37 protein-coding genes (2 of these 37 cut by a window edge) are annotated in these 57,671 nt (G+C 47.6%); 20 read left to right on the top strand and 17 right to left on the bottom strand.

Annotation, left to right across the window (positions count from 1 at the left end; translation table 11 throughout):
* Window positions 1–1,271, top strand: the 3' portion of a protein-coding gene (locus QE357_RS21450) for an alpha/beta hydrolase-fold protein (protein WP_309712221.1). The gene continues 661 nt to the left of window position 1, outside the view; only the last 1,271 of its 1,932 coding nucleotides appear in the window; its start codon lies off the left edge, out of view; the stop codon is at window positions 1,269–1,271.
* A gap of 599 nt (window positions 1,272–1,870) precedes the next feature.
* On the opposite strand, the gene QE357_RS21445 is transcribed toward QE357_RS21450, so the two are convergent.
* Window positions 1,871–3,790, bottom strand: a complete 1,920-nt coding sequence (locus QE357_RS21445) for a sialate O-acetylesterase (RefSeq protein WP_309712218.1) — start codon at window positions 3,788–3,790, stop codon at window positions 1,871–1,873.
* Window positions 3,791–4,981: 1,191 nt separating this feature from the next.
* Here QE357_RS21445 and QE357_RS21440 point away from each other — a divergent pair.
* Complete coding sequence (locus QE357_RS21440; RefSeq protein ID WP_309712215.1) at window positions 4,982–5,644, top strand: recombinase family protein; 663 nt, start codon at window positions 4,982–4,984, stop codon at window positions 5,642–5,644.
* A 758-nt stretch (window positions 5,645–6,402) separates the two neighbouring features.
* Here the strand turns inward: QE357_RS21440 and QE357_RS21435 are convergent.
* The 4 genes from QE357_RS21435 to QE357_RS21420 form a co-directional block, all read right to left on the bottom strand.
* Window positions 6,403–6,747 carry a hypothetical protein gene (locus tag QE357_RS21435; RefSeq protein ID WP_106638315.1) on the bottom strand — a complete coding sequence of 115 codons (345 nt, stop codon included), beginning with the start codon at window positions 6,745–6,747 and terminating at the stop codon, window positions 6,403–6,405.
* Window positions 6,748–6,887: 140 nt separating this feature from the next.
* Entirely contained in the window at window positions 6,888–7,571 is a 684-nt protein-coding gene (locus QE357_RS21430) for a hypothetical protein (protein ID WP_106638316.1), read from the bottom strand.
* Window positions 7,568–8,086, bottom strand: a complete 519-nt coding sequence (locus QE357_RS21425; RefSeq protein ID WP_232793836.1) for a hypothetical protein — start codon at window positions 8,084–8,086, stop codon at window positions 7,568–7,570. The genes QE357_RS21430 and QE357_RS21425 overlap by 4 nt, the downstream gene beginning before the upstream one ends.
* A gap of 176 nt (window positions 8,087–8,262) precedes the next feature.
* A complete protein-coding gene (locus tag QE357_RS21420) occupies window positions 8,263–9,219 on the bottom strand; it encodes a Gfo/Idh/MocA family oxidoreductase (RefSeq protein WP_309712209.1) in 957 nt (318 codons plus the stop codon).
* 291 nt (window positions 9,220–9,510) lie between these two features.
* Here QE357_RS21420 and QE357_RS21415 point away from each other — a divergent pair, with 291 nt between their 5' ends.
* Window positions 9,511–10,716: an ROK family protein gene (locus QE357_RS21415; RefSeq protein WP_307140651.1), complete on the top strand. Its 1,206-nt coding sequence runs from the start codon at window positions 9,511–9,513 to the stop codon at window positions 10,714–10,716.
* A gap of 244 nt (window positions 10,717–10,960) precedes the next feature.
* On the opposite strand, the gene QE357_RS21410 is transcribed toward QE357_RS21415, so the two are convergent.
* The 8 genes from QE357_RS21410 to QE357_RS21375 are packed head-to-tail and all read right to left on the bottom strand — an operon-like array spanning window position 10,961 to window position 26,087.
* Window positions 10,961–13,633 (bottom strand): PQQ-dependent sugar dehydrogenase, encoded by a 2,673-nt coding sequence (locus QE357_RS21410; RefSeq protein WP_309712204.1) that lies wholly within the window; start codon window positions 13,631–13,633, stop codon window positions 10,961–10,963.
* Between the two features lie 34 nt (window positions 13,634–13,667).
* Window positions 13,668–15,479 carry a family 20 glycosylhydrolase gene (locus tag QE357_RS21405; protein WP_309712201.1) on the bottom strand — a complete coding sequence of 604 codons (1,812 nt, stop codon included), beginning with the start codon at window positions 15,477–15,479 and terminating at the stop codon, window positions 13,668–13,670.
* Between the two features lie 31 nt (window positions 15,480–15,510).
* Window positions 15,511–17,220 (bottom strand): FAD-dependent oxidoreductase, encoded by a 1,710-nt coding sequence (locus QE357_RS21400; RefSeq protein ID WP_309712198.1) that lies wholly within the window; start codon window positions 17,218–17,220, stop codon window positions 15,511–15,513.
* A gap of 57 nt (window positions 17,221–17,277) precedes the next feature.
* Window positions 17,278–18,972, bottom strand: a complete 1,695-nt coding sequence (locus QE357_RS21395; protein WP_309712195.1) for a RagB/SusD family nutrient uptake outer membrane protein — start codon at window positions 18,970–18,972, stop codon at window positions 17,278–17,280.
* A gap of 5 nt (window positions 18,973–18,977) precedes the next feature.
* Window positions 18,978–22,055 carry a TonB-dependent receptor gene (locus QE357_RS21390; RefSeq protein WP_309712192.1) on the bottom strand — a complete coding sequence of 1,026 codons (3,078 nt, stop codon included), beginning with the start codon at window positions 22,053–22,055 and terminating at the stop codon, window positions 18,978–18,980.
* A gap of 31 nt (window positions 22,056–22,086) precedes the next feature.
* Window positions 22,087–23,661 (bottom strand): DUF4127 family protein, encoded by a 1,575-nt coding sequence (locus QE357_RS21385; RefSeq protein WP_309712189.1) that lies wholly within the window; start codon window positions 23,659–23,661, stop codon window positions 22,087–22,089.
* Window positions 23,658–24,890 carry a sugar MFS transporter gene (locus QE357_RS21380; RefSeq protein ID WP_309712186.1) on the bottom strand — a complete coding sequence of 411 codons (1,233 nt, stop codon included), beginning with the start codon at window positions 24,888–24,890 and terminating at the stop codon, window positions 23,658–23,660. The genes QE357_RS21385 and QE357_RS21380 overlap by 4 nt, the downstream gene beginning before the upstream one ends.
* A 3-nt stretch (window positions 24,891–24,893) precedes the next feature.
* Window positions 24,894–26,087, bottom strand: a complete 1,194-nt coding sequence (locus QE357_RS21375; RefSeq protein WP_309712183.1) for an AGE family epimerase/isomerase — start codon at window positions 26,085–26,087, stop codon at window positions 24,894–24,896.
* Window positions 26,088–26,673: 586 nt separating this feature from the next.
* Here QE357_RS21375 and QE357_RS21370 point away from each other — a divergent pair.
* From QE357_RS21370 to QE357_RS21305, 14 genes are all read left to right on the top strand, one after another.
* Window positions 26,674–29,721, top strand: a complete 3,048-nt coding sequence (locus QE357_RS21370; RefSeq protein ID WP_309712181.1) for a T9SS type A sorting domain-containing protein — start codon at window positions 26,674–26,676, stop codon at window positions 29,719–29,721.
* A gap of 302 nt (window positions 29,722–30,023) precedes the next feature.
* Window positions 30,024–33,929: a two-component regulator propeller domain-containing protein gene (locus tag QE357_RS21365; protein ID WP_309712178.1), complete on the top strand. Its 3,906-nt coding sequence runs from the start codon at window positions 30,024–30,026 to the stop codon at window positions 33,927–33,929.
* Window positions 33,880–34,035 carry a helix-turn-helix domain-containing protein gene (locus QE357_RS21360; protein WP_309712176.1) on the top strand — a complete coding sequence of 52 codons (156 nt, stop codon included), beginning with the start codon at window positions 33,880–33,882 and terminating at the stop codon, window positions 34,033–34,035. The genes QE357_RS21365 and QE357_RS21360 overlap by 50 nt, the downstream gene beginning before the upstream one ends.
* A 270-nt stretch (window positions 34,036–34,305) precedes the next feature.
* A complete protein-coding gene (locus QE357_RS21355) occupies window positions 34,306–37,419 on the top strand; it encodes a TonB-dependent receptor (RefSeq protein WP_309712173.1) in 3,114 nt (1,037 codons plus the stop codon).
* Between the two features lie 20 nt (window positions 37,420–37,439).
* Entirely contained in the window at window positions 37,440–38,951 is a 1,512-nt protein-coding gene (locus QE357_RS21350) for a RagB/SusD family nutrient uptake outer membrane protein (RefSeq protein WP_309712170.1), read from the top strand.
* A gap of 58 nt (window positions 38,952–39,009) precedes the next feature.
* A complete protein-coding gene (locus tag QE357_RS21345; RefSeq protein WP_309712167.1) occupies window positions 39,010–40,275 on the top strand; it encodes an SGNH/GDSL hydrolase family protein in 1,266 nt (421 codons plus the stop codon).
* A 10-nt stretch (window positions 40,276–40,285) separates the two neighbouring features.
* A complete protein-coding gene (locus QE357_RS21340) occupies window positions 40,286–41,452 on the top strand; it encodes an alpha-L-fucosidase (protein ID WP_309712164.1) in 1,167 nt (388 codons plus the stop codon).
* A complete protein-coding gene (locus QE357_RS21335) occupies window positions 41,364–41,627 on the top strand; it encodes a hypothetical protein (protein WP_309712161.1) in 264 nt (87 codons plus the stop codon). Before QE357_RS21340 ends, QE357_RS21335 begins: the two co-directional genes overlap by 89 nt.
* Window positions 41,628–41,990: 363 nt before the next feature.
* Window positions 41,991–42,626 (top strand): RNA polymerase sigma-70 factor, encoded by a 636-nt coding sequence (locus QE357_RS21330; RefSeq protein ID WP_307140554.1) that lies wholly within the window; start codon window positions 41,991–41,993, stop codon window positions 42,624–42,626.
* Between the two features lie 35 nt (window positions 42,627–42,661).
* Entirely contained in the window at window positions 42,662–43,648 is a 987-nt protein-coding gene (locus QE357_RS21325; protein WP_309712158.1) for a FecR domain-containing protein, read from the top strand.
* A 44-nt stretch (window positions 43,649–43,692) separates the two neighbouring features.
* On the top strand, window positions 43,693–47,034 hold the full coding sequence (locus QE357_RS21320; protein WP_309712155.1) for a TonB-dependent receptor: 3,342 nt from the start codon (window positions 43,693–43,695) through the stop codon (window positions 47,032–47,034).
* Window positions 47,035–47,051: 17 nt separating this feature from the next.
* The gene (locus QE357_RS21315; protein WP_309712152.1) at window positions 47,052–48,485 is read left to right on the top strand and encodes a RagB/SusD family nutrient uptake outer membrane protein; all 1,434 of its coding nucleotides are present in this window, start codon (window positions 47,052–47,054) and stop codon (window positions 48,483–48,485) included.
* Between the two features lie 60 nt (window positions 48,486–48,545).
* Window positions 48,546–50,273, top strand: a complete 1,728-nt coding sequence (locus QE357_RS21310; RefSeq protein ID WP_309712149.1) for an FAD-dependent oxidoreductase — start codon at window positions 48,546–48,548, stop codon at window positions 50,271–50,273.
* Window positions 50,274–50,285: 12 nt separating this feature from the next.
* Window positions 50,286–52,262: an FAD-dependent oxidoreductase gene (locus tag QE357_RS21305; RefSeq protein ID WP_309712146.1), complete on the top strand. Its 1,977-nt coding sequence runs from the start codon at window positions 50,286–50,288 to the stop codon at window positions 52,260–52,262.
* A gap of 189 nt (window positions 52,263–52,451) precedes the next feature.
* On the opposite strand, the gene arsB is transcribed toward QE357_RS21305, so the two are convergent.
* The 4 genes from arsB to QE357_RS21285 are packed head-to-tail and all read right to left on the bottom strand — an operon-like array spanning window position 52,452 to window position 54,904.
* Entirely contained in the window at window positions 52,452–53,513 is a 1,062-nt protein-coding gene (gene arsB, locus QE357_RS21300) for an ACR3 family arsenite efflux transporter (protein ID WP_309712315.1), read from the bottom strand.
* Between the two features lie 26 nt (window positions 53,514–53,539).
* Window positions 53,540–53,950, bottom strand: a complete 411-nt coding sequence (locus QE357_RS21295) for an arsenate reductase ArsC (protein ID WP_309712143.1) — start codon at window positions 53,948–53,950, stop codon at window positions 53,540–53,542.
* Between the two features lie 12 nt (window positions 53,951–53,962).
* Window positions 53,963–54,520, bottom strand: a complete 558-nt coding sequence (locus QE357_RS21290; RefSeq protein ID WP_309712140.1) for a DUF6428 family protein — start codon at window positions 54,518–54,520, stop codon at window positions 53,963–53,965.
* A gap of 54 nt (window positions 54,521–54,574) precedes the next feature.
* The gene (locus QE357_RS21285) at window positions 54,575–54,904 is read right to left on the bottom strand and encodes a helix-turn-helix transcriptional regulator (protein WP_307140563.1); all 330 of its coding nucleotides are present in this window, start codon (window positions 54,902–54,904) and stop codon (window positions 54,575–54,577) included.
* A 466-nt stretch (window positions 54,905–55,370) separates the two neighbouring features.
* Here QE357_RS21285 and QE357_RS21280 point away from each other — a divergent pair, with 466 nt between their 5' ends.
* From QE357_RS21280 to QE357_RS21270, 3 genes are all read left to right on the top strand, one after another.
* The gene (locus tag QE357_RS21280) at window positions 55,371–55,796 is read left to right on the top strand and encodes a response regulator (RefSeq protein WP_307140564.1); all 426 of its coding nucleotides are present in this window, start codon (window positions 55,371–55,373) and stop codon (window positions 55,794–55,796) included.
* Between the two features lie 529 nt (window positions 55,797–56,325).
* Window positions 56,326–56,682: a hypothetical protein gene (locus tag QE357_RS21275; protein WP_309712136.1), complete on the top strand. Its 357-nt coding sequence runs from the start codon at window positions 56,326–56,328 to the stop codon at window positions 56,680–56,682.
* A gap of 156 nt (window positions 56,683–56,838) precedes the next feature.
* Window positions 56,839–57,671: the beginning of an ATP-binding protein gene (locus QE357_RS21270; RefSeq protein WP_309712133.1), read on the top strand. It continues 1,516 nt past the right edge of the window; the window shows 833 of its 2,349 coding nt (coding positions 1–833); it begins with the start codon at window positions 56,839–56,841; its stop codon lies beyond the right edge, outside the window.

Raw genomic sequence — 57,671 nt, 5'->3', positions numbered from 1 at the left:
AGCTGCTCTGGATTTCCTGCGGCGATAAAGACAACCTGATTACCTTCAGCAAACGCACGCACGACTATCTATTTGAGAAGCGGGTGCCGCACGTATACTACGTCGAACCGGGCGTACATGATTTCAAAGTCTGGAAAAACGGGCTGTACATGTTTTCCCAGTTTCTCTTCAAGCCCGTTGATGTAGCGTCCCTTTCCAAATACACGGTGCTGGGCACGTCGGCGACTACCAATATTCGTAACGCCTCGTATCCGCAGATTTTACCGGATAATCGGGTGGTGTTTCGGGTAAAAGCTCCCGAGGCTCAGAAAGTACAGGTAGACCTGGGCAAGAAGTATGATATGGTGAAAGATACCAGCGGATTCTGGACGGTGACGACGGATTCCGTAAGCCGGGGATTTCACTATTATTCCCTGCTGATTGATGGAGTGGCCGTAGCTGATCCGGCCAGCGAATCTTTTTACGGCATGAGCCGGATGGCAAGTGGTATCGAAATTCCGGACCCGGACGGCAGTTACTTCGCCCTGAAAGAAGTGCCGCACGGCGACATTCGGATGAAGCGGTATTTTTCACCCGTGACGAATAGCTGGCGGCGGGTTTACGTGTATGCTCCTCCGGGCTACGATAAGAATGCCGGCGAAACCTACCCGGTTCTGTACCTCTTGCACGGCGGTGGGGAAGATGAACGCGGCTGGGCGACCCAGGGTAAAACGGATCTGATTCTGGACAATCTGATTGCCGACCAACAGGCAAAACCCATGCTGGTTGTTATGCTGGACGGAAACGTGAGTATGGGCGGCGGACTGGCGGGCTTCAACGAAAATGTACTGAAAGCCTTCGAAAGTGAATTGAAGCAAGCGGTGATCCCCCTGATTGAAAGTAACTACCGCGTCAAAAAGGAGCCGGGTAACCGAGCCTTGGCGGGTTTGTCGATGGGCGGTCTTCAAACGCTGTACGCGGGCGTGAAAAATACCGATCTCTTTTCGTATCTGGGCGTATTCAGCTCGGGCTGGTTTGCCAACAATCCAACGCTCTCCGACCCGCAATATGCCTTCATGAAAACCAATGCTTCAACCATCAATACCAACCTGAAACAGCTCTGGATTTCGATGGGGGGCCCCGAAGACATTGCGTTCCAGAATTGTAAAATCATGCGACAAAAGTTCGATGAGCTAGGAATCAAGTATCAGTACAGCGAATACCCCGGCGGGCATACCTGGCCCGTCTGGCGGCACGATCTGTACTCGTTTGTTCCTTTGTTATTTAAGTAAAGTGCTGCCCCTCCAACCCCGAAAATTCGCTGCTTTTGACTTTTTATAAGGGTACTGGCAGTGAAAAGAAAAATCCACCTCACCGGGTGGATTTTTCTTTTTGTTAAAAAGCTGTCTAGGATATAGAATCGAAGATCAGGGCTTTTGAAACTTTGAGGGATAAGGCACCCACCTGCCTTATCATAGGAACGAGACGGAATGGATTTAAACTAAACCCCTTATCTGTCATCTCGAACGAAGTGAGAGACCTTGGGTGGAATGGGGCGGGTTTAGTCAAGTTAGCACCTGACCCAACAAGCTCGCAAAAGATCATAAGATTACTCGCTTTGCTCTGAATGACAGATGCTGATGATAATGTGATTATCATCAGCACTAAACTAGGCACCGCCTTGTCCCCGGATGAAATCCGGGGCTATTCATATTCAACCCCGCTGGGGTTGTTTTTATAATAGGTTTACAACCAATAACCCCGGAGGGGTTCAACACGGATAGCCCCGGATGAAATCCGGGGAAGCAAGCAAGTAAGCTCCTCCGCTTCGCTCTCGCTGACAGATCGCTGCATAAACTTTTATTTTTAGACAGTCGCTAGGATTTGCAAACTACTGATCCGTTCGGAACGGAGAGGCGGGTAAGCCTTCTTTATTGTAAAGATTGGCGTGAACCGGGTTGTCGGCCCAGGCATAACGAACGTACTGTGGATTAAGCACTTCATCGCTCCAGACTACTACTTGATCCCCCTCAATCCGGGCTTGTGCCCAGACAAACTTCTTGTCACTACCCGCAATCGCGAAGTCACCCAGGGGTTCGCCGTCAATGGCCTGCAAGCCACTTCCGACGTTCGTGAAGCTGAGTTTTATTTTATTTCCCTGTATCGTGGCCGACTGAAACAGCGGTCCGGAAGCGACTATATTTTCGTGATAAACTGTTTTTAGGGCCGTTCGGGCCAGGCGTTCGCCCACGTCTTTTTTGTTATCGGGGTGAATATCATTCCATTCCCCCAAGTCAATCGCCACGGCCATCGCCGTATTCGGCACCGAAAGAGCTTTCAGTTGAGCTTCCCGCATCAGGGCCCAGTTACTCTCGCCGGGCAGGTATTGGTAATCCATGTAGCCGGGCAGTTGTACGTACAAAAAGGGTAGCGATTCCTGTTGCCACAGCCGCCGCCAGTTTTGAATCAGGGCGGGTAACAGTTGAGCATACGCCTGTGGTTGTCCGGCATTACTTTCGCCCTGATACCAGCAAAACCCTTTGATTGCGTAGGGAATAAAGGGAGCAACCATGGCATTAAACAAAGCCGTCGGCTGATTCTGAGCATTCAGGCCTCCCTGGAACTCGCCCCGAGGCTGGGGCTTGAACACAGAGCCAACTTTATACTGCCACGTTCCTTTCAGTTCTACGGTATCGGTTCCGGCGAAAAGGCAGTAGGGTTTATCCGGTACGAAACCACCTTTGCCTCCGGTATTCGTTACCCGAACCACGATGGTGTTTTTCCCTGCCTTTAGTATGTTTGCGGGGACAGGATAACGTCGCTGGGGGTATTGATAAGCCGTTTTTGCAATCAGAATACCATTGATGTACAGCTCATCCGCATCGACAATCCGACCCAGAAAAACCTTGGCGGCTTTCCCCACCATCGTCGCCGGAAGTTCCAGCTCCCGCCGATACCAGACGATACCGTTCAGGTCTTTCACTCCCTGATCTTCCCAATAGCCGGGAACGTTGATGGGCCGCCAGCCTTTGGAGGAGTCATTGACCTCGTACCACTTCGGGGAGGCTTCCAGACCCGCATCGGTCGGGGCTTGCGGGGTCGTGACTCGCCGCATCAGGCTTTGAACGTAGGCTGTGTCTTTATTTTTTTGCAAAGTGGCGACTGCGTCGGGAAAGTTTCGCAACCCCTCTTCACTCATCCAGGCTTCAATGGGCGTGCCTCCCACGCTGGCATTGATGATACCAATCGGGACTTTATACTTTTCATGGAGTGTTTTCGCGAAAAAATAGGCAACTGCCGAAAAGGGCCGAACCTCCTCACCCACAGCGGCTTTCCATTGTCCCTGCGGCAACTCGGCCTGCGGGCTTTGAAGGTTGGTCAGCGTTGGTACCCAGAATTGCCGGATTTGGGGGTAATTAGCTGTTTTAATTTCCTGAGCGTAGGTAACATCATGAATATTTAATTGATGCACCATGTTACTCTGACCACTGCAAAACCAGACATCTCCCAGTAAAATATCCTGAATGGTAATCCGATTACTCCCGGCAATTTCCATCTGAAAAGGCCCACCAGCGGGTAGGGCGGGTAGGCCTATCTGCCATTTACGGTTCGATGATGTAGTGGTCTTATACGTTTTGTTTTGGAAACGTACGGTTACTTTTTCGCCGGGTTTGGCCCAGCCCCAAATCGTTAATGGAGTGTCCCGCTGGAGGATCATGCCGTCACTAATGAATTTCGGCAAACGAACCTGAGCGGAAAGCGAAAAGCCAATGAGAACAAGAAAATAAAAAAGGAAAGCTGATTTTTTCATGAAGGTATCGATGAACGAGAATGCTGGCGAGAGCAGCCAGATCACGGAAAGAGTATGGCTACTAAAATACAAGGTAGGCCCTGAGAATGCTAGAACTTTTCAGCTAAACTTTTGCTCAAAGTGTATAGGACTGTCTAAAATGTATAATTGTATAATCCTCATGCGAAGTATCGCTTCTGAAACCCTTTTCGACTGAGAACAGGAAAGCAAGATCAGTAGGTTTATTCGCTTTGGATGACAGGTTTGTAGGGTAACGGCAGGTGAGAACCTGCCTCATTGAAGGAACGAGATGGAACCTCGCACCAGTGGGTCATGTCAGTCTCTATGGTTTAAACCCAAAATCCCTAATAAAGCCGCCTACCTCACAGGTTCCCCAGTAGCGACGCGACTGTATCTGGGTAAGAGGCGGTTTTGGGTTACCTCTGTATTCCTTACCTACGCCGTGGTTGGTGCCTTACCAAACAATGTTTGCGTACAAAGTTTGCGTACAAACGACTGGGGACTGGTGAGACACCAGCCATGACGGAGAGAGTCAAAGGCGATACAGTCGCGTCTCCACTCTTTAAAAACCAAAAAGGCTTTTACTAGATTACAGAGTCTCCCACAGTCGCCGGCTCTAGCGGAGCGACTGCGAGAAAATGAAAGGACAAATCCATAGACTTCAGTCCCACCGATGCCAGCTTTTTCGCTGGCATCATTCAGCTAACATCCAATTGTTGATATCCATTCCGCAGTCACTCGGCTAGAGCCGAGCGACTGCGGGAACGACTCGGAGGCATCAGTAAGGTCCTCCGTTCTGCTTGACAGATTGAAATAGAAAATTTTTTAACGAATAGGATATGATGATGAAAAGGCAAATTATATCACTTAAAATAATGATCGATGAGTCATGTATATTTTTCAATTAAATCTTCATGATTCAGATTGCTCCTAAGAGATATATTAATAAAAGTGATGAATGTTGCTTTAAAATAATAAATTGTTATATCTGGTTTTACAAGAGTGGTTATGAGGTTTTGCTCATTACATTTATTGATTATAAGAAAATGTAATGGATATTAAAAATATATAATTATATACTATGATAGCATCGAATTTTACATTCTTTAAATGCTCATTCATGCTTTGTAATTTTTAGTATATTTGAAGAATTTCTGCCGTGGAACAGGTAATTAATAAAATAATTTAAAAATGAGAGAAGCGTTTGTGGCTTATTACCGAGTCTCCACTCAAAAGCAGGGAAGGTCCGGGTTAGGACTTGAAGCCCAGAAGCAGGCCGTTGAAAATTTTGTGACTTCCAGAGGGGAGGTGCTTACCAGCTTTACCGACATCGAATCCGGAAAGAAAAATGAACGGCCCCAACTACAGGCCGCCATCGCCCACTGTAAATCTAATGGAGCCACCTTACTCATCGCGAAACTGGATCGATTGACTCGTAATGTAGCCTTTGTCTTTACCCTTCGGGATTCGGGGGTGAACTTCGTGTGTTGCGACATGCCAGAAGCCAATACCCTCACCATTGGTATCCTGGCTACCATGGCTCAGCACGAGCGAGAGCTGATTGCAGATCGAACGAAAAAAGCTTTGGCCGAAAAGAAAAAAAGGGGTTTTACTTTAGGTACTCCGGCTAACTTAACGGAACAAGCTAAACGCAAAGGAACACTCCATACGCAATTGAATGCCCAGGCCGATCAAAACAACCGCCGGGCCGGAGCGTTCGCGAAGAAACTACGGGATTTTGGGTATAGCTGGGCCGAAATTGCTCGCCAACTTAATGCGAATGGATTTACTACTCGTAAGGGGGGAAGCTTTCAGATTGTGCAGGTTCAGCGGGTTGTTAAACTATTTAAATAACTCATTAATTAGCTTATAATGGTGCATAGTAATGACGTAGACGATAGAGGAATTGACTTTGCTTTACATTTAGGTTAAGAGAAATATATCAATGTTTAATCGAAAACCATTTTAGAACTAATACTTATTTTTAGGAGATCATTATTTGACATGATACTATTTGTCGTATTTGACGATGATAAATGAGATTTGTAAAGATAGAAATTATGGATTAAAAGAATTAGCTGACTTGCTGATTACTATTTTTTATAAGATAATATTCTTATTGGAGTTATATCGGGAATTAACTTTAATAAATATAGAGCTTAATAATAATCGTGGATAGTTATAGGGTTAAATCAACTAGTATATGATTTTGAATTGGTATTGAATAAATTTTACTTACTATAGAGAATGCAGCAAGTCATTCCATTTTTTTAAATGACTTGCTACGTTTTATCTTACTACTTCTTCAATCCATGTAAAGTAGCATAACTAGATACGGTAAGGCGATGTACTCCAAGGATTCGTGCAATAGCACTGTACGAAAAGATTGCCGGTTCAGCAATCTCTTTATAAAAATATTCTGTTTTGCGATCCCCGAGTCTACCTGCTTCGAAATCAATAAACTTTTGAACCAATCGCTTGTTCTGGGCGAAGACTCGTTCAAAAATACTTCCATCAAAAATGAACCACTCGTAAATGTTGGAAGCAATTACGTGTTTAATTTCTATGTTCTTACCAGTGATGCGTTCCCGTAAATAATATAAATGTAGTTCCTAGAAAGCTTTCGTATTAAGCTTTCCAAGGCTTAACATTTCTGCCTTATTAGTGGGCTTTTTAATTTCCAGTATAACGCCTACTGAAGTGTGGGAAGAGTTTCCATTGTGAATGACTAAATCATTACGACCCTTCGTGTTGATATAATGGTTAGGCGAGTAATACGTGGCTTCTAAAAAACGAGAAACAATATTCTTATGAAACTCTTCAGATTCCAGCTCATGAACCTGATCTAGCACTTGGATCAGGTTCTTTTTGAATTTTTTAATATCAATTCGATTAGGCTTAACTTTTAGAAAGGCTTTGTTAATTACCTGGCGGGGTTTCAGTAAAGAAAAACTCATAATCGTTGATTTCTATTGGTGTGGATTTGGTCAATTATAAAGTCAACCAAAATAAGAAATATAATCAATGATTAGATCTATTTTATATTTAATATTAACCTGAGCTATAAGGGTTAACTTAAAAATATATTACTTTCTACTTACGAATGAGTGAAGTTCTCTATGGATAGAAGGATGAACGATACTCGACGTTGTTCCGAGTAGGCTAAATGAGAACTGACCCACTCGTCGATATACCGATGAGAAATAAGTTGTTTGAACTCTTCTACGAGATAGGTCCGAATTGTTCCGGTGGTTTGAGCAAGCTCTGCCCAGATTGTATTTCTGTTATTGAGTAGGTAAATTATATCTTCAAAATCTGTACTTAGCCTTCCATCGTTTCCTCCCCGGCTTTTGAAAGCTTCTAGCTTTGTAGCTAAGAAATAAACCGGATGGAAAATACGGATAGTAATGCCTTCATCAATAGAAACATGGATTGCTTGCTTGAAGCCTTCCGCGTACCATCTATTGCTAAAACCTAGTATTGCCCCAGATGTAGGCATAACGTCTACTACTATTCCTTGTATTTTATAACGGCATATAACGCCCGATTCCGTATCATGAACAAACCTTTTTTTGCGAAGCTTTTCTTCAATAGTAGCATATTCATTGTAATGAGCTAGCTCAATCAGAATGTCTACATCATTGGTTGGGCGAATTTCTTCTGCTGGACGATCTTTGTAAAGAGAAACGGTTGCTCCTCCCACAAAAAGTACTTCATCCCCTAACTCCTCCAGAGCCAAGTAGACCGCTTTGATTCTCGTTATATTTTGTTGATGGCTCATAAAATGGACTTTTCTAATTCTTCTTTAGCAATGAGTATTTCTCTGGCTTGGCCAACTCTGAGAATATCAATGCTGGCTAACATTTTGTAGAATATCTCGTCCTTTTGAATGGCAGCAGGAACTCCAGGGTATAAGGGTTTGATGGCTTGCCCCCTGGTATCTCCGTCCTCATAAGGCCAGACCAGCTCTTGGCTGCTTATTAATTTTTCTCTAAAATAAGGATGAGAGTGGGCAGTTTTTATTCCAGTAACTAGAGAGCCAGGATTGACGGGGAAGGTATAGGGAAGTCCAAATTGTAAAAACTCGTATAAACGTTGCCTGAATACCTTTTTTCGGTCTTCCTGATAAAGTCCTGAAAATGCACTTCTTCTTAAAGACTGAGATATCTCAGACAAGCTAATATCTAAAGCAACGCTTAAATCACGATATTGCCAGGGCTTGTTCTCGTTGGAGAGTAGTACTATCTTCAGGAGAATAGCAATATCGTGCGGTCTCATACCCTTGTGATCATTCATGATTCAAATATAGTACTTGTTTGCTGTTTGCAAATCGCGAACAGCAAACAAGTACTATATTTTTATATATCCAAAATAAAAAGCAATTAAGGCAAAGGGCTTAAACTTCAACTATTTTGAGCGGTCGTCATGTAAATTCTTAGATTCGGATACTAGTACTTAATGTATGGTATAAACTACATAGGTATCCTCTTGCCCCCTGCCTGTTTACTAAGGTCTGCGGCTTGCATAAACGTAAAAATTTCCAGGGTTTGTTCGGGCGTTACCGGAGCTTTTCCGGTTTTAAAAAATTGAATGATTTCATCAATTAGAGGTCGATAGCCACTGAATGGGCCTAAGGTAGCGATGCCTTTTTCTCCGAAGGCTGTTCCGGCGATGGAGGCAGTCCCTTTGCGAATGCCCCGAACGGTTCCAATTCTTCCGTCACTCCAAACGCCCGTGATTAAATCAGTGTCCGGTTCGTGTATTCTGCTCACGCTTTTACAGCCCGAACCCATCAGGGTAAAGAGCATTTCAACGCCGTGAATGCCGTACCAGGCCATATCCAAATGGTTCTTGTCAATCTCGGCGGGGGTATACACATCCGCTCCCAGCACTTTACCTATCGTCCCTTTCACTACCTGTTGGACACTCGGCTCAAAGCGTAAAGCCGAGGAAGAAAACACCGGCGTTTGGTAATCCGAAGCTGCTTTGAAAATGGCCTGGGCACCGGCCAGGTTGGGAGCAATGGGTTTATCGATAAATACGGGTTTTCGGGTCTTCAGAACGGGTAATAGCTGAGAGAGGTGCGGCCTACCGTCGTTGGTTTCCAGCAGTACATAATCTACTTTCTCAAGTAAGGCTTCAATGGAATCGACTAATTCGACGCCTAACTTTTTAACGCCTTCGATGACTCCCGGCTTAAGCTTTAGGGCCGAGGGTATATCCTTGCTACCTTCAGGATAAGCGGCTACGACTTTAAAGCCATCATACGAACCTTCATTAATCAACTTTGTAAAGATTTGACTGTGAGAGGTATCTAGCCCAATAATTCCGATACGGTTCGCCTCTGGTGGGGACGTTTTGTGGAAAAGAAAAGGCAGGCTGCAACCGGCAAGTGTACTGGTTTCGAGAAACTTTCGTCGGGTTAACATGAATGGTGAATGAATCTTTAGAAGTGAAAGTATAGTGAAAATCTGGAGCTTTAAATGTGATCTGAATCTGCCCTGTCAGTTGAATTTTTGGATTCATTTGAGCCGTCGTCAGGTGGAATTTCACGGAAGAAAAGCGAGATTAAAAGCGTTTCTGTTAGCACAAAAACATAATTCTGATTACATTGCTTTGTTTCTTTTTGAAAAGGATGGAGTCAGATCTACGGATCGAAAGACACGTTCTGATGGAACGGAACTTCCCGTTCCGATCAGCTTATTGAATGAATAATTACGATGACTAAACTAGTCGAGTCACCCAAAGCTTCCAGTAAAAGTTTCGATCCTAAACGTAGCATTCTGAGTTATTTTGCTAATGTTGGTAATGCCATCATTCCTGAGCTAGGGAAGGAATTATCCATTAGTGTGCCCAAGGTTACTTCGGTTGTCAATGAATTGATAGCGGAAGGGCTGGTGCAGGATTATGGCAAAATTGAATCGTCGGGTGGTCGGAAGCCTAACCTGTATGGGGTGGTTCCTCATTCGGCGTTTTTTCTGGGGGTGGATGTAAAGCAGACGCATATCAACATAGGCTTACTGGACTTGCAGAAAAACCTGCTGAAAGTAACGGAACACCTTCCCTTTGTTCTGGATAACACGCAGGTATCCCTGGATACGTTGTGTGAGCATATCAATGCATTCATCGAAGAGTTAACCGTGCCACGGACGAAAATTTTAGGCATTGGCATTAATCTCTCGGGCCGCATTAATTACGAAACGGGTTACAGTTATAGCTTTTACTTCTTCGAAGAACGTCCGCTGAGTGAGGTCATTGAGAAAAAAGTAGGAATCAAAGTTTTTCTGGAAAATGACTCACGGGCTATGGCCTACGGGGAATTTTGTACGGGCGTAGTAGACCGGGAACAGAACGTATTTTTTCTCAACCTGGATTACGGCATTGGCGTGGGCATACTCATTGAAGGCCAGTTGTATTACGGCAAATCTGGTTATGCGGGCGAACTCGGACACGTGCCTATTTTTGATAACGAAATTATCTGTCATTGTGGTAAAAAAGGGTGTCTGGAAACCGAAGCTTCGGGTTGGGCTTTAACCCGCATGTTTCGGGAAAAACTCAATGAAGGATCAACCTCGGTGCTGACCCGCAAGGGATTATCGCCGGATCAAATTCAGATGCAGGACATCATCGCCGCAGCCCTCAACGACGATGTATTAGCCATTGAACTCATTGCCAAACTCGGCGAAAACGTGGGTCGGGGCATTGCTTTCCTTATTAATGTGTTTAATCCTGAGTTAGTGATTCTGGGCGGCAGTCTGGCTCAGACGCAGGAATACATTCAGTTACCCGTTAAAACTGCTCTGAATAAATATTCCTTAAGTCTGGTGAATAAAGACACGGAGGTAAAGATGTCCAGTCTGGGCGAGCACGCCGGAATTATCGGGGCCTGTCTGCTGGTAAGGGATCGCGTTCTTTCGCTTATCTAAGCTCTCCTTATTAGTCATCCCGAATAACTTGCTTTGGTATTATCTTCCTGATGGAGAGAGCGTTGTTCGTCCGCGACAAAGTCGCGGATGGCTGAGAAAGGCGTCTGTGACACTCAGTATTACCAACGCTTTTTTCGGGTAACGCTGATGAACCGTAAACGCCCTCAACGATCATCTTTAACAAATAGAGAGACAAGTGAAGGTTGTCTCTCTATTTTAGTAAAACTAGCTTCTCAGGTCTGGCTTACTTGGTAGATACGGAGCGGGAAGGTTCCATGTATACCCAGTCTACGTAGAACAGTTCCTTTTTCGGTGCAGCCTGCGGATTGACAAACACGAAGTACAGGTCATGGAAACCCTTCGTTGGCTTTACCTGAGCTAGCATTTCCTTCCATTCGGGTCGGGAAGAGCCCGCCGCTGGTACGGTTAAACTGCTTACCAATGGCCCCTGCGGGCTATCGAGCCGCAACTCAATGGTGCCGCCAGGTGCCTGACTCTGAATCCGATATTTAAGTTGCTGAATCCCATTAAGATCCAATTGATTGAAAACCACATAGGTCTGATGGTAAATCTTGCGAATGTAAGAGACAAAATCCGTGCTGGCCGTAGCAATAATCACGCCGACATTACCCCGGTCATTATCTTCCATCTGAAGCAGTGGATTTCTCAGGAGCAGATGCTTCCGAGTGGTAAGGGCTTCAATCCCATGAGCTCCCTGATCGGTATATTGAGCCAGGAAAACATACGCTCCTTCGGCGGATTTTCCTTCGTGTCCTGTCAAAGTAAGGCTACCATTCGAAGGAAGCTTTTTTTGCTCATCCCCCAGCGAAAGAATGTAACTGACCATTTCCTGAGCATCGGCTTTGGGTAGGTCAGGGTGAGGACTCATGGCATATTTACCCCAGACACCGCTACCACCCTTGATGACTTTTTCGGTAAGGGTTTCTAGCACTTTCGTTCCTTTATATTTTTGGGCAATTGCCTGCAAACTGGGGCCAATGGATGCGGAAGCCAAAGCATGGCATGATTTACAATCTGACGCTTCGAAAAGACTTTTCCCCTGGGCGTGAGCAGAAATCTGGTGCGTATTTCCGGTCAATACACTCGCAATATCTTTTCCGAAGGGTAAGTAGGTAAAAGAGATTTGCGTGCGTTTCGGATCAATCCGCTGGTCTTCCGGGTCTTTAATGCTGACCCGATAATCCAGTTTACGTTTATCCCAGTAAAAGCTCTGATTTTGAGCTGACTGAATCTGGACAGTAGGAGGAGTGTTACCTACTTTTACTTGAACGCTGGTCGTACTTTCCGCTCCTTTGGAATCGGTTACTGTTAGTAAAACAGGATGAATACCGACTTTCGTAAACACATGGGTCAGCTCTTTCCCCGGATAGGTTCTGGACCCCACCTTCCAGCTAAAACGCAGGCTGTCTTCGGGATCGTAGTCTTTAGAGTTGGCTGCTGAAAAGCTTACTTTCAAAGGGGCAGCTCCGACCGTCTGATTGGCCTGAATGTCAGCAATGGGTCGGCGATTACCTTCGGCGTATTCAATGCGGTAGAGTCCGGCATCCGCATTATTGGCAAACCAGTTGGTGCCGTAGGCAAGCAGGTAGATCGAACCATCCCGGTTAAACTGCATATCAATGGGAGCCACGTAGTTCAGATGGCTCAGGAAAGGCTCCATGCTTTGATAGTTACCCTTTTCGTCTAAAGTAACAGCCATAATCCAGCGACGAATCCAGTCGTAAATGAAGACCTTGCCTTCATAATAGGCGGGCAGACGATACGGAGCATTTTTAAATTCATCCTGGTAATAGACAGGTCCAGCCATGGCACTAGCTCCCCCTTTACCCACCATAGGCCAGCGTTTGGAAGGCCCTTTGCCGTACCAGATCAGAGCGGGCTGGGCGGGAGGAAGCTCTTTAAGACCTGTGTTATGAGGGGAGTTATTGACCGGATGGGCGGGGTCCTGTTTAGGGCCTTCTTTTTTGGTAGCAAAGTCGTATTTAGGGAAGGCTTCGTTGTTTCCCAGAAAATAAGGATACCCAAAAAAGCCCGGTTTGCGAGCCTGATTGATTTCGTCGTAACTCAACGTACCTTCTTCAGCGGGAACCTGGGTATCCGGGCCCACGTCACCCCAGTAAACAAATCCATTTTTGGGATCTACGGAAATGCGGAAGGGGTTTCGGCAACCCATGACGTAAATTTCAGGCCGACCTTTGGAGCCATCTTTGGGGAAAAGGTTACCATCGGGAATGCTGTAGGTTCCGTCGGCTTCGGGTTTAATACGAAGAATCTTCCCCCGTAAGTCATTACTATTGGCCGTAGAAGCCTGATCGTCCGACAGCTCGCGACCGGGACGTTCGTCGGTAGGGTTATGCCCCTCTATTTCCTCGGCATTGGTATTATCGCCCGTGGCTAAATACAACTCGCCCTGTTTTGAGAAAGTGAGGTAACCCGCTGAGTGACAGCAATATTTTCGCTGGGTAGGAATTTCAAGTAATACTTTTTTCGAAGCGGTAACAAGCTGATTATCCCGGAATTCATAGCGAGCGAGCTGACTTACCCAACGATCTCCCCCCACGCCGTAATACAGGTAAATCCAGTGGTTTTGTTCGTAATTCGGGTCAGCCGTAATGCCTAGAAAGCCATCTTCAATGCCGCTAAAGACATTCAAAGTGGCAATTTTAAGCAGTTGTTTCTGGGAGGCGTCGTATTTTCTAAGGCCGCCTTTTCGCTCGGCAATCAGGACATCGTTATTCGGTAATATCGCCATGCCCATCGGCTCATCCAAGCCCTGAACGAGAGGAATGGACGTAAACCTGCTGCTGTCAGGTTGAGCCTGAAACGCGGTTTTTTTCGAAAAAGTATAGCTGGTCAAGCAACCCAGTATACCCAGAACTAGCACTGGAATTTTCATAAAGCAAACGAATAAAGAGGTTAATAAACCTGGATTATTTAGCCCGTTTTTCCAGGTCGGCTAAGGAAACTTCCAGGAGCCTGGCCAGCGGTTTACCCGCCCGGTACGCCAGTACCTTGATCCGGTCAGAACCTTTGGGAAAGAGGAATGGCTGCGTATACAAAGGAGCGTAAGAGTCTGGTAACGTGTTATCCGTCGTATAGTAAAGTTGAGTTTCCGGGATCTCGTGTTCCAGTACAATCTCCAGCGAACCCGAAGGATGTTTCTGAACGCTTACGAAAGGATTATACACACTGCGGGCATAGTTAACGCCCTGTTCATCGAAACGCTTGAAATGATTTTCTACCCGGCTTAGAAATTCCGGGAAATCTCTTTTTCTGCGGGGCGACCATAAAATTTCAGCGATGGCAAAAGCCCGGGGCCAGGTCATGTATTCCACGTGCCGGGCGTGGGGGACGTTTTCCGTCCACAAATTCCCCTGACCTCCCAATACCAGAGCCGCATCTACACTATCGGGCAGCGGTTCCAGCGTATACGTAGTGGATAGCTTCGCATTTCCGTAGGAAGCCGGTTCTGCGGCAGGATCGCCCTGGTACAAATCCAGGTAAGAGAACTGGAAGGGAGTCATAATAACCGGGTGATTTTGCTTCGCCGCTTCAATCCCCCCGCGTAAGCCATGCCAGCTCATAACCGTAGCATCGGGAGCGAGTCCGCCCTCCAGAATTTCATCCCAGCCGATGAGTTTTTTACCCTTGGACTGCACGATTTTCTCAACCCGTTTGATGAAATAACTCTGTAATTCCTCCACGTTTTTAAGTTGATGCGTTTGCATGGTTTGCCGGCAGCTTTCGCATTTTTCCCAGAAACCCTTGTACGCTTCGTCGCCTCCCACGTGGATGTAGGGAGCGGGGAAAAGCTGAGCTACTTCCGTAAAGACCTGATCAATAAAAGCGTAAGTGCTTTCATTACAGGGATTTAAAGTGTTGTCCTTCAACTTATAAAATTTACCGTTGGGGGGGACTTCGGCAGGGGCTTGTTCACAGGTCAGGTGCGGGTAGGCGGCAATGGCCGACATGATATGACCAGGCATGTCTATTTCAGGAATAACCGTGATGTGTCTTTGCTGAGCGTAGGCCACCACCTCCCTGATGTCTTCCTGGGTATAAAATCCGCCGTAGGAAGGCACTTCTCCCGGTTCAGGGTTGGCAATGTCCCACCAGCGACCCGTTCGGGGCACTCGCCAGGCTCCTACCTGCGTCAGCTTGGGAAGACTCTTGATTTCGATTCGCCAGCCCTGGTCGTCGGTTAAATGCCAGTGAAAGACATTGAACTTGTAACGGGCCATCTGATCAATGTATCGCTTCACAAAAGCCTTATCAAAGAAATGGCGGCTCACGTCCAGCATAAGCCCCCGCCAGCCAAACCGGGGTTGATCCCGGATGTGTAAAGCCGGAACAGGGTAGGACGAAGCGGTGTACGAAACGGGCAGTAATTGACGCAGGGTTTGTAAGCCGTAAAAAAGCCCCGCCATTTGCGTAGCCTTCAGCGTAAGGCTTTTAGGGCTGATGTGAAGGTCGTACCCTTCACGACCCAAGGTCAGATTCGGGGTAATCTCAAATAAAACGGTTGCTCCTGCGGGAGAAGAGGCTGATTTCAGAAAAGGGAGTTGCTCCTGAATCAACGCTCGTACTTCGGGGTTACTGGCGTAAAATCGTGTCTGAGTACTCAGCGTAAAAGTACCCGAACCCATCTCAAGGCTTTCAGGTACAGGAATCAGAGCGGGCGTCTGCCCTTTTCCGAGCCCAGGGAAAAACAATAAGCAAAAAAAGAGAAAGCGAAAGTACATAGGTTTAGAGTTAAGAGCCTGCAAAGCCCGGTTAAGCAGGCCACTGGGTTTCAATGCCCTGGGAGCGAACGGTCTTTTGAAATTCTTCAAGCAATGAAGATTTTTCGTACACCGCCCTGGGTATCACCTGTTTTTGACGGGCAAAGGCTACCAGCATACCTACGGCTTCGCCAATGCTCCATTCCACGGGATGCAGTCGGTAACAGCCATTGGTAATGTGAGTGGTGCCAATGTTTTTATTGGCGGGCAGGAGGTTACGAACCCGCTGTGGAATCAAGGCTCCGAGCGGAATCTGAAAGGGCAGCGAGCCAAAGTCAATGTAGTTATTCTGGGCCGTGCTGGGATGCAGGTCGATGTGATAATATCCTACGCCCACACTGTCTTTAAAGGGGGCGGCCAGCGTTTCTTTTTTACCCGTAACCTGGGCTCTCTGTTCGGCTCCCACGTGTTCTTCCCGAATGGTAAAGGCTGCTTTAATCCGTCGGGATTCGCGGATGTACGGATACTTGGCAAGTCCATCTTCCGTGCCCATAATATCCTCCCGGAGCCGGAGTCCCGCCCAGCCCGCTCCGCCGTCGGGGCGAGGAGCTTCGGTTTGCAACCAATACAACAGGGAAAGGCTTAACTGTTTGGCCCGATTGACGTGGTGCGTAAAATCTTTTTCACTGGCACCAATCAGGTTACCCAGGGTGTAATCATTCTGGGGCCAGTTGACGAGGGTAATGTCTCCGGGAAAAAATCCGGCTTTAAAATTGGCCTTGTTAATGATCCTCCGGTAATTCCACAAGTTCAGTTTATCGCCCGTAGCAATCCCTTCTGGATGAAAGCCTAAAGCTTTGGGGACCAGCGTTTTCGGATTGGAGTACGATAGATCGAGCAATTTCCCCGACCAGGCTGGCGTAAATTTAGGCGTGTAATTGGACCAGAAACTGTACTCTTTGGGTTTGTCAATGACAAAATTGGATCCGGGAATGTAATCCAAAGCCATGCACATGGTGAAGGCCTGAACGTTATTGGGGTCGGCTTTTTCGGGGGCATGTAACTCGTTGGTTTCTTTTCTGGATTCCGCTCCGGTAACGAATTCCGTTCGGGTCAGAGGTAATAAATCACCCAGTTCAGTTGCATCCACAAAATAAGGAGCCGTCAGAACCACCGTGGTACCCGTGGGGCGGTGGATGGCTTTCAGAGCTTTTACTTCATCGCCCTTCACGTCAGCTGCCGTTACCTTATAATTCAAAAGAATGCGTAATTGTCGGGAACTGAGGTAAGGGTTTAGCATCTGCTCCAAAACGGCCAGAGCTACCTTAGGTTCATGGCAAATTTTAGAAACGGTTCCATCGCCTGGATTGAAATACGTGCGGGATTTAGCGGCCTCCGTTAATGGATAAAACTGTTGATAATAGCGACGCATGGAGGTTCTGAATTCGCGGTACAGGCGAGTTGCTCCGTGCGTTTCAATCCAGTCGTGTTCATCGGGAGGAACGCCCTGTTGGGTTACCTGTCCGCCAATCCAGTCGGTTTCTTCGGTGAGAATAACCGTCTGCTGATTTCGTAAAGCCGCTAAAGCTGCGGCACAGCCACCCAGGCCTCCTCCGGCAATGACAACATCGGCGGTGTATTCCTGACCGCTGGCCTTTGAAAAAGAAGCGGCTTGCCCCGACAGGGGAAAGGCCAGAGCGGAGGAAGCCATTAAGCCCCCACTGCCCAGGGACAAACGCTCGATAAAATGACGACGATTCATACGTAATTATAAAAAAGAAGCTTCCCCCAGCTAAATCTTATCTGGGGGAAGGAAAATTTACCAATTAGGATTCTGCGTAAGCTTCGGATTAATATCTCGTTCGGTCTGAGGAACGGGTAATAGTTCCAATCGGGGATACCAGTACCGTTGTTCCCGCATGAACCGTTGGGATTCGCTGTTGTTATAAACGGGAATGTTATTCAGATCATGAGCCGCGGAGCTGGTGAACGTAGGAGGAGCGGCAAGGGTGGTTGCCGTTTTAGGAACGCCCACAATCTTCTGCGGCATGACCAGCTCTCCGATTCCGTACCGACGAATGTCAAACCAGCGGAAGCCTTCCATGGCCAGCTCGGCTACCCGTTCCCGACGAATGAGCTGACGCAGTTTCGTGGGACTGGTTCGAACGTCTGCTTCTACCACGGGCTGTTTGGCTCGCTGCCGGACTTGATTGATCGCATTGATTACGGAATCATCCACCTGATTTAACTCGATTTTAGCTTCAGCGTACATCAGAAGAATTTCAGCGTATCGCATCAGAATAAAGCCTACCCGCGAAGTAAAGGCATTTTCTTCGGTTAAGGTATACTTGGCGTGCAGCAAACCTACTCCACTTTTGCCAGGACCAAAGGCATTATCAAAATCGGCATTGGTGCGGGTAATCCAGCTACCGTCCGTATTTCGAAACGAGGTGGTATTCTGATAAATGGTGTAAACCAGCGTCTGCAAATTCATGCGGATGGTATCACCGGGCAAGGCTACCGTATACTTTAAACGAAGGTCGCGGTTACGGCTGGGTTTGCTGGGGTCATAAACCGTAGATTCATCAATCCGTTTGCCATCTTTGGCTTCAAACATATCGACGAGTCTTTGTTGGGGGAATCGTCCCGATTGCCCGCCCGCTGACCGGGAGATACTGCCCAGCGGCAGGTACGTAATCGAATTGGCATCGGCTTCCGAGTGCAGGACATGAAACATGATTTCTTTGCCCGCATTACTGAGTTGTCCGGTTCTGGTGAATAAATCCCCAAAGTTTGGATTTAGACTCAATCCTGCTCCGTCGATGATTTGTTTGGAAGCATTCGCCGCAACCTGGTATTCTTTATTATACAAAGCGGTGCGAGCTTTCAAGCCCAGAGCAACCGCCTTACTAACCCGTCCGTAGTCCGCTGGGGCCCAGGCCAGAACGCTACTTGCTGCGTCGAGTTCATCGTAAATAAATTTGATGATCTCGGCTTTTGATGTTCGGGTTTGTGTGTAAAATTCTTCTGGCGATAAAGGTTTCGTGAGTAAGGGAGCATCGCCAAACATGAAAGCGAGGTAAAAGTAAGCATAGGCCCGTAAGACCCGGGCTTCGGCCTGCAAGCGGTTATACGTAGCCGCCGGAACATTCCCTTTCCCTTTTTCCATGCCTTCAATCATCGTGTTCGCTCGTTGAATGGTCGCATAGGCAAAGGTCCAGATGTTTTGGGCGTGAGCGTTGTACACATCAATATTGCCTTCGCCTAAATCAAGTCCACGCAGCAGGGCTAAATCCGTCCAACCATCCATCATGGACTGATAGGGCGTGTTTCCCGTATTCCAGTAGGCCGAACGGTATAGGGCTGTTAAGGCTCCGTTCATTTCGTTCTGGTTATTGAAAAACTCACCCGTAGCCGGGGCATCCAAGGGGGCCTGGGCTAAGTAATCTTTGCAACCCGAAAACAGGGTCATCGATACGCAAAGGCTTAGTATAGAGAGGAATCTGTATTTCATGAGGGTTAAAAATTAAGATTTAAACCGACGGTGTAGGTACGCATGATGGGGTAAAACTCACCACCCGTATCCCGTTGTTCAGGATCGAAACCGGGGAAGAAGTTAGTCCAGGTAATCAGGTTCTGGCCGCTGAGGTAAATACGAGCCGATTTGATTCGAGCCTTATTGGTAAAGCCCGTAGGCAGGGTATAGCCTACCACCATATTTTTGAGACGTAAGTAAGCCGCCGAACGTACCCAGAAAGAGGAGGTTACGTAGTTGTTCGGCATACTGTTAACGGTCAGACGCGGATAGGCAGCATTGGTGTTGTCAGACGACCAGGAATCTTTCTGATACTCAAACATGGTCCCCTGGAAGTTGGAGGAGAAGAACGGGCGGGCCGCCGTTCCCGACAGGTAATTGTCCTTTTTTCCTACACCCTGAAGGAAAACGGTAAAGTCAAATCCTTTATACTGGCCGGAGAGGTTAAGACTGTATTCGTAGCGTGGGAAGTAGTTACCCAGGATGGTGCGATCATACCCATCGATTTTTCCGTCTGGCTTGCCCTCGGGGCCGCTGATGTCCCGGTAGCGAATATCACCGGGAGCGGTGTTGCCGTAATGGAAAGGGGCATTTTTTACTTCTTCTGCCGTCTGGAAAAACCCATCCGCCAGATAGCCGTAATACGAATCCAGAGCAGAGCCTTCCTGCTGAATGGTAGCTCCGTTGATGATAGGTTTACCGCCATTGCGTAACAGCGTATTTTTGACATCCGAAGCATTCAATTGAACCTGATAACTAAAAGCTCCGACTTTATCACGCCAGCCTAGTCCTAGCTCCCAGCCTTTGTTTCGCATAGAACCGGAGTTTACAAACGGAGCGGTTAAGCCCACATACGAAGGAATGGGGACCAACTGAAGCATATCGACAATATCCCGCTGGAAGAAATCAGCCGTCAGGTTGAGTCGGTTTTTGAGCAGACTCATGTCAAAACCCAGATCCAGAATCCGGGAGGTTTCCCAGCGAATTCCTGCATTAGCCGCGTTCGTAAGAGCATAACCGGGCACGACGACATTACCGAAGTAGTAGTTATAAGCCGTTCCCGAATTAAATAAAGCGTAGGTCGGGTAATAGTCTGCTACCCCGCCACGAATCAGATTTTGGTTACCCAGAGATCCGTACGAAGCCCGGATTTTGGCTTCGCTAATGGTAGAGCGAAGACTTTCCCAGAAGGATTCCTGAGAAATCCGCCAGCCACCAGAGACGGAAGGGAAGAGCTTCCACCAGTTGTTTTCCCGGAAACGGGAAGAGGCATCCCAGCGGCCATTGACTTCCAGCAGGTAACGCTCGTCGTAGGTATAATTCAGTCGAGCGTAAGCCGACACCATGGAAAAGCGGCTTTCGCCTCCGTTCAGCGTCTGTCCTAACTGATCGCCACTACTTAGGTAAGGACGGTCGGGCGAGAGTAAATTCTGACGGAAGGTGTTAATAAAGCTCGTTTTGAAATCTTCCGTGCTGAAGCCCGCCAGACCCGTAAAGGCGTGTTTACCCAGGGCTTTGGTGTACGTGGCCTGGGCCCGGAACAGATTTTGGGTATTCTGGGAAATGTTATCGGAGAGCGAGTTAAGAGCAGGCCACGAGCGTTGATAAATCATGGTATTATTAGCCACGTCCGCTGAATAGATGTCGTACTGATCGACGAAATTGCGAGCCCGATTGGTGTAATAGTTCGAGCTGTAGGTGGCTAGTAATTCCAGCCCTTCGATAGGGGTATAGGTAAGGGTTCCTTTGATGATGCGGGAATCCGTTAGGCTACGGTCAAAACCACCGTCCTGGGCCTTGGCGGCAGGGTTAGAGTTAGCCCAGCCTTCGCCCCACTGTCCGGTATCGAAACGGCCTGGGGTAATGGCGGGAAGCCCAATCATCTCACGAATCAGGTACTGAGGGGAAGATTGTCCCGGCCAGAGTCGGTTGGAATTATTTAATACCAGATCCACCGAGGCATTCAGCTTTTTCGTGATACTGATATCCGTGTTAAAGCGAAGGTCTAGGCGTTTGTAATTGGTGTTCGCCGTGAGCCCGTTTTGATTTAAAAAACTGCCCGAAGCAAAGGTTTTAATGCGATCACCACCCACGGAGAGGGTGAGGCTGTGGTTTTGCATCAGCCCGGAATTGGTCAGCACCAGTTTTTGCCAGTCGGTGTTGAAAATGGTTTTATTATCCGGGCCTGTGTTCTGGTAAGCCGCAATTTGCTGGGTAAAAGTGGCGGGAAGTCCGCTGTTAGCCTGGGCTACATCCCAGTACATCATGTGTTCCAGAGCACTTACTTTCTTCGGTAAATCCGTAGGACTTTGCTTCAAAGCGTAGCTATTATAGCTGATGTTAACCCCTTTGGCTCCGCGTTTGGTCGTGACCAAGACCACCCCATTGGCGGCTCGGGAACCGTAAACGGCGGCAGCGGCGGCATCCTTTAAAATGGAAATGCTGGCGATGTTATTCGGATCAATGGCATCCAGACTCATCTCCACGTTGTCCACCAAAATCAAAGGACTCTGACCCGCATTGATAGAGCCTACGCCCCGAATGCGAATGGTGCCAGCATCCCCTCCGGGTACGCCCGACTGCTGGGTAATGGTTACGCCGGGAGCGGCTCCCTGTAGGGCCAGGGAAGTAGAACCTACCTGACGATTGGTGAGGGTTTTGGGTTCAATAATGGCCACCGATCCGGTCAGATTGACCTTTTTCTGAGTGCCATAGCCCACCACGACTACCTCATTTAATTTTTTGGATTCTTCACTAAGCACCGCGTTATACTCCCCGGCTCCGTTGAAAGGAACTTCCTGCGTAGTGGTGCCGAGGTAAGAAAAGACCAGTATACCCGAAGAGCTACCGGGTCTGAGCGTGTAGCGTCCATCGGTGTCCGTGGTGGTACCTGTAGTAGTGTTTTTAACAACTACCGTTACTCCGGGTAGGGCCTCTCCATTATCCGCCGTTACCCTGCCTCTTACGATCAGACTTTGTGCTGAAAGTGTACATACTTGCATCAGCACCAGAAAAAAGGCTAGCAGCCATTCCCGGTGCCGGGATTGGGTAAAATTCATCATCGCATGAAGTAAAATATGAGGTGAAACTAGGTTAATTCTTCCGCGAACAATCCAGATCAAAATCAATCAGAGCTTCGAAGGTGCGGTGCCAGGGAAGACTGAATTGCAGATGCTGGGGTCGTTGGCAGAAAGAAGCAAAAGGTTTAGAGGTAAAGTAATCCTGCTCAAGCGTTTTCAAATACCCTTGTAATCGTTCCAGACAGAAGGCTTCCACCTGCTTGTTCCGGCTTTCATCCAGAATGAGTGCTCCTAACCCAGGTTTACCAAAGCGGCGGTTGGCTTCCGGGCGAATCAGCGTGTGGAAATAATAATCATCCAGAACCCGGTTGAGTAAAAACCATTGCTGGGCCGAGTACAGGGCGGTTTTGGGTTGTTTAAAACGTTGCGAAGCCAGGTAATACGTAACGCCTTGGGGTAATGCCGTTCCCAACGTATTTCCGGCGGTATTCCAGGAAGCATACCCACTCAAGGCGGGTAGTAACTGGTGTTTGATGAGTAATGCTGAAAAAACGGAATCTCCGCCCTGCACATTCCCAACGGGATCAATGTCTGCTACGATGACGTGCTTTTTCGAAGCCAGCTTTTCTTTGATTTCGTTTACAAAAGAGATCGCTCGTTGAGGTTGCTGACGGGAGGTATATACGTATAATAAAATCTGAGCATCTGTTTCCTTGTCAACCTGGGTAGCTCCGGCGGATTCAATCTGATAACGCACCGAAGTCGTCAGCGGACGGTCTTCAAAAGGCATCGCCCGTTTGGAGAGCGAATCCGACGAATAATAGACTTTAATTTTAGGAGTAAAAGCAGCCTTTTGGGTCAGGAAACGAGCTAACAGCAACATAGATACCTCATCCGTACCGGGTTGTAAAGCTACTTTCGCCTGAAGGTTTTGCTGGTGGATCTGCTCCCGTAAGCGTTGCCCTTCCGCGATGTGAACACCCTGCGGTTTGGCATCATCCTGCGTGATGAGCAGGTAATCAATAATGCCTTTTTTTACCCATTCAATGGCTTTCTGATTGATGGTATGGTTGCGAAGCCGTGCCTGTTGGTAATCTGCCAGTGCTGTTGCCGGAATAACCTTCGCTAACTGAGCGGTTTCTTCCTGACGGGAAGGGTCAGGGGAAATTTCGGCCCAACGAGCTAACTGGGCCCGGTAAGCGTCATTCTTCATATCAGCCGAAGGGGCTAGCCGCATCAGCACACTCTGAGCATACAGGGGCAGGCGAGGAGCTTTTTCCCGGAGTTTGGCAATAATCTCCAGTCGCTTTACTGCCGTTTCCAGTGGTACCTGATGAACGCGTGACCCCACAAGTCCGCCATATGCTAGCATATCCAGGCAAACAATGGCCGCATCAAAGGACGAAAGATCCTGGGAAAGAATCCACTGCCCAATAGCTTCTGACTGGCCCGGTGTGGTAAACTGGCCCAGCATCGCCAGCGGTGGGGCTACGACTTCGGCCCCGGCAATTTGCCCCATTCGCTGCGTGAATTGCAAACAGGGGGGACGGTCATCCAGGGGAATTAGCAAAATCCGGTTTTTCCCTGGTTTCTGTGCCGTAACGGAAAAACTCCAGAAGATCATCAAAAACAACAAAGAGCGAATCATGCGGTATAGGTTTGCTCGGGTTTATAGCCCTTCATTCCAAAAAAAGTGATGTATGCGTAGCAAATCAGGGGTAATACAAAAGCAATCGACCAGTTGTAATGATCAATGAGATACCCCTGTCCGTAGGAGACAATGGCCCCTCCTGCAATGGCAGTGGACAGGTAACCGGAAGCCTGTGAGGTAGCCGCTCCCAGCCCTTTTACCGATAGTGAAAAAATGATGGCAAACATCACGGAGTTACATACCCCCAGGGCAATCATACTCCAGATAGCCACATATCCATTCGTATTCAGCGAGCAGAAAATTAACGCCATGGAAGCGAAGCCCAGAGCGGTTAGCAGGCGTGCGGGAGCCACGGATTTTAAGACCACAGAGCCAATCAACCGACCGGCCAGCATTCCTCCCCAATAGAAAGCTACAAAGGTATTGGCTTCATTTTCAGAGATTTGGAGAGTATCGGCAATGTAGTTGGTAAGAAAGGTCCCGACGGATACTTCGGCTCCTACGTAACAGAAAAGCCCTAAAACGCCGTAACGTAAATGGCGGTAGGTAAACGGCCCTCGGGCTTCTTTCGTATGAGAATGATTAGCGGTTAAAGTGGGTAATTTCAGTTTCCAGACGGCTACGGCAATCAACAGAAGCACCAGCGAAATGCCGAGATAAGGGTAATGCACAGCCTCACTTGATGCATGTTCGAGTGGGCCCAAAATGAATGCAGAACCAAAAAGAGGGGCCGTAGTTGTTCCGATGGACCCAACTCCCTGAATGAGTGTTAAACGCGAAGAGGCGGTTTTCGCGGGCCCCAGAATAGTAATGTAAGGATTCGCGGCTACCTGTAGTAAAACCATACCAATGGCAATGACAAACAAGGCCCCCAGAAACAGGTAATATTCATGCAGGAGGGCCGCTGGTAAAAACAGGGCAGCTCCCAGGGAAGCAATCATAAATCCCCTAACCATCCCTGATTTATAGCCTACTTTTTCAACGATTTTCCCGGCTGGAATGGACATGATTCCGTAGGTGAGAAAAAAGTAGAATTGGACCAGTGAGGATTGAGAGTAAGATAAATCAAATCCCTTTTTGAAAAAAGGCACCAGCGTATCGTTCAGACAGGTAATAAAACCGATCATAAAGTATAACACCGCCAGCGATACCAGAGCTGGTTTATAGGAAGTTACCTGTGAATCCTCACTGGATTGCGTAAACTCAGAAACGGGGATGTTAGCCATAGTCTAATCCTGATAAAGCGAGCTTTCTTTTTTTGTGGCAATGGCCCGAAGCGTCTGGCTGCATTGATACAAACCTCGGGGTACGTGAAAACAGCCTTTCCATTTGCCACCTTTCAGCGGTAAAAGTACGTCACCCTGGCGATTCAGGTAACCAAACCACTCGGGGTATTCTGCATCTTTAAAGTGAGTCCAGGTATACGCATGGATTTTTTCAAACCATTCCCAGCAACGTTCATCGTCCGTATGCAGGTACGCTTTTAAAAGACTAACCAGCGTTTCCACGTGCACCCACCAGAGCTTCTGATCCCATTCCAGTTGTTGAGGCGGATGTCCTTTGACATCCAGGAAATAGAAAATGCCCTCGTGTTCCGAATCCCAACCGTATTCGATCAGGGATAAGGTAAGGTCTTTAGCCTTGGTAATGAGTTCTTTGTCTCCCCGGCGTTCGGCTAAATCCATGATAAACCACATGGATTCCAGGCCATGCCCTGGATTAATCAAACGTCCTTCAAACGAGTCAGAAAAACGGTTATCCAACCCAATATTCTCGAGGATCAGGTTCAGGTCAGGGCGATAAAATTCTTCCATCACCGCATGAATCCCTTTTTGAATCGTTTCTTCTACCAAAGCCGGGTCCAGCAAATGCTCCAGTTCCAGCACCAGATTGCAAAGAATCATGGGCAAGGCGAAATTCTTCAAAGGCCTGCTTCCCGGATACTGCTTCGTATAAATGCCTTTGGGGTTAGCCTGTTTCGCGAGGATATTCAGGAAGGTTTCTTTGGCTACCTGGGCATATACCTCATTTCCGGTGGCTCGATGCAGTTGGGCCAAACCCATCGCCGCGAAGCAGTCGGAGAAAATATTATAAGGCTGAATCAACGGAGTTCCCTCCTGAGTTAAGGAGAAATACCAGTTTCCGGCTTCATCACGCCCGTGTTTGAGTAAAAATTCGGCTCCCTGAACGGCACAATCCAGCCACTCTTTTTTAGGTTCTATCTGGTTATAGAGCATCGCGAAACACCATACCTGCCGTCCTTGTAGCCAAACGAATTTGTCGGTGTCATATACCTGGCCTTGCCGATCCAGACAGGTAAAAAAGCCTCCGTGTTGAGAATCAATGGAATGCTTCAGCCAAAAAGGGATGATGCCTTCAAGTAACTCATTCTCATAAAGAGTCTGGTAATCAAGTACCTTCATAAAATAGGTTCAGAATAATGAATCAATAACGAAAGGGATGCTTCTCTGATAATGGAACACAGAAACTACGGCATACTTAATAATAATATTTATTAAGTATGCCGTAAATTAACAAAATGATAATTATATAATCAAAACAAAATAATAAAATATTTAAACGGGAACTTTGGCAAGGCCTTATAGATCGAGCGAAGGGATTGGATAATAATGTTCTGTTCAGTATAAAAAATGCAATAGATTGTTCTGAACGATTCTGAAGATGTGGAGCTGGACCAGATGGTCAAGTCTGATACATGGCTTTACTAATGAACTCACGGTTTGATGGGGTTTGAAGATCATAGAACCCAACATCTATGATTAGTAAAGACGATGTTATCACCGGAAAATCAGCGTATACCTTGAAGATTGCAACATTTCCGGTAGTCTATGCACCATTTCATCCGATCCCTCGATTTTTAAATATGGTACTTTGCTAATAATAAATGTTTTTATAAGAAGCTTCTTTTGGATAAGGAAGGCATTCCTCCGTAGGATGAGAGCGAAGTCAGGCTTCTTGTACGAATACACTTTCTAAACCGTACGTATTATGCAACAGTATTACCTGTGTATTCTCGTTTTTCTGGCGAGTAGTCTGGGGCTTAAGGCTCAGCAGACGTATTATGTTTCATCCCTCGGGAACGATGTGACCAACGACGGACTAAGTCCAGCGAGTCCCTGGAAAACCATTGCCAAACTCAATGCCACTACCTTCCAGGCGGGTGACAGCATTCTCTTTCGAAGCGGAGACGTCTTTCGCGGAGAAATACTGGCGAATCAATCCGGGACAGCGGGAGCGAGTATTACGTATAGCTCTTATGGTCAGAGTGCCAAACCCGTTATTAATGGTTCGCAGGTGATCACCAACTGGAGTCTTTATCAGGGCAATATCTACGTGGCCGATTACGCCAGTTCCCTCTCATCGCTGAACAACTTTTTCATCAATGGCGTGTCTCAGCAAATAGGCCGTTACCCCAATGCCGACGCTACAAATCAGGGCTACTTGCGAATCCAGTCAGGAAGTGGCAATAATGTATTAACGGATAATACGCTATCAGGCCAAGACTGGACGGGAGCTACGGCTGTGGTTCGGGTTAATTTGTTTCTGCTCAACAAGCCCGTCATTCAGTCGCACGTAGGTAACACCCTCACGTTTGCGTCACCGGCTCTTGGCAACTATAAAGTAAATGCAGGCTATGGCTATTTCATTCAAAATCACCTGTTAACTCTGGATCAGCAGGGCGAATGGTACTATGACCGAACGGCTCAGAAAATCTATCTGTATTCAAACGTAGACCCTAATCAACTGCTGACGGAAGCTCCGGCTAGCAGTACCTGCTTTTTTGCCAGCGGAAAAAGTAACCTTAGTCTCCAGCAACTTACGTTCACGCAGTCCAATGAGTACGCCGTACGCGTAGACAGTGCCGCAGGAGTATTAACGAAGGGCATTCGGGTAGAAAACTGTCGTTTTGAAAATACGCATAACGGGGTCTGGGTAAATCGGGCTTCGCAGGTGGTGGTTTCCGCGAATGAATGTATAAATACCAACAACAACGCCATTTTTATTACCGCCAGCGAATATGAGTGCAACCGCAACCGAATTACCCGTACGGCTTTGCGGGCGGGCATGGGCGAGCCTAATAATAACCAGTACAATGCCATCAATATGGTAGGACGAAATGCTCTGTCTGCCTGGAATTACATTGATAGCGTAGGCTTTTGCGGCATCCGGTTTGAAGGGCGTAATCTGATCGTAAAGAATAACCGCATTTCTAATTTTGCTCTGGTGAAATGTGACGTGGGGGGAATTTATACCTTCAAGGGTTTTGCCCCGGCAACGTACGGATACGGTAATAACCAGGTGATTGGTAATATCGTGAGTAAGGCCTATCCGAACCTCTTCGGAACGACATCGAAGGTAGTTAATTCCAATTATGCTACTGGCATATACATGGATGGGAACAGCTTCGGGAATCTGGTGGCGGGTAATACCGTGCATCAGGTCATGGGTGCGGCTCTGATGCTGAATGTAACCACCTCGTCGCATACCGTGCGAAACAATACTTTTTACGATAACATGTACGGTTTTGGCTATTTCCCGGATACCGTATTTGTGTCAAGAAACCACCGGGTTACTGGAAATATATTTTATGCCAAGTTGGTGAGTCAGCAGGGCGGTATCTTGCAGACGGGAAGACAGCCCTTCCTGCCGATGGTCGGTACGTTGGATAGTAATTTTTATGCCCAGCCCTTCGAGAAAGATCCTACGTTTGTGCAGACCGTTCTTACCAATTCCACGCCCCGCATATCCAGAGCCTTAACGCTGGGCCAATGGCAGGGTCTTTCCTACGATGCACACAGTCAATTTGGAACGAGTTATTATGCCCCCGTAACGATTCAGTCGGCAGGGGCCAATCGTATTACCAATGCCAATAACAGTACGTTTACCACGGGTCTCACCACGGGTGCTACGGCTTATACCCTGACACCTGCCAGCGGAACGAATGCCCCTACCTGGGATAATACCAATCAACTGGACGGAGGCTCTCTCCGACTAAACATGGACGAGGGGAATGGAACCAAATCCTCCCGGGTGGTCATTAATGTCGGGACGCTAACGTATGGCAAGTATTACCGGCTGAAGTTCTCAGCCAAAGGCAGCGTGGACACTACGGCTTTGCAAGTAGCCTTTCTGACCTCTGCTTCTTCCAATTTCGCCGTATGCAAGTTAAAAACGGTATTTCTATCCTCGTCCCGTCAGGAAGTTGAATTGTTGTTGAGTCCGAACTATACCAACGACAATACCTTCTTAAGCCTCACCCTGCACGATGCTCCCCGTAAAGCCTGGATTGATAATGTAGTATTTGCTGAGCTGGAAGTGACCGAACATTCCCCCGAAGATCAGATTCTTTTTCGGGTCAATCCAGATAGCGTAAGCCAGACCATTAATCTGGGAACGCAGACCTATAAAGACGTGCGTGGTGTAACGTATTCGGGTAATTACACGCTGGCTCCCTACGCGTCCGTCATCCTTGAAAAACAAACCAGTACTCCTTTACCTCTCAAATTACTTAACTTTTACCTAAGAGACGAAAATTGCCAGGTAAAGCTATTCTGGAATACATCCGAAGAGCGGAACGTAAGCCAATTTATCGTCGAACACAGCCGTGATGGGATTCATTTTCAGCCGCTTACGTTCGCTAGTCCGGCGGGGAAAGTGCGGAACTACTATTCCTTCCTGGCTACTCCGCCAGCCGCAGAAATCGGTTACTATCGGCTGAAAATCATGGATCAGGATCACTCCTTTGCGTACAGCTCCATCATCTCGGGTTCGGTACATTGCCCGGAAACGGATGTGATTACCGTCTATCCGAATCCTGCCCAGCGGGTCATTCAGGTAAAGTTGAAGGAAGATCGCTCGGTACCGCTTCGGGTTAGTATTCTCAATCTCGCTGGTCAGGTAATGCTGGCTGAGCATGGGGTAATGGCCGTTGCCGGGAAGGGATTTGAATGCAATATTGAGTCCCTCACCCCCGGCGTTTACCTGCTGAAAATTCAGGAAGATTCAAAAACGTACATCCGAAAATTTGTAAAGTAAAGCATTCGTCGAAGGCCCTCCGTTCATACGGGAGGGCCTTTGGTGTGCCTTCGACCCTGTAATCTTTCTCAGAAGCGATCAGGGAACCTTCTGCCTACCAGAATACTCTGCCAACCCTTAATTCTTTCACCCGTGAAAAGAAAACCGCTAAAGTCTTTTCTGATCTTAATTCTTAGTTATGTAAGTCTTCTGGGCCTGCTACTGTATCTGCTTAAAGTATTTTTGTAATTTTTTGATTAAAAATAAGAGTATAGCAGGATAATTCAGACCTTATGGAAAAGACGTAATCTAACCGTATTTCAATGAGAAGCCTGCTCTTCCTTCTGGGGTTGAATCTGATGGTAGTTTTTGCCTTCGCACAACCCAAACGATCTGTTCACCCAGTCAGGGGCTTGCAGGAAGATCTCATTTTCAAACGGTATGGTAGTGCCGAAGGTCTGCCGGATAATCGGGTTCGTTCGTTTCTTCAGGATAAAAAAGGTTTTTTCTGGGTAGGAACCATGAATGGACTGGCCCAATACGATGGGTATCGGTTTCGGAAATTTTACAAAAATAAAGACGCCATTGCGGGCAACTGGGTGTATGATCTTTGCGAAGACTCGCAGGGCTTCATCTGGATTGGAACCCGGGAAGGACTGAGTCGCTTCGATCCTCGTAGGGAAACGTTTGAGAATTTTAGAAATAATCCCGGCGACCCGACCTCGCTGTTTTGTAATCAGATTAATGCCCTGGCCGTAGATACGCAGGGGAAGGTATGGATCGGGACACCCCAGGGATTAAGTGTCTGGAATCCAGCTAGTCGGCAATTCCAAACGATTCAGACGTATCCGTTGAATCATCCCATTCGGCGGATCATCCGTTCGCAGGGCGATTACCTCTGGGTGGCGACCGCAGCCGGTCCCGTTCGGTACAACAGCCGCAGCGGCCAGCACACATTTTATCCTTTTTCGGTGCAGCCCAATGCATATGGCGATCACTTCTGGTCTTTACTGGAAGACAACCAGCACTTGTATCTGGCTACGGGCGGCAATGGTTTATGGCGGTTGCCCTACGATTCCGTTACTAAAAAATACGGTCCGTTTGAGCCGTTGAACCACTTCCCCAGCCAAACCCTGGAACGCACGCAGATTTTTGACATCTGTAAATCTCCCGACGGTGCCTTTTGGTTAGGTACCGATCAGGGCTTGGCCCGATTAACCCAGTTGCACACGCCCCAGGCTCAGCTTCAGTGGTACCGCACCAATGCGAGCAATCCCCAGAGTTTGAGTAATAACCTGGTGTATCGGCTGTATCTGGATCGAACGCAGGTACTCTGGTGCGGTACTGAGCAGCAAATGAGTGCACTCGACCTGAGTTTATTGCCTTTCCGGTCGTTCTCTTTTTCAACGGGATTAGCAGATAATCAGGTTCGTAGCATTGCTACCGATGCCCAAGAATCGGTCTGGCTGGGCATGAGTAAAGCGGGTCTGTACCGTTATTCCCTACTCGACGGATCTACGAAAAAATACGAGTTTGATACGCCTTTCTGGAACGATCACCGAGCTCTGCTGGTCAGCTCAGCAGGAGACGTATGGATGGGAACCCTCGGCGGAGCCCTGCGGCTGAAGAAAAACCAGCAGATTGAAACCGAACTAAAGGGAGCCGCCGTTTTCTGTTTGCTGGAAGATTCCCGGAAAAACATCTGGCTAGGAAGTAACCAAGGGCTTTACCGTCATGGCTTTGACGGGACAAAAGTTCGCGTTCGATTAGGGAACACGGATACGGAATTCATTCGCTCCCTGACCGAAGATCAATCGGGGAAGCTGTGGATTGGTTTTGATAACAACGGGCTGGGTCGCTATGATCCGGTTACGGGAGCCTTTGAACGAGTGCAGGAAACGGATTCAGATCGCCTGGGAACGGCTATCTACACGCTGGTTGAGTTCCCTAAAAATGTGATCTGGGCGGGCTCCGAGTCAGGACTGCATCGGATTCAGCGGAAAGCTGCCGGGCGGTACCAGATTCAGACCTTCACGGAAAAAGACGGCCTCCTGCATCCTTCCGTCAATGGTATTATTCTGGATAAAAACGGCCTGCTCTGGATCAGTACAATCAAGGGACTCATGCGTTTTGATCCTGGCTCGGGCCGTTTTCAAACGTTTTTGCCGCATCAGCATTTCAATTATAACGTCATTACCCGCCTCAAAAACAACGCACTCGTCTACGGCTTAACGAACGGCTTTCTGTATTTTGATCCGCTTCAATTAAGCCGTCAGGTGCTACCTCCGAGGGCGGTTCTGACGGATTTTAAATTGTTTAGTGAAAGGGTAGGCATTGGCGAGGCAATCAATGGCGATACCGTTTTGAATCAATCCCTTCAGCAAACGCGAGCGATTACGCTCAATTATAAAAATAACGTATTTAGTATTGATTTTGCAGCTCTGGAGCTTACCAATCCCGAGGGAGCCAGGTATGCCTACCAGATGGAAGGTTTTGATAAAGCCTGGATTAACGTAGACCCGCAGCATCGTTCGGCTACCTATACCAACCTCAGTGCCGGGACCTACGTTTTTCGGGTAAAAGTGGCTAATAGTTACGGCGAGTGGAGTCGGCAACCCGCCAGCATAACGCTTACCATTCTGCCGCCGCCCTGGAAAACCTGGTGGGCCATTGCGGGGTACATTCTGGTCTTTCATGGGTTAATGTTCGTCTTTATTCGTCACTTGCTTGCCCAGGCCCGTCAACGGGATGCTCTGGCCTTGGAACAGGCTGAAAAAGAGCAGATTAAAAACCTGAATCAGCTGAAACTTCGTTTTTTTACCGACATTTCGCACGAATTTCGGACGCCCCTTACCCTGATGGCCGGACCTATTGAAGATCTCATCAGTAACCCGGAAGTAAAAGGACCCATCCGGGAAAAAGTGAGCATGCTTCAGCGAAACAGTCGTAAGCTTCTACAACTCATTGAGGAGTTAATGACCTTCCAGAAACTAGAGCAGGGTAAAATTACCCTTCAGCTTCAGTCGGTAAAACTGCTGGAATGGCTGAATGAAATCTATCAGAACTTTATCCCGCTGGCTCAACGCCAACAGATTCGCTTTGAACGCATTACGCCAGATGCGGAAGTCTGGGTAATGATTGATCCTTTGCAAATGGAAAAGGTGATGAACAATCTGTTGTCTAACGCCTTTAAATACACGCCTACTGGTGGGACAATCCGGCTGGAAGTTTCTATCTCAGGGGAAGATCGGGTTTGTCTGAACGTGCAGGACTCGGGTAGTGGACTGAGTGCGGAAGAGCAGAGCCACCTGTTCGAGCGTTTTTACCAGTCGGACCCTAATAGGGGCGGCTCGGGGGTGGGTTTATCGCTGGCGAAAAGTCTCATTGAGCTACACGGTGGAGCGATTACCGTATCGAGTCAGCCGCATGTACAAACCAACTTTACGGTCTGGCTGCCTTTGCAAATGAAGGCAGAAGAAAAAGACTTACAGCCTTTGGATGCTGGCATTTCTGTCCCTATTTCAGTTCCTGAATTGGTTCCTGATCCGGTTTCAGATCAGGAACTTCCTGAGTTGTTAGTAGTAGATGATAATGAGGAGATTCTGGATTTCCTTCAGCTCCTGTTTCAGCATCAGTATCGCATTCATCGGGCCCGTCATGGGCAGGAAGCTCTGGACTATCTACAGCAGCATGAGCCTCAGGCCATCATCAGCGATATTATGATGCCCGTAATGGATGGATTGGAGTTGTGCCGACAATTGAAAAGCAGCCTCCATACCTGTCACATTCCGCTGGTTTTATTAACGGCCCGCACACGGGTGGAAAGTGAAATGGAAGGGATTGGGGTAGGGGCGGACGAATATCTGGCCAAACCCTTCCACCCGGAATTACTACGGGTTCGGGTTCAGAAGTTGATTGAAAGTCGGCAGCAGCTCATTCGGAAATACCAGTCAGCCGAAGAAATAGCTCCGCAAGCGTTAACCCGCAATCCGCTTGATGAAGCCTTCCTACAAAAGGTAATCTCGTCCATTGAGCAAAACTTGAGTAATGAAGAATTCAGCGTGGAAGACCTCGGCGATTGCGTGTGCATGAGTCGGAGTAACCTCTTCCGAAAACTGAAAGCCCTGACGGGTCAGACGCCCGCTGGAATTCATTTATTTCATTCGACTCAAACACGCCATGAACCTGTTACTGAAACGCCGTCACAGCATTACCGAAATTACGTATGAAGTCGGCTTCAAGAATCCGTCTTCGTTCAGCAAATCTTTTCGCAAGCAGTTTGGCAAAGCCCCCACCGAATACCTTCAGGACCTGATTGACCGTCAGGTACACTAAGGGCTTGGCACTACTGCGTTTTTTAGGAGTTACTCATGCATTCAAGCCCCGGTTCGGGGCTTTTTTCATTTAAATGGGTCTAAAAACGCGAAAAAGCAACATTTCCACTAGTGTCTGCAACATCTCGGCCTACTCCGCGACTTGGTGAGAGGCTACATTTGCTCAGTCATTATTGAATTTTATGAAGATAAAATATCATCATAAATAGTCGATTCAAAAGGGGCTAATGACGCTCGTCAAGACTTACACCGTTTATCTAAACTTATTTTTATGCGATTACTCATACCTTTTTTAGTGTTGTGGTTCGTTCCTTTGCTGGGGTCAGGTCAGGAACTTTTCCTGAAGGGTCGGGTCACGGCTGAGGGTGGTCAGGGCTTACCCGGGGTCAACGTAGTAGTAAAAGGCACCAACATAGGCACCTCTACCGATGCGGAAGGAAGGTATCAGCTCCGGCTTCCTTCGGGGGACGGAACCCTGCTTTTTTCTTCCATTGGTTACATTAAACAGGAGGTACCTCTGGCCAATCGGACCAGTATTGACGTAACGTTGTTACCCGATGCTCAGGCCCTGAACGAAGTAGTGGTAGTGGGTTATGGCGAACAGAGCCGCAAATCTCTTTCAACCGCTGTAAGCTCCGTATCCTCCAAACAACTGAAAGATATTCCCGTAGCCAACCCCGCCCAGGCTCTGGCCGCTCAGGTATCAGGAGTGAACATCACCCAAACGGGTGGTCAGCCGGGAGCGGCTCCGGTCATTCGCATTCGGGGAGTAGGTTCGCTCGGAGCGGGTAATAGTCCGCTTTACGTAGTAGACGGGTATCCGCTGGCCAGTGCGGATAACTTCAATCAGATCAATCCTGGCGATATCCAATCCATAGAAGTATTAAAAGATGCGGCGGCGGCGGCCATTTACGGCTCCCGGGGAGGAAATGGCGTGATCCTGGTGACGACCAAACGCGGCGAAGTGGGTAAACCCCGAATCATGTTTAATACCTTCGCGGGCGTGCAAAATCTGGCCCGTAAAGTTTCATTGATGAACAACCAGCAGTTCATTGATTTCTCCAGAGAATCGGCGATCAATGCCGGGCTTAAGTATTACGCTTTTTACGACAATCCGCCCAGCGATTTGCCTGAAACCGACTGGCAGGAAGCCATTTATCGTCAGGCATTCATGACTCAGCAGGAGCTATCGGCTTCGGGTGGAAGTGAGAAAGTACGTTACCACGTCTCGGGTTCTTACCTCAAGCAGGAGGGCATTCTCAAAGCGACCGGATTTGAACGGTTTACGCTACGGGCTAACCTGGAAATGCAACTCTCTAAACGCGTTCGAGCTGGCGTAGTACTGGCTCCCTCTCTTACGAATACTCAGTACCAAACCGTTGCTGGTACTAACGATGCCTCCATCATTGCCGTGGGAACGGACCCCATTGCGGCGGCTCTGGTGATGCCTTCGCTGTTTCCCGAACGCCTGCCCAATGGCGATTATGCCAACACCAATAATTATCCGTTGACGCAGGGAGCTAATTCCATCTCGCCTAACTTCAGAGGTCCAACGGTTCAGTTTGACCAGTACCGGGATCGGGGCAGCAGTCCCAGGTTTTTAGCCAACTCTTTTATCGAATGGGAATTGGTACCGGATCTGACTGCTAAAACCAGCTTTGGCGTAGAGTACAATACGGATACCCGTAATCAGTTTGTGCCCGCCACGATGCCCTCCAACACGGCCCCCACGGCAAACCTGAGTAACCCACTGGTAAATAACATTGCCGCCGCCAAACGGATGAATACCAGCTCCAACTGGCTGTGGGAAAACACGCTGCATTACCGTAAAACTTTCCACGAAGACCATTCCTTCGATGTTCTGGCTGGTTATACGGTGCAGTCGGCCACGGGGTCCGGGAATGTGATTACGGGAGTAAATGGCAGTTTCATTAACGATTTGATTACGAATGTGAGCGGAGCCGGAACGACTACAGCGACGAATACTTACTCCCAAAACAATCTGGTATCTTATCTGGGGCGGGTTAATTATAGCTATCAGGATCGGTACCTCTTTTCGGCGGCTATTCGTCGGGATGGTTCTTCCCGCTTCGGAGCGAATAATCGCTATGCTACCTTCCCGTCGGTATCTGCTGCCTGGCGACTTTCGGAAGAAAACTTCATGAAATCAGTAACCCTCATTAGTGATCTGAAAATCAGAGGTAGTTACGGGCTAACGGGTAATAATAACATTGGAAATTACGCTTCCCAGAGTTATGCGACCCAGGCCAATTATTCTTTTGGCTCAGGGGCCGGGGCTCGTACGTATGGGTATGCGGCTACGAATATTGCCAACGCCAGCCTCACCTGGGAAACGAACCAGCAGACGGATTTGGGTCTGGAGTTAGGTTTGTGGCAGGACCGGATTTATCTGACCGCAGATGTGTACCAACGGCTCACGACAGGTCTGTTGAATAACCGAAATGTTCCGGCTCTGGTTGGAATCGCAGGCTCGGTGCTGGAGAACATCGGGAAAATAAGCAATAAGGGGCTGGAGCTTTCCATTACATCCCGGAACGTAAGCGGTAAATCCCTGAGCTGGACTACCAACGGTAATATCTCCTTCAATCAAAACCGGGTGCTTTCGCTGGTGAATGACAAACCCATTTACTACAGTGCGGGCGGCTTTACGAATTACGCCATTGTTGAACCGGGGAAGGCTCTGGGAGAATTTTACGGCTACCGACAGATAGGTGTCTTCAAGGATCAGGCCGAGGTAGATGCCGGAGCCGTCTGGGCCAGTGGAGGCTCAAAACCCGGAGATATCAAGTACGAAGACATCAATGGAGATGGCCGAATCAATGCGTCGGATTTAACCTATTTGGGTAACCCGCTGCCGAAATTCATTTACGGACTCACCAATACCCTTACCTGGAAAGGATTTGATCTGAACGTCATTTTGCAAGGCTCGCAGGGAAATAAAATCTGGGCTCAGTGGTTGCGATCGGGTTACTTTTTCAACGGCAACGCCAATACCATTACGGACGTAGCCAATCGCTGGCGGTCAGCCAGCGATCCCGGCAATGGCTGGCAGCCCCGGGCTACGAACACCCCTTCGGGTGGAGCCAATAACCCGTCGAGTCGTTATGTATACGATGCTTCGTTTCTTCGTATCCGCACGGTATCCCTGGGGTACACCCTTCCTTCCCTCCTTACCAAACGCTGGAAAATCGAGCAGGCTCGTTTGTACATGAGCGGTCACAACCTATACACCTTTACGAAATACATCGGGTATAACCCCGAAGCCAATGATAACGGAAACACGACTGCCCCCACGTACGGCTATGATTCGGCTTCGTATCCATTAGCCCGCACCATCACGGTGGGCATAAACCTGGGTTTTTAACCGTGCCAATTTTCAATTCTATGAAACGTATCCTGTTTATTACCAGTCTGCTGATGGCTTGTTTAACGGCCTGTCAACAAAATTTTCTGGAATTAAGAGATCCAACAAAGATCCCAACGGAAAATTTATTTACGTCCGCTTCGAATGTGTCGGCTGCCGTAACGGGCGTATACAGCCAGCTACAACCCATTTATAACAATAGCTATTTCGTATTCGGGGAAATGGCCAGCGATAATGCTTACGAACCCGTCTCTGCCAATGCCCGGTATTTCTTCTCCATTTTTGGAGTCGAGGAAAACAACCCAAACCTGCAAACCATGTGGACGGATAGTTACCGCTGCATCAGCCGGGCCAACACCGTGCTAGCTCATGCGGGAACGGTCGCTATGGATACGACCTTGCGTAACCGCTACCTGGCTGAGATGAAGTTTATTCGGGCTTTAAACTACTTTAATCTGGTACGCGTCTGGGGAGCGGTGCCGCTGGTAACGGAAGATTTAGGAGCGGACTATCAAAAGGCCTATACTTATGGCCGAACGCCTGTCAACGAAGTATATGCCCAGGTTGTCAAGGACTTGCAAGAAGCTGCAACGGCTCTGCCCGTGACGTATTCGGCTGGAGATCTGGGGCGGGCTACTCGTAGTGCTGCCAAAGGCTTGCTGGGGAAAGTGTATTTAACCCAGGGGAATTATTCGCAGGCCGCCGCCGTACTGGGGGAGTTGATTCCCGGCACACCCACGGCGGGCAATCTGGCCAGCGTACACGCCTTACTAACGACGAGTTTTGAGGATGTTTTTTCGACGGGTAACGAAATGAATAAGGAAATACTCTTCGCGGTGCGGTATCTGTCGGGAGGCATCGGGCTGGGTAGTGGATTTGCCAGCAATTTTCTTCCTACCTATTCTGGAACGGATATTATCAAAGCGGGATTATCCGGCGGCCCGGTAGTGCGGCAGGATCTGGCCACTGCCTTTCCGGAAGGGGACCGTCGCAAAGCCCTTTCGGTTGGTTATTACACCAAAGGAAACAGTGCCGCGACTTCCGATTATTACACCCGTAAATACATTGGCAACGGGGCTCCCTTTGCTCGCAATGACGGCGATAATGACTGGATTGTACTTCGGTACGCGGATGTATTGCTGATGTACGCGGAAGCCCTCAATGAATCAGGATCATCAACCAGTGCTTTAGCCTACCTTAACGCGGTTCGGAGCCGGGCGGGGCTGGCCGCTTTAACCACTAGCAGCCCGAGTGAACTCCGCCTGGCCCTGGAAAACGAACGTCGCCTTGAGCTCAGTTACGAAGGGCACCGATGGTTTGATCTGGTCAGAACGGGCCGTTTATTACCCGTAATGAATGCCTTTTATGAGAAGTACGCCAAAATAGCCTCCACCCCGCAGGTTCCTAATAATGGCTTATTTGTCAATAGTGGGGGCAGCCTGGTGCAGGTACAACCGCATCAGGTACTCTTTCCCCTGCCACTTGCTGAGTTGCAGTATAGTTCACAATTAACTCAGAATGAAGGCTATTAAAACACAGCCTGGGTTCCGTGGCTTGCTGCCCTTGAACCCAGACTTACTGATTTTTCATATGCGTATCCGTAGTACACTACTCATTTACTGGCTCCTGCTTCCCGGTTTAATTCTGGCTCAGCCCAGTTCTCTAAAGCAAGCCCAACTGGTTAAAGTCCGGGCGGGATTGCCTCACTTTTTTGAAAAGATCAAAGCGAAGGAAAAGGTGCGGATAGGATACCTCGGCGGAAGCATTACCGAAGCCAGTGGGGGTTGGCGAGACCAGTCTCTGCAATGGTTACAGAAGCAGTATCCGCAGGCCACGTTTACGGGAATAAATGCCGGCGTTGGAGGGACGGGCTCTGATTTAGGCGTGTTCCGGGTAGAACCTCAGGTCTTGGGATTGAAACCAGATTTGGTCTTTGTGGAATTTGCAGTGAACGATCAGGGGAAGAAACCGGAGCAGATTTACCGGGCCATGGAAGGCATCGTAAGAAAAATCTGGCGGCAGAATCCGACCATTGACATTTGTTTCGTCTATACCCTGACGGCTGATCTGGCTCCCTATTACCAGCGGCAGGAACTGCCACCGGCGGCTTTGGCGATGGAGGAAATTGCGGAGCACTACGACGTTCCGGGCGTTTGTCTGGGGCTGGAAGTGGCCCGGCTGGCTCAGGAAGGGAAACTGATTTTTAAAGGCAAACCGGAAGAGCATCCCCAACAACTGGTATTTTCGGCAGATAACGTACATCCTTATCCAGAGACGGGTCAGGCTCTTTATACCCAGGCTTTGGGAGCAGCTTTACGTAAACTGGCTTCGGTACAGAAAAAGGAAAGAGCTTTTGTGATGCCCGCTCCTTTCGTGGCCGATCATTGGGAAGCTGCCCGCATGGTGCCCCTCGACAGGCTTGCCCGGCACGGTAGCTGGCAGATCATAAAACCCGGCACGGATTCTGTTGCTTACCTGCTTCGCAATCGGTTTTCGTACTTGCTAAAATCCACACATCCGGGCGATTACCTGGAAGTACGCATGAAAGGGCTGGCCTGTGGTCTGTATGACGTCGTAGGGCCGGGTTGCGGCTCCTATGAATGGCAAATGGATCAGCAAACGCCCCAACTCATTCCTCGGTTCGATTCGTACGCCACCTATTACCGATCCCATTTTTTTGTCATGCCTACGCCACCCGAGCAGGCCCACGTCATCCGGTTTCGGATTTCCGGGGAGAAACTGAACAAGGCCGACATCCTCAGCAAAAGAAATCAACGCATGGATGATAGCCGCCGCTTTGAAGAAAATGCCGGGTACGCAGGTCAGCTTTTACTGGTGGGTGACCTGATTCCTTAGACCGCATCCCATGAAAAAAACGTATCTAACGCTATTTTGTATCCTGGGCATTTTAATGGCCAATGCCCAGCAACGGGGTAATAAACCCGAGCGGGAAGCCTGGTTCATGGATCTGGGCTTTGGGATGTTCATTCACTGGAGTCTGGATGCTCAGGTGGGAGCCGTCATTAGCCACTCAATGGCCGGAGCCTCCTCGGACTATCTCCGGCGATTTACCACGGAATTACCTAAAACCTTCAACCCAAAGAAGTTTGATCCCGAAGATTGGGCGGTGCTGGCCCGATTGGCAGGCATGAAATACGTCGTTTTTACGGCCAAACATCACTCAGGATTCTGCCTGTGGAATACGCAAACGACTGCGTTTCAGGTCATGCAAACGCCTTTCGGGCGAGATATACTTCGGGAAGTAATGGAAGCGTTTCGAAAGCAGGGCATTGCCATTGGGCTATACTTTTCTCCAGAAGACTTTTACTTTCTGTATCAGCATCAGCTTCCCATCGGACGCTTGCAACATCCGCAACATTATCCGGCCCAGAACCCGGCTTTGATGGCTTACGATAAGCGTCAGCTTAAAGAGTTACTGACGCAGTATGGGAAAATTGATCTTTTGTTTTTTGATGGGCCAGCCGAGGGGCTGAAAGAATATGCCTGGCAACTGCAACCTGAACTGGTGGTTACCCGAGGGCAGATGAATACCCCCGAACAAACGCTGCCCGACCAGCCGATTCCGGGTCCCTGGGAGGCTTGTTTCACCATGGGGACGGACTGGCAGTATAAGCCTACCAATGATCCTCATAAATCGGGTACGGAAATTATCCATATGCTGATTGAAACACGAGCCAAAGGCGGAAATTTACTCCTGAACGTAGGACCTAAACCCAATGGAGAAATTCAGATGGAACAGGAAGCTTTATTACGTGAAATAGCCCTGTGGCAATTGGTAAATCAGGAAAGTGTAGACCACGTTCGACCCTGGCCCCTGACCCGGGAAGGCCCTTACTGGTTTACCAGGGCTCGGGAGTCGAATACTGTTTATGTCTTTATTCCCGGAGGAAAAGAGTGGAAATTACGGCGAAAGAAAAGATTTTGTGTTTCATACCCTGGAAGGCACCGCTCAGACTCGCGTGGAAGTGCTGGGTTATGCCAGCGAATTAGTGGAATATCGACAGGGATTTGATGCCCGGTTACTGGTGCAGCCCACTAGTATGGGTTTGGCGGTTAGTGCCGTAAACGGACAGCGACTCTATACCAATAACCAGTGGCCTAATCCGGTGGTACTAAAAATTTCGAACGTAACCTATAAACCAATCCAAACGCAGGATAAACGCGATGTCATAGACGGGGCTCATTAACATTTTTCTTTACTGGATTTAAAGCTAACGTTTTAAGGGGTAATCGCTTCTAGGTTCGTTTCTTCTGGCATAAAGGAAGGGACGAATCTAGAAGCGATTATCCCGTTTTCTTCTCATGCAGAGGGGGTACATCTTTTAGGAGTACAGTTGCTTGAAGCCATCCTTTCCCCTTCAGCTCTTTCTTTTTTGTTGCTCAGCAAAAGAAAATGTTATTGATTTACAAAGTTTTTTTTGAATTTAACTAAGGGTGTTTGGGCATTTCACTGACTTAGTAATAGAAACAGGAAGTCAGGACTCGTCTTCGTGCTTCAGCTATTCAATCGGGTAGTTTTGTCCGTATAACTTTTAGAGCTAACACGCCGGATGCAGTCTTTACCTGAACAAGAACCAACAACCAAAGGGCCTGTTTTTTCCGAAGATAAGGTACCCATCGTGGCTGACAGTGAGCAATTCATTCGACAGGCTTTTGCTCAGGATTCCCGCAAGGGCTACGAGCTTCTATACCGAAGGTACTATAAAGTCCTTTGCAGTCACGCCGTGCGTTACGTGTATGGACGGGAAGTGGCCGAAGACCTGGTGAGTGAAGTATTCCTGAGTCTCTGGCGAAATCAGTCATTCATGACCATTACCAGCAGCTACCGGGCTTATTTATTTTCAGCCGTTCGTAAACGAGCCTATTCGCATGTACAGGAAGAATTCGGCAGAAGGGGAATTTCTCTGGAACAGCCGGAAGAAACGCTGCCCACGCAGGATGATCCTCAGCATATTTTACAGTACACCGAATTACTCAATCAGCTCGAAAACGGCATTCGGTCTCTGCCGCCCCAATGCCAGCGGGTTTTTCTGCTGAGTCGATTTGAGGGGAAGAAGCACCGCGAAATAGCCGATGAGCTGAATATTAATCAGAAAACGGTGGAAGCCCATCTGCATAAAGCCCTGGAGCATTTACGCCGCATTACGCAAAACGGCTTTTTATTTCTTTTACTCTGGATCAGCTAAGTCGGGAAAAGCCCTGACACTTCTCATACCCACCTATGGAACATCCGGTTACTAAACGAATGGTTTTCGAGCACTTTGCTGGTCGGCTGTCGCCGTTGCAACGACGCCTGATGGAAGAATGGCTTGAAAGTCCTCAGCACCAGGAAATCTACTATACCTGGCTGGAAGAATGGGAACATCAGAACTTACAATACGTTGCCGATTCGGAAGAGGCTTTGCGAAAAAGTCTGACTCAATTGGGCGAAATGCCAGACCAAAGGCCCGAAGAAGTAAAGCCCTCCAGGACCTGGTTGACATTCCGGCGGTTAAGCGTAGCGGCTCTTTTGTTACTGAGCCTTTCGGCCTGTTTTTATGCGGGTTTTGATCGTATTTTTTATAAAACGTTTGAAACGGGTTACGGACAGGTCAAACAAATTACCCTGTCGGACGGCACCCTCGTGACGCTTAATGCTCATTCGTCGTTGCAGGTACCTCGTTTCACCTTTCTTGCGAATAGTCGCCGGGCGTTTTTAAAAGGGGAAGCCGATTTTGATGTCAAACACCTTCCAGATCATCAACCCTTTCGCATTACTACTGAACGTAATTTTCAGGTAACGGTACTCGGTACGAAGTTTACCGTTTTTGCCCGTTCCCGAAAGACGCAGCTCGTGCTTAAAACGGGTAAGGTACAGATTGATTATACGAAGGACCATCGCTCGGAAAAGCTACTCATGAAACCCGGCGAGCTGGTCAGTCTGGATCAGAAAGGACGCTTGCAGCGGAAACAGGTACCGAGTCCGACCCCTTACGATGCCTGGAAAGATCATCGCTATGAATTCAATCATACTTCGCTGGAAGAACTTTCCTATATGTTAGAGGAAAACTATGGTCTGGAAGTGGACATTAAGAACCCGCCGTTGAGAAAGGAAACTACATCGGGGTCCTATCAGGCCCGTAATGCCGATGAATTACTTCAGCTCATTTCCCAATTGTTTGAAATCAATTATAACCGTCAAAACAACCACGTTACGTTCTCTCAATAACTTCTGTAGCTCCGAAAAAGCTTAACCTCTAAATCAGATTTTCTATGAACAGACGCTGTATCTACTTGCTTGGAAGGTATGCGTTGCTGGGTGGACTATGTCTATGGTTTTTCCCTACAGCTTTTAGCCAAACGCTGGCCTGGTTGCCTCCTTCCGTAGTTTCCGGTTCGGCGAAGCAGACGCTTCCCCTGAAACAAGTGCTTCATAACCTGCGGGATTATTATCGGGTGGATTTAATCTATGCCGATAAACTGGTGGAAGGCCAGCACGTGCCCAGCCTTAATTTTTCCCGGTATGCTTCACCGGAAGCGGCTCTGGAAGAGTTATTCAAACCCCTGGATCTGCATTTTCAAAAACTCAAAGCGAAGACGTATATCATAAAGCGTTCTAAAAAAAACGCTTCAGAGAAAGATTCAGCCCATGAATCAGCTTCTACGTCAGAGTTAACTAGCTCACAGGCCTTGGCTCAGGAATCAGTGGTCACAGGCCGGGTAGTAGCCTCCGAATCCAGAGAGGCTCTGGTAGGGGTTTCGGTATTAGTTAAGGGTACGTCGAAGGGGACTACAACCAATGCAGAAGGACAGTTTCAGGTTACTATTCCTTCTCTTCCTGCTACCCTCATTTTCAGTTACGTGGGCTATGAAAAACAAGAGGTTGAGGTCAGCTCCCAAACGAATCTTGACATCGAGTTGAAGCCCAACCCGGAATCTCTCAATGAGGTCGTGGTAATTGGGTATGGGCAGGTGAAGAAAAGCGATTTAACGGGTTCGGTCGCTTCGGTCAAAGCATCGGAAATTAATGCTTACCCGACGACAAACATGGTTCAGGCCTTGTCGGGCAGGGCAGCGGGTGTCTACATTTCTCAAAACAACGGCTCGCCCGGCAGTGCCATTAGTGTACGCGTCAGAGGTACTAATTCCATTCAGGGAAGTAATGAACCTTTGTATGTGGTAGATGGCTTTCCTTATTCCGGCAATCCGACTTTACTGAATAACTCGGATATTGAATCCATTGAGGTATTAAAAGATGCGTCTGCTACGGCTATTTACGGTTCGCGGGGAGCTAACGGGGTCGTTCTCATTACCACAAAAAAAGGTAAATCAGGCCGTACCAGCGTCAGTTATGATGGGTATTATGGCATTCAGACGGTTCGTAAAAAACTCGACCTGATGAACGCTCAGGAATACGCCAATTTCTATAATGAACAAGCAACCAATGACGGACTTGCTCCTCATTTTACCGCCGAAGAAATCGCTCAGTTTGGCAAAGGAACGGATTGGCAGGATTTAGTTTTTCGATCTGCTCCCGTGCAAAATCATTCGGTATCCGTGAGCGGTGGGAGCGAGAAAACCCGCTTTACCGTGCAGGGAGGTAACTTTAACCAGCAGGGAATAATTATCGGCAGCAATTACGTAAGAAACTCCTTACGGGCTAACCTGAGTTTTGACCTAGGGAAAAAGTTTAAACTTGACGTTAGCTCCATTCTGAGTAAAATCAAGTCAGATCGGAAGAATTCAGAGAAAGGCAACCGGGGTGGCTCGCTCATTTCAGCGATATTATCGGGCTATCCTACGGCTCCTGCCACGAATCCAGACGGCAGTTATAGCAATCTGGGTCAATACTATGCCTGGGGTTCGAATGCCATCATTAATCCCCTTAATTTCATCTATCTGCAGAATGATAAAATTCAGTCCAACAAAGTCTTAGCCAATGCGGCTTTATCCTACGAACCCGTGAAGGGTCTGACTCTGAAGACGATGGCGGGTATTGAAAGTACGGATGATCGGACCGACAGCTTTACGTCCAATCGTTTCGTAAATTCAGTCGGCTCGGCCAGTATCAGTACGGCTCAGATAACTAGTCTATTGAGTGAAAACACGCTGAGTTACGTAAAAAACTGGAACCGGCATTCGATTTCAGCCGTCGCGGGCTTTACCTATCAGGACTATACCTATACCTCATTTGCCACTTCTGGAAGCGGTTTCATTAGTGACACTCAGGAAACATACGACATCGGTGCGGCTGCTACGCAAAATGTACCTAGCTCGTCTTACTCCAAATGGGCGTTGCTTTCGTACCTGGCCCGGGTGAATTATACCTTTAACAACAAAATTCTGGCTACGTTGAGTATTCGCTCGGACGGCTCATCCCGCTACAGCGAAGGGCAGAAATGGGGATATTTCCCTTCGGGAGCGTTAGCCTGGCGGTTGTCCGAAGAAGACTTTATTCAAAAACTTCCCTTTATCTCGGATCTCAAAATTCGGGTGGGTTATGGGGAAACGGGTAACACCGCCATTAGCCCTTACCAGACTCTGAATCAACTCAATTCCGGGAGGGTCGTTTTTGGCGATGCCCTGACTACTTCCTACGCTCCGGATACCCGACTGGCAGGGCCTTTACGCTGGGAAACCACTGCCCAGAGTGATGCCGGTCTGGACATTGGTATTTTCAACAACCGCTTCACGTTCACGCTGGATTACTACATTAAAAACACGCGTAACCTCTTGAATAACGTTCAGTTACCCTCTTCACTGGGCTACCTGTACACCATTCAGAACATTGGTAAAATTCAAAACAGAGGACTTGAACTTTCAGCCAGTGCCCGAATCCTGCAACAGGCGTTTAAATGGGACGTATCAGGTAATATTTCCTTTAATCGCAATAAAGTCATGAAGCTCTACGGCGGAAACGATATTCTAGGCGATGCCATTAATATTTCCGTCATTAATGATAACATCAATATCATTCGGGAAGGGGAGTCGCTGGGGGCTTTTTATGGCTACGTATCCAAGGGCTACGATGAGAAGGGAATGGTCGTTTACGAAGATTTTAATAACAATGGTATTCGCGATGCGGGTGATAAACGAATCATTGGGAACCCACTGCCCCGGTTTACCTACGGGTTAAATTCGACGATGTCCTTTAAGAACTTTGAGCTTACGCTGTTTCTGCAGGGAAGTCAGGGGAATGACATCTTCAATTTAAGTGCGGTCAATCAGACCAATGATTATGGACAGGCTCTCAACATGCCCCGCGAGGTTTACCTCAATCACTGGACTCCGTCGAATCCTAACGCCAAGTATCCCATCATCCGTACCTCTTCGCAGCCACAAGTATCCGACCGTTTCATTGAAGACGGTTCTTACTTACGCGTGAAAAACATCCAGCTAAGTTATACACTACCCGTTTCCAGACTGGAGCTGAAATGGCTTGAAAATGCTCAGGTGTATGTCAGTGCCCAGAATCTATTCACGTTTACCAAGTATTCCTGGTATGATCCCGAAATTAACTCCTATGGTGGGTCAAACTCCGTATTGCTGGGCATTGATCATTATGTATATCCGGTAGCCAAAACCACGACTGTGGGTATTCGAGTTAGTTTTTAATTGAGAACATGACCGTCATGAAAAAAATATTCTTACTTCTACTGCTCCTCACGACTGGTTGCTCGGATGCTTTGCTGGAAAAGCCAAAATCGCTAGCCTCAGAGATTTTCTACAACACAGATGCGGAGGTGAAGGCCGCAGTGAATGCCATCTATGGCCCCATGCGTGCAGACAATGCCCTGAGTATTAATTATCCTGCTCAGCTGGAAGGACTGGCAGATTACGGCGATTCCAGGGGAAGTCAAATGGCCGTGAGCCTTTATCAGGGCCTGGATAATACCAATATCAACCGCGTTGGCGTGATTTGGGATAATTTTTACCAATCCATCCGAAATGCCAATTTGGTCATCGCCAATGTACCTAAGGCTACGGCCATCTCGGAGGCTAATAAGGCAGCGTTTCTGGGGGAAGCCAAATTTCTCCGTTCGTTGCTCTATTTTGCTCTGGTGCGTAACTGGAACGGCGTCCCCCTGAGAACGGAGGCCAATATGACAATTTATGACGTAGCCCGGTCTAGCGTAGCAGAAGTGTATGAACTTATTTTAAGTGATGCTCTGGCCGCGGAGGCTTCACTACCAGACACGCCTGCCGAAATCGGTCGGCCCAGCAAGTGGGCGGCCAAGACTCTTTTGTCGGAAATTTACCTGTATCAGGAAAACTACAAGGCTTCGGCGGCCAAAGCGAAGGAAGTCATCGACTCTGGAAAGTACGCTCTGGTAGAAGTCAGCCAGTCCGAGGATTTTCAGAAAATTTATGGTCCGGAAGTAGTGAACACTGCCGAAGAGATTTTTTACTTTAAGTATTCCCGTCAGCAGGGTTTCGGCCTGGTGAGTTATGCTCACCGCAAAACGGCTCAATATAACTACTACGGTCCCGGCGGCGTGTACGCTCAGTACACCGATTCGACCACTAATTCAGTCATTAAAAACTGGAGTGGAAAGGATCTACGCAAAGCTCATATTCTCTATAACGTCGATATTGGATTGGGTAAAAGCAGTTGTTTGTACCGAAAATTCAGAGATCCTGCCGCTACGAATTATGGAGCGGGTAACGATTATCCCTGGTATCGTTACGCTGATCTTCTGCTCTTTCACGCTGAGGCCGAAGCCCGTTCCAATCAGACCCCAACGGAAGCCGCCCTCGAAAGTCTCAATAAAGTACACCGCAGGGCGTATGGCTATCCTTCTAACACCGTGTCTGCCGTCGATCTCAAACGGACCGATTATAACCTGACCTCCTTTATTGACAAAGTGGTTGAAGAAAGGGGATACGAAACCATGTATGAAGGCAAACGCTGGCTCGATTTAAAAAGACTGGGGATTGCCAAACAACGCATTCTGGAAGTGAAGAAAATTGTAGTGGCCGATAAGCACATGCTTTGGCCCATTCCCAGCTCCGAAATTCTTTACAATAAGTTATTAACCGCTGAAAATCAAAATCCTGGTTATTAATGGATTCTTTCAGAACTTGCAAATCGTGTGCAGCAAGTATTTTCTAAACCTCCTGAGCTTATGTCGCATTACCCTCGTCGCCACTTTCTAAAAATAACCAGTCTTGCCAGCGTTGGACTGACTCTTAGCGGGGCCACTCGGCTGGCGGCTACCTACGATCTCATTATTCTCTCGGCCACTCCCGCCGGAATCATGGCTGCCGTAGCGGCGGCCCGTTTAGGAAAGAAATCCCTCATTCTGGAACGGACGGCTTATCTGGGAGGATTGCCAGCCAATGGCCTCGGAGCTACCGATATTGCGACCCGTGGAGCCACGGGCGGCCTGTTTCTGGAGTTTGTGGATCGCATTAAAAACTATTACATCGATACATACGGAGCGGATTCCCAACAGGTAAAAAATTGTTCAGACGGGTATCATTTTGAACCTTCCGTTGCTACGAAAATTTTTCAGGATTTTATTAAAGAACATCCGGCTATTGAGGTGTTAACGCTTCGTCAGTTCAATTTTGAGCCCGAAAACCTAAGCATTCGTAACAACCGCATTGAAAGCATCCGGGTAATCAACCGGACGACTCAAAAACCAGAAACCTACTCGGGTACTTTTTTTATTGATGCTTCTTACGAAGGTGATCTCATCGCGGCGGCGGGCGTGCCGTTTTTTCTGGGTCGGGAAGGCAAAAGCCAATACAATGAAGTAGGGGCGGGACGAGTGTATAAATACTGGGCCGGACCCGAAGGCGAAGGTTCTACGTATCAGGAGGATAACGCCATCGAGTCCTATAACTACCGACTTTGTCTGACCAATAATCCTGCCAACCGGGTTACGATTCAAAAGCCAGCTCACTACAACCGAGACGAGTTTGTTTCTCTGATTGAAGACGTAAAAACGGGCCGTCACACGGGCGTTCAGATGCAAAAACTGACGCCAGCTCAAATCGACGAAAACGAGAAACGAGTGGCAGCCGGTCAACCTCCGCAAGTGCCCGGTATGCCCCAGGGCATTGCCCGGCTGACCAATATGGTGAAGTTGCCCAATCAGAAAACGGATGCCAATAATCAACATCTGGCTTTTCTTTCCACCGATTTACCGGAGGAAAACTGGCCTTATCCTACTTCGGGCTGGCAGTGGCGAGATCAGTTTGCCCAGCGATTGCGGGAGTATACCGAAGGCCTTTTCTACTTCGCTCAAAACGATAGCGAGTTACCCGATTGGTTCCGTAAGCAATGTTCGGAATGGGGCTGGGCTAAAGATGAATATGCCGATAATGGGTACTTCCCGCGTCAGCTTTACGTGCGGGAAGGTCGCCGCATGAAGGGTCAATATATCTTCAAAGCTCAGGATGCCCAGGCCGTCGGCTCCAATGGCAGACCTCCGCTTCACTCCGATAGCGTTACGGCCAGTCACTATGCTCTGGATTCGCACGCGGTACGGAAGCGGGAAGCGGGTCGGGTACACCTGGACGGCTTTTTAAGTTACCCTTCCCAAGTCTACACCGTTCCTTTCCGCGTCATGGTTCCCGATGCTCCGATTGAGAATTTATTATGTCCCGTTGCTGCTTCGGCTACGCACATTGGCTTTTCTACCCTTCGCATGGAACCTTGCTGGATGGCTCTGGGACAGGCGGCGGGTACCGCTGCTGCCTTAACGGGTTCTGCATCCGTACATAAGCTTTCCATCAAAGCTTTACAAGAGTCTCTTCTCAAGCAAAAGGCGATACTGGTGTATTCGCCGGGCATAGACGTTCATGCTAAAGATTTTGCATCCAAGCAATTAGCGAGTTTAAAATAAGATGCTAAGCCTATGAAAATTATTACGCTTTTTTTTCTGCTCAGTTCAAGCCTTTTATACGCTCAGAAACAGGTCGATATCTGCATTTACGGAGGTACGTCAGGGGGGGTAATGGCCGCTGTAGCCGCCAAGCGTTTGGGTAAATCGGTGTTACTCATCGAACCCGGTCAACATCTAGGAGGGATGACTTCGGGGGGATTAGGTTTGACGGATATTGGTAATAAATACGCCATTACGGGTCTTTCTCTTCACTTTTACCGACGTTTAGGTCAGCATTATGGTCCCTTTGAGCAATGGATTTTTGAGCCGCATGTAGCCGAGGATCTCTATAAAACGTATGTGAAAGAAGACAAGGTTGAAGTACTATACGGGTACCGGATTCAATCGGCTAAAAAAAATAAAACAACGCTGGAAGAAATCACGCTGGAGACCGCTTCGGGTGGTCAAACGCAACGCATTCGGGCTAAAATGTTTATGGATTGTTCCTACGAAGGTGACCTCATGGCGAAAGCGGGCGTGTCTTACCGAGTGGGACGCGAAGCCAATGCCGACTATAAAGAAACTTACAACGGCGTTCAGCTTTTAGAGGGTCACCAGTTTCCCGATGGCATTGACCCCTATAAAGAACCAGGCAAACCCGAAAGCGGCCTGCTCTGGGGTATTAGTCCTGAAAAACTGGCGGCCAGGGGCGAGGGCGATAGGAAAGTACAAGCCTATAACTACCGAATCTGTCTAACCAAAAATCCAAACAACCGGGTCGCCATTACCAAGCCTGAAGATTACGACCCCAGCCGTTATGAACTGGTCTTACGTCTGATGCAAAAAAAGCCCTGGAAGACGCTGAACGATGGATTTATCTGGAGCAACATGCCCAATGAAAAGACGGATATTAACAATAGAAACGGCTTTTCTACCGACATGATTGGGATGAATTATGAATATCCCGAAGCTTCCTACGAAAAACGGGCGGAGATTATTCGTCAGCACGAAAATTACACCAAGGGTCTTTTATATTTTATTGGGAATGACCCCCGTGTATCGGAATCCATTCGGGAACAGATGCAGCAATGGGGTTACCCCAAAGATGAATATACCGATAACAACCACTGGTCGCCTCAGCTTTACATCCGCGAAGCCCGAAGAATGGTAGGGGATTACGTCATGACGCAGGCCAATTGCGAAGGAAAAGAAACCGTTACGGATGGCGTAGGACTCGCTGCCTATACCATGGATTCGCACAATTGTCAGCGAATAGTTATTGAAAAAGATGGCAAGCAAATGGTCAAAAACGAAGGAAATGTAGAAGTGGGCGGCTTTGCTCCTTATCCCATCAGTTACCGTTCGCTGATTCCTAAAGCTAGCGAATGCACCAATTTACTCGTTCCCGTGTGCATGTCGGCTACGCACATTGCCTATGGCTCCATTCGCATGGAACCCGTTTTCATGGTTCTGGGCCAGTCTGCCGCCGTTGCGGCGAGTATGGCTATTGACAGAAAAACGTCCGTACAGGCCATCGATGGCCGGAATATCCAAAAGTTATTACTCAAAGATCCGCTGCTAAATGGTTCGGCTGCTGATGTGGTCGTGGATGATGCTCAAAGCAGCGACGTTCAGATTACGGGCGACTGGAATCAGGAAAAAGCCGGGTCTTACGCTCATTCCCTGTTAAGTACGCAGTCTAAGGCTCCGGCTGCGGTACGCTTCACGCCTACACTTCCTGCCACTCAGGCTTATCAGGTGTATGTATACGTGCCCCGAAGAAAAGACGCCAGTTCTCAAACGGTGTTCCGGATATATGATGGCAGCCAGATGCAAACGGTTCATCTCAATAAAGAGCAAGTTATCGTCGAAGGTCAGACCTCCGGTGCCTGGATTCCGCTGGGAACCTTTAAACTACCGGCGGGTAAAAAAGCATACGTCGAAATTACCAATGAGAAAGCGGATGGAGCGGTAGTAGCGGATGCCGTTCAGTTTGTACAGGCGAAGTAATAAAAGGAGAAAGGCCGAAGAAATTGACTTTCTTCGGCCTTTCTCCTTTTATTACTTCGTTCGTGCCCTTCCCCCATAGACCGGGGCAATGCTTTGTTTTCTGAACCTAACATGCTGCCTAGCAGAATACTAGCGTAGGAGTAATCGGGTTGATAGAACCTAAGCATATACTAACTATTCTTAAAAACATCAGAAGCCTGAATTAAACTTACGCTGCTGCCGACGAGCAAACGCTACCATCAGGATTAATACGGGCACTTCGATCAGTGGTCCAATCACAGCGGCAAAAGCAGCTCCTGAATGGATACCAAAGACAGCAATAGCCACCGCAATCCCCAGTTCGAAGTTATTGCCTGCGGCAGTAAAGGCTAGTGAAGTCGATTTAGGGTAATCAGCTCCCGCTTTCCTGGAAAGGTAAAAGGCAGAAAAGAACATGATCGCGAAATAGGCGGTAAGTGGAATAGCGATGCGAACTACGTCGAAGGGAATGCTTACGATCAACTGTCCTTTCAGGCTAAACATTACCACAATCGTAAACAATAAGGCAAGTAGGGTAACTGGGCTAATAGTGGGTAAAAATTTGGTTTCGTACCAATGCGGGCCGAATGCCCGGCTGAGTACTTCCCGCGAGGTAATGCCTAGAAGGAATGGAATGCCTAGATAGATAAATACACTCTGAGCTACTTCACCGATCGTAATAGCAACATCAAAGCCTTGTAATCCGAATAAGGGCGGCAGTAAGGTAACAAATACATAGGCATAGACCGAGTAAAAGAGTACCTGGAAAATGCTATTAAAAGCCACTAATCCGGCGGCATACACCCGGTCACCCCCGGCTAGATCATTCCACACAATCACCATTGCAATGCAGCGAGCAATGCCGATCATAATCAAGCCCGTCATGTATTCGGGTTTATCGGGTAAGAACACAACCGCCAACCCAAACATCAATAAAGGCCCAATGATCCAGTTTTGCACCAGTGATAGCAGTAAAAGGCGGGTGTTTTCAACTACTAGGGGGAGTTCCCGGTAGCGAACTTTTGCCAGAGGAGGATACATCATCAGGATTAGGCCCATGGCTAAGGGTACATTCGTCGACCCAGTACTAAACTGATGGACGAACTCAGGTGCAGTTGGGAAGAAGTAACCTAACGATACCCCTACCAGCATCGCCAGGAAAATCCAGAGCGTCAAATAACGATCCAGAAAGGAAAGCCTTTTTTTAGATTTTGATGGTTCTACAGTTATCACGCTCACATTACTACAGTTTTGGTACACTAAGACAGGTTTTTTTGAACGAAGGCCTGGCTATAGGCTTTGATTTCATCTCGCACCCGGCGGAAAGAAGTGACCAGATCTTCTCCTTCGGTGTGTCCGGGATCAGAAAAGCTTTGATGGATCATTTGCCCGGCGGATGGAAAATAAGGACACTGTTCCCGGGCATGATCGCAAACCGTAATGACGTAATCGAAGGCCATTCCGGTATATTCATCGGCATGGTTAGACGTGTGATGAGAAATATCAATTCCATCTTCGGCCATTACCTGAATAGCCACTGGGTTTACTCCTTTCGGATCTACTCCGGCACTGTATACCTGAGCCCGGTCTCCAGCAAAGAATTGTAGATAAGCTTCAGCTAATTGGCTACGGGCTGAATTCCCCGTACATAACACTAGAATCTTTTTCATAGGAATGAATCGTTAACAACAAAGAGAATTGGGTTTACGGGTAGCTGCTTCGGCTACAATTTCTAAAGCTGGTTTTTCAGTAGCGGTACCACAGCACGACGAATCCGATGCCGTTACACCACAAGCTTCGTTACGGCTCAGGGCTTTGCATTGCGTAAAATCTGCCACAAGAAGAACGGTAAAGTATTCAGAGGTGATGGAAAACTCACCGGGATACATTTGGCAGGTGTCAAACATAGAATTGCCAAACTCAATTTTAACTATGGCTAGAGGATTCAGCGGTAGGGACTTCTCAACGAGATTTACAATCTTAAGGGCTTTGCTCACCGTCATGGAACGTTCAGCCTCTTTTACGGGTGGTTCCCAAAGCTGCACAATGACTTCCGTCCAGCTGTTCATTTGTCCTCCACAATCAACGGATACTATGGGAGCTTGCTTAATCTCTGTAATATGAAACGAAGCATCCACCTGTTCCCCCGATTGATACTCAAAAGCTAGGTGCAAGTTCGGATGAGCTTCCAATGTACTTTTAAACACCTGCCAAGTCATAGGACTGGTTTGGTTCGTCATAGTTTTATCGGTTTATTGTATTATTACGATGAATTCATTCAAAAAAAAGCTGCACTAGCTGCAGCAGGAAACCTCAGTAATGGGTCCTAACAGGCCTCCAAAGACTTGCTTAGCTTCCTTCCATACCTCTGGGTTAATGCAGTAGCAAACACGGGGTGGATTAATTTCCCCCTGAATAATACCAATGCGTTTGAGTTCTTTGAGGTGCTGGGAAACGGTTGCCTGAGCCAAGTTCAATTCATCTACCAAATCTCCACAAACACATGCTTTTTTAGCAGCCAGCATTTGTAGAATGGCCACCCGAGCGGGATGCGAAAAGGCTTTTGCCAGATCAGCAATCCGGTTTTGTTCGGCGGTAAAACTTTCCGTTTTCGTAACTCCCATGAGGCGAAATTAAAATGAATTTAAATCAATCGCAATATTGCGATGATTATTTAATACTTAATTAGCTTTGCTGTAAGTGTTAAATAATCATGGTTCCTCCCCGAGTAGGAACAAGTTTTTCATGACCACGATCAAAGAAAGCAAAAGATAAGTTGGTAAGTACATACCAGATTCCTCAGAAATGTACAAGTACAGGAGAGAGGAATGTGAGTCAATACAAAAAAATACTATCTATGACTAAAGATTATTTTTAGTTAAAATTAACAAATGACTATTTTTACTGAGTATGTATTTTAAAATTTCAGATAAGTAAATATTTGCTTATCAATATTTTAACCTAAATACAATTACCTCTGGTAGCTGGCGAATCCTGATCAGGCAGGCCTGGTAATAGCTGGGTTTGTTGAGTTTAAGTAAATGCCTGGAATACATCTTTCACTAGCAATGACTTAAAAAGCATAAAGCCATGAACCCATCGATCACAACACCATTAATTTTAGTAGTCGAGGATGATAAAGACTATATTGAATTATTAGAAAGAGGTCATAAACGCAGCAACATTAGCTGTCACTATGTATGTATAGAAACGGCTGAAAATGCTTTAACCTTTTTAAAGGCAAAAGACCTGATCCCCCACGTTATCCTGCTGGACTACGACTTACCCGGCATGAGCGGCTTTGAAATGATGGAACAATTGAAAGAATCCGAATGGAAAGCCATTCCTATTCTGATGTTTTCGATTCACAATCGTCCAGAGCTTATTAATGAGGCCTATCAGCGAGGAGTGAATGCTTTTATCCCTAAACCAGAAGGATATACGTCCATTATTGAGCTCTGGCATACAATCTGTTCGTTTTGGGGAAGACACGTTAGCCTGCCTAATTTAACTTAGATACATGTGATTAGATAAAATAGGGTTACTTCGTTACAAGTATCTTCGTTTTCGTTACCCAATTGAAATCATTGGTTAGGCTTTGCCATTTAAAGTTCAAATGTTCTATTCTTTTCGTAAAGTCAGGATTAAGAGTGTTGGACACATTTTTCTTTAGCAAGAAAACAAATAGAAGGATAGGTAATAGACTGACATTCAGATAGCATACCTTTCAAGCGATTTAATGTACTTGTGATTTTTTACAAATCATCTCTCCTGTAACATTAACTATAGAAACGTTAACCCCCCTTTTCGAGTAGGTGGATAAGGTATCCAGCTGTAGTAAATCATTCCTATTTAGATTTTGGCTTAAAAGTTTACTATAAGTAAAATTCAGTTCGTTAAGTAGAAAGGACGATAGCTAAGGGCTTGTTACTGGAGGCGAGATAGGTACAAAACAATATCAGTGAAGGTTTGTTAAAGTAGCATGCATGGGTAGAAAAGGAACTATACCATCTTCTAACACCGCCATTCCTACAGTCATTCTCTCATGCCTACTGCTTCCACGCCCCTTCAAGGACAACAATGGATTAATTTGCTGGATCATCTGGAAGATCCCCTAATCTTTTATAGCCTCTGTTTTTTATCTTATCGCTTGGGGTCTAAACGCAGGTTTACGTTTGATCAATGGCTTTATCTGCTTGCCAAAACGCAGCCTATGTTGGAAATTACCTTATTACAGGCTCTGATTGAGCGGCTTGAGGCCGAGCAGATTATTCAGAAAGGACTCGGCACACCTACTAATTATCGGCTAACCCGTTTATATAGTTCCCACGTCAGCACACTTTTAAGCAATAGCCCCGACCCTAAGTTGCCTTACCTGCTAGGGCTGCTTGAACATTTATAAATCAAACCAGAGAAGTTATGATGATTAAAAAATTTCAAGGTTACCATCGTACTGACGCCAAAGCGACTGACTCAGGTAAAATTCACTAATCCTTAACTTTTACTAGCTTACAGGAGTTAGTACATTATTCCAATCCCAGTATATTTCTATTGCTTTATGTCTGATTCGTCTGCTCTACCTTTATCTAGTAACCTAGCTTTACAAGCCGCCGGGCTAGGAACCTGGCAACTGGATTCGTCTACTCAAACGCTTTATCTGGACACGTTTGCTCAGCAGTTATTAGATAAACCAGCAGAAAGTGATTTCGAAACGTTTATAAAAGATATTCATTCTATTAATCAAAATGAGGTGAATGAAGCCTTTCAAACGTTACCGGATCGGCCGAAGATTGACCTTACGTTTCAGATCAGCAGACCAGCTCCTTCCTGGGTACGACTTTGGGGGAGTGTGACGAAGGAAGCGGAAAGAAACATAGGAAGAGGAGTGATTCAGGTGGTAGCCAAACCCGCTGATCCAAACAACTCGGGGGAATGGCCTTCTCTCTTTGATTGGCTCGATTATTCGCCCATCGGCCTCGCTTTACTTGATGGAAAAGACCTTCATTTTATAAAAGTCAATGCCTCTTTTGCAAAATTGAAGGAAAAAACGCCAGATCAGCTTTTGGGAATGCCTATCGCTATGGCAATGCCCGAACTTGAAAGCTTGGAACAGAAGGAACGCCTGCAACAGGCACTTGCCACTGGAACCGCGTACCGGGTGTCAGAGGTGGAAATCAGGCGAAGTTCTCCTCAACAGCCTGCCTACGTTGATGTATCGTATCAGCCTCAGTGGAATTCAGATCTCAGTCGCTACGCAACGCTTTTAATCATCACCACTGACGTGACGCTACAAGTGCAGATGCGAAAAGAGCTGGAAACTCAAAAGGCTAAGCTTGAGCACGTGATTCAGTTGGCTCCGGTTTCCATTGCCCGTCTGATAGGACCAGATTT

The organism is Siphonobacter sp. SORGH_AS_0500, from assembly GCF_031453245.1.
GTDB lineage: Bacteria > Bacteroidota > Bacteroidia > Cytophagales > Spirosomataceae > Siphonobacter.
The sequence above is the reverse complement of the archived record's forward strand: the minus strand, read 5'-3'. Positions and strand labels throughout refer to the sequence as shown.

What these genes read in the sequence shown, in the direction of transcription:
- QE357_RS21280 (WP_307140564.1), top strand. Translation starts at nt 55,371, where the DNA reads ATGAACCCATCGATCACAACACCATTAATTTTAGTAGTCGAGGATGAT.
- QE357_RS21435 (WP_106638315.1), bottom strand. Translation starts at nt 6,747, where the DNA reads ATGAGTTTTTCTTTACTGAAACCCCGCCAGGTAATTAACAAAGCCTTT.
- QE357_RS21385 (WP_309712189.1), bottom strand. Translation starts at nt 23,661, where the DNA reads ATGATTCGCTCTTTGTTGTTTTTGATGATCTTCTGGAGTTTTTCCGTT.
- QE357_RS21285 (WP_307140563.1), bottom strand. Translation starts at nt 54,904, where the DNA reads ATGGGAGTTACGAAAACGGAAAGTTTTACCGCCGAACAAAACCGGATT.
- QE357_RS21350 (WP_309712170.1), top strand. Translation starts at nt 37,440, where the DNA reads ATGAAACGTATCCTGTTTATTACCAGTCTGCTGATGGCTTGTTTAACG.
- QE357_RS21430 (WP_106638316.1), bottom strand. Translation starts at nt 7,571, where the DNA reads ATGAGCCATCAACAAAATATAACGAGAATCAAAGCGGTCTACTTGGCT.
- QE357_RS21305 (WP_309712146.1), top strand. Translation starts at nt 50,286, where the DNA reads ATGAAAATTATTACGCTTTTTTTTCTGCTCAGTTCAAGCCTTTTATAC.
- QE357_RS21440 (WP_309712215.1), top strand. Translation starts at nt 4,982, where the DNA reads ATGAGAGAAGCGTTTGTGGCTTATTACCGAGTCTCCACTCAAAAGCAG.
- QE357_RS21415 (WP_307140651.1), top strand. Translation starts at nt 9,511, where the DNA reads ATGACTAAACTAGTCGAGTCACCCAAAGCTTCCAGTAAAAGTTTCGAT.
- QE357_RS21380 (WP_309712186.1), bottom strand. Translation starts at nt 24,890, where the DNA reads ATGGCTAACATCCCCGTTTCTGAGTTTACGCAATCCAGTGAGGATTCA.
- QE357_RS21405 (WP_309712201.1), bottom strand. Translation starts at nt 15,479, where the DNA reads ATGTACTTTCGCTTTCTCTTTTTTTGCTTATTGTTTTTCCCTGGGCTC.
- QE357_RS21275 (WP_309712136.1), top strand. Translation starts at nt 56,326, where the DNA reads ATGCCTACTGCTTCCACGCCCCTTCAAGGACAACAATGGATTAATTTG.
- QE357_RS21395 (WP_309712195.1), bottom strand. Translation starts at nt 18,972, where the DNA reads ATGAAATACAGATTCCTCTCTATACTAAGCCTTTGCGTATCGATGACC.
- QE357_RS21370 (WP_309712181.1), top strand. Translation starts at nt 26,674, where the DNA reads ATGCAACAGTATTACCTGTGTATTCTCGTTTTTCTGGCGAGTAGTCTG.
- QE357_RS21400 (WP_309712198.1), bottom strand. Translation starts at nt 17,220, where the DNA reads ATGAATCGTCGTCATTTTATCGAGCGTTTGTCCCTGGGCAGTGGGGGC.
- QE357_RS21310 (WP_309712149.1), top strand. Translation starts at nt 48,546, where the DNA reads ATGTCGCATTACCCTCGTCGCCACTTTCTAAAAATAACCAGTCTTGCC.
- QE357_RS21360 (WP_309712176.1), top strand. Translation starts at nt 33,880, where the DNA reads ATGAACCTGTTACTGAAACGCCGTCACAGCATTACCGAAATTACGTAT.
- QE357_RS21420 (WP_309712209.1), bottom strand. Translation starts at nt 9,219, where the DNA reads ATGTTAACCCGACGAAAGTTTCTCGAAACCAGTACACTTGCCGGTTGC.
- QE357_RS21410 (WP_309712204.1), bottom strand. Translation starts at nt 13,633, where the DNA reads ATGAAAATTCCAGTGCTAGTTCTGGGTATACTGGGTTGCTTGACCAGC.
- QE357_RS21325 (WP_309712158.1), top strand. Translation starts at nt 42,662, where the DNA reads ATGGAACATCCGGTTACTAAACGAATGGTTTTCGAGCACTTTGCTGGT.
- QE357_RS21320 (WP_309712155.1), top strand. Translation starts at nt 43,693, where the DNA reads ATGAACAGACGCTGTATCTACTTGCTTGGAAGGTATGCGTTGCTGGGT.
- QE357_RS21375 (WP_309712183.1), bottom strand. Translation starts at nt 26,087, where the DNA reads ATGAAGGTACTTGATTACCAGACTCTTTATGAGAATGAGTTACTTGAA.
- QE357_RS21355 (WP_309712173.1), top strand. Translation starts at nt 34,306, where the DNA reads ATGCGATTACTCATACCTTTTTTAGTGTTGTGGTTCGTTCCTTTGCTG.
- QE357_RS21290 (WP_309712140.1), bottom strand. Translation starts at nt 54,520, where the DNA reads ATGACGAACCAAACCAGTCCTATGACTTGGCAGGTGTTTAAAAGTACA.
- QE357_RS21390 (WP_309712192.1), bottom strand. Translation starts at nt 22,055, where the DNA reads ATGATGAATTTTACCCAATCCCGGCACCGGGAATGGCTGCTAGCCTTT.
- QE357_RS21315 (WP_309712152.1), top strand. Translation starts at nt 47,052, where the DNA reads ATGAAAAAAATATTCTTACTTCTACTGCTCCTCACGACTGGTTGCTCG.
- QE357_RS21345 (WP_309712167.1), top strand. Translation starts at nt 39,010, where the DNA reads ATGCGTATCCGTAGTACACTACTCATTTACTGGCTCCTGCTTCCCGGT.
- QE357_RS21365 (WP_309712178.1), top strand. Translation starts at nt 30,024, where the DNA reads ATGAGAAGCCTGCTCTTCCTTCTGGGGTTGAATCTGATGGTAGTTTTT.
- QE357_RS21340 (WP_309712164.1), top strand. Translation starts at nt 40,286, where the DNA reads ATGAAAAAAACGTATCTAACGCTATTTTGTATCCTGGGCATTTTAATG.
- QE357_RS21445 (WP_309712218.1), bottom strand. Translation starts at nt 3,790, where the DNA reads ATGAAAAAATCAGCTTTCCTTTTTTATTTTCTTGTTCTCATTGGCTTT.
- QE357_RS21425 (WP_232793836.1), bottom strand. Translation starts at nt 8,086, where the DNA reads ATGAATGATCACAAGGGTATGAGACCGCACGATATTGCTATTCTCCTG.
- QE357_RS21330 (WP_307140554.1), top strand. Translation starts at nt 41,991, where the DNA reads ATGCAGTCTTTACCTGAACAAGAACCAACAACCAAAGGGCCTGTTTTT.
- QE357_RS21295 (WP_309712143.1), bottom strand. Translation starts at nt 53,950, where the DNA reads ATGAAAAAGATTCTAGTGTTATGTACGGGGAATTCAGCCCGTAGCCAA.